57 protein-coding genes (1 of these 57 cut by a window edge) are annotated in these 54997 nt (G+C 67.4%); 36 read left to right on the forward strand and 21 right to left on the reverse strand.

Annotated elements, in window-relative coordinates; translation table 11 throughout:
• Positions 1–38: 38 nt before the first annotated feature.
• Complete coding sequence (locus LT965_RS13075; RefSeq protein ID WP_232701247.1) at positions 39–293, forward strand: hypothetical protein; 255 nt, start codon at positions 39–41, stop codon at positions 291–293.
• A 1-nt stretch (position 294) separates the two neighbouring features.
• Here LT965_RS13075 and LT965_RS13080 read toward each other — a convergent pair whose 3' ends face one another.
• Entirely contained in the window at positions 295–1197 is a 903-nt protein-coding gene (locus tag LT965_RS13080) for a bile acid:sodium symporter family protein (protein ID WP_232701249.1), read from the reverse strand.
• A gap of 257 nt (positions 1198–1454) precedes the next feature.
• Here LT965_RS13080 and LT965_RS13085 point away from each other — a divergent pair, with 257 nt between their 5' ends.
• Entirely contained in the window at positions 1455–2135 is a 681-nt protein-coding gene (locus LT965_RS13085) for a helix-turn-helix domain-containing protein (RefSeq protein ID WP_232701250.1), read from the forward strand.
• A 237-nt stretch (positions 2136–2372) separates the two neighbouring features.
• Positions 2373–2696: a DdfA family disk-determining factor gene (gene ddfA / locus LT965_RS13090; protein ID WP_232701252.1), complete on the forward strand. Its 324-nt coding sequence runs from the start codon at positions 2373–2375 to the stop codon at positions 2694–2696.
• A gap of 75 nt (positions 2697–2771) precedes the next feature.
• On the opposite strand, the gene LT965_RS13095 is transcribed toward ddfA, so the two are convergent.
• Positions 2772–3776 carry a TSUP family transporter gene (locus LT965_RS13095; RefSeq protein WP_232701254.1) on the reverse strand — a complete coding sequence of 335 codons (1005 nt, stop codon included), beginning with the start codon at positions 3774–3776 and terminating at the stop codon, positions 2772–2774.
• 214 nt (positions 3777–3990) lie between these two features.
• On the opposite strand from LT965_RS13095, the gene LT965_RS13100 reads away from it, so the two are divergent.
• A complete protein-coding gene (locus tag LT965_RS13100) occupies positions 3991–4419 on the forward strand; it encodes a DUF2267 domain-containing protein (protein ID WP_232701256.1) in 429 nt (142 codons plus the stop codon).
• A gap of 22 nt (positions 4420–4441) precedes the next feature.
• Here the strand turns inward: LT965_RS13100 and LT965_RS13105 are convergent, their stop codons facing one another.
• On the reverse strand, positions 4442–4783 hold the full coding sequence (locus LT965_RS13105) for an SHOCT domain-containing protein (protein WP_232701258.1): 342 nt from the start codon (positions 4781–4783) through the stop codon (positions 4442–4444).
• A gap of 197 nt (positions 4784–4980) precedes the next feature.
• Between LT965_RS13105 and LT965_RS13110 the strand changes: the two genes are divergently transcribed.
• On the forward strand, positions 4981–5349 hold the full coding sequence (locus LT965_RS13110) for a hypothetical protein (RefSeq protein ID WP_232701260.1): 369 nt from the start codon (positions 4981–4983) through the stop codon (positions 5347–5349).
• Positions 5350–5358: 9 nt separating this feature from the next.
• Here the strand turns inward: LT965_RS13110 and LT965_RS13115 are convergent, their stop codons facing one another.
• On the reverse strand, positions 5359–5805 hold the full coding sequence (locus tag LT965_RS13115) for a pyridoxamine 5'-phosphate oxidase family protein (RefSeq protein ID WP_232701262.1): 447 nt from the start codon (positions 5803–5805) through the stop codon (positions 5359–5361).
• A gap of 46 nt (positions 5806–5851) precedes the next feature.
• Entirely contained in the window at positions 5852–9685 is a 3834-nt protein-coding gene (locus tag LT965_RS13120) for a PAS domain S-box protein (RefSeq protein ID WP_232701263.1), read from the reverse strand.
• 234 nt (positions 9686–9919) lie between these two features.
• On the opposite strand from LT965_RS13120, the gene LT965_RS13125 reads away from it, so the two are divergent.
• Complete coding sequence (locus LT965_RS13125; protein WP_232701265.1) at positions 9920–10252, forward strand: DUF7344 domain-containing protein; 333 nt, start codon at positions 9920–9922, stop codon at positions 10250–10252.
• Positions 10253–10311: 59 nt separating this feature from the next.
• Here LT965_RS13125 and LT965_RS13130 read toward each other — a convergent pair whose 3' ends face one another.
• Positions 10312–10884 (reverse strand): peroxidase-related enzyme, encoded by a 573-nt coding sequence (locus LT965_RS13130; RefSeq protein ID WP_232701266.1) that lies wholly within the window; start codon positions 10882–10884, stop codon positions 10312–10314.
• 182 nt (positions 10885–11066) lie between these two features.
• On the opposite strand from LT965_RS13130, the gene LT965_RS13135 reads away from it, so the two are divergent.
• The 3 genes from LT965_RS13135 to LT965_RS13145 all read left to right on the forward strand — a co-directional run bounded on the left by LT965_RS13135 (position 11067) and on the right by LT965_RS13145 (position 13786).
• Positions 11067–11414, forward strand: coding sequence for a hypothetical protein (locus LT965_RS13135; RefSeq protein ID WP_232701267.1), 348 nt, complete (start codon positions 11067–11069; stop codon positions 11412–11414).
• Positions 11415–11537: 123 nt separating this feature from the next.
• Positions 11538–13325 (forward strand): acyl-CoA carboxylase subunit beta, encoded by a 1788-nt coding sequence (locus LT965_RS13140; RefSeq protein WP_232701268.1) that lies wholly within the window; start codon positions 11538–11540, stop codon positions 13323–13325.
• A gap of 116 nt (positions 13326–13441) precedes the next feature.
• Entirely contained in the window at positions 13442–13786 is a 345-nt protein-coding gene (locus LT965_RS13145) for a DUF5658 family protein (RefSeq protein WP_232701269.1), read from the forward strand.
• A 2-nt stretch (positions 13787–13788) separates the two neighbouring features.
• Here LT965_RS13145 and LT965_RS13150 read toward each other — a convergent pair whose 3' ends face one another.
• The 3 genes from LT965_RS13150 to LT965_RS13160 form a co-directional block, all read right to left on the reverse strand.
• A complete protein-coding gene (locus tag LT965_RS13150; protein WP_232701270.1) occupies positions 13789–14220 on the reverse strand; it encodes a DoxX family membrane protein in 432 nt (143 codons plus the stop codon).
• 55 nt (positions 14221–14275) lie between these two features.
• Entirely contained in the window at positions 14276–16042 is a 1767-nt protein-coding gene (locus tag LT965_RS13155; RefSeq protein ID WP_232701271.1) for a M3 family oligoendopeptidase, read from the reverse strand.
• Positions 16043–16417: 375 nt separating this feature from the next.
• A complete protein-coding gene (locus LT965_RS13160) occupies positions 16418–16882 on the reverse strand; it encodes a MaoC family dehydratase (protein WP_232701272.1) in 465 nt (154 codons plus the stop codon).
• Between the two features lie 148 nt (positions 16883–17030).
• Between LT965_RS13160 and LT965_RS13165 the strand changes: the two genes are divergently transcribed.
• The 4 genes from LT965_RS13165 to LT965_RS13180 all read left to right on the forward strand — a co-directional run bounded on the left by LT965_RS13165 (position 17031) and on the right by LT965_RS13180 (position 21026).
• Complete coding sequence (locus tag LT965_RS13165; protein WP_232701273.1) at positions 17031–17375, forward strand: hypothetical protein; 345 nt, start codon at positions 17031–17033, stop codon at positions 17373–17375.
• A gap of 111 nt (positions 17376–17486) precedes the next feature.
• Entirely contained in the window at positions 17487–18347 is an 861-nt protein-coding gene (locus LT965_RS13170; RefSeq protein ID WP_232701275.1) for an HpcH/HpaI aldolase/citrate lyase family protein, read from the forward strand.
• 72 nt (positions 18348–18419) lie between these two features.
• Complete coding sequence (locus tag LT965_RS13175; protein WP_232701276.1) at positions 18420–19673, forward strand: Glu/Leu/Phe/Val family dehydrogenase; 1254 nt, start codon at positions 18420–18422, stop codon at positions 19671–19673.
• Between the two features lie 219 nt (positions 19674–19892).
• Positions 19893–21026 (forward strand): GNAT family N-acetyltransferase, encoded by a 1134-nt coding sequence (locus tag LT965_RS13180; protein WP_232701278.1) that lies wholly within the window; start codon positions 19893–19895, stop codon positions 21024–21026.
• A 21-nt stretch (positions 21027–21047) separates the two neighbouring features.
• Here the strand turns inward: LT965_RS13180 and LT965_RS13185 are convergent, their stop codons facing one another.
• Together LT965_RS13185 and ribH are read right to left on the reverse strand one after the other, a co-directional pair.
• Positions 21048–22190, reverse strand: a complete 1143-nt coding sequence (locus tag LT965_RS13185; RefSeq protein WP_232701280.1) for a pyridoxal phosphate-dependent aminotransferase — start codon at positions 22188–22190, stop codon at positions 21048–21050.
• Positions 22187–22588: a 6,7-dimethyl-8-ribityllumazine synthase gene (ribH, locus tag LT965_RS13190; RefSeq protein WP_232701281.1), complete on the reverse strand. Its 402-nt coding sequence runs from the start codon at positions 22586–22588 to the stop codon at positions 22187–22189. Before ribH ends, LT965_RS13185 begins: the two co-directional genes overlap by 4 nt.
• Positions 22589–22701: 113 nt before the next feature.
• Between ribH and LT965_RS13195 the strand changes: the two genes are divergently transcribed.
• The 16 genes from LT965_RS13195 to LT965_RS13270 all read left to right on the forward strand — a co-directional run bounded on the left by LT965_RS13195 (position 22702) and on the right by LT965_RS13270 (position 38997).
• Positions 22702–24384 (forward strand): flippase activity-associated protein Agl23, encoded by a 1683-nt coding sequence (locus LT965_RS13195; RefSeq protein WP_232701283.1) that lies wholly within the window; start codon positions 22702–22704, stop codon positions 24382–24384.
• A 57-nt stretch (positions 24385–24441) separates the two neighbouring features.
• Complete coding sequence (locus LT965_RS13200) at positions 24442–25584, forward strand: 5-(carboxyamino)imidazole ribonucleotide synthase (RefSeq protein ID WP_232701284.1); 1143 nt, start codon at positions 24442–24444, stop codon at positions 25582–25584.
• A 2-nt stretch (positions 25585–25586) separates the two neighbouring features.
• A complete protein-coding gene (purE, locus tag LT965_RS13205) occupies positions 25587–26198 on the forward strand; it encodes a 5-(carboxyamino)imidazole ribonucleotide mutase (protein WP_232701285.1) in 612 nt (203 codons plus the stop codon).
• Between the two features lie 133 nt (positions 26199–26331).
• The gene (locus tag LT965_RS13210) at positions 26332–26736 is read left to right on the forward strand and encodes an NADH-quinone oxidoreductase subunit A (RefSeq protein ID WP_232701286.1); all 405 of its coding nucleotides are present in this window, start codon (positions 26332–26334) and stop codon (positions 26734–26736) included.
• Positions 26729–27436, forward strand: a complete 708-nt coding sequence (locus LT965_RS13215; protein ID WP_232701287.1) for an NADH-quinone oxidoreductase subunit B — start codon at positions 26729–26731, stop codon at positions 27434–27436. The genes LT965_RS13210 and LT965_RS13215 overlap by 8 nt, the downstream gene beginning before the upstream one ends.
• Positions 27433–29103, forward strand: a complete 1671-nt coding sequence (locus LT965_RS13220) for an NADH-quinone oxidoreductase subunit D (protein WP_232701288.1) — start codon at positions 27433–27435, stop codon at positions 29101–29103. The genes LT965_RS13215 and LT965_RS13220 overlap by 4 nt, the downstream gene beginning before the upstream one ends.
• Positions 29104–30159, forward strand: coding sequence for a complex I subunit 1/NuoH family protein (locus tag LT965_RS13225; protein ID WP_232701289.1), 1056 nt, complete (start codon positions 29104–29106; stop codon positions 30157–30159).
• Positions 30156–30617, forward strand: coding sequence for a NuoI/complex I 23 kDa subunit family protein (locus LT965_RS13230; RefSeq protein ID WP_232701291.1), 462 nt, complete (start codon positions 30156–30158; stop codon positions 30615–30617). The genes LT965_RS13225 and LT965_RS13230 overlap by 4 nt, the downstream gene beginning before the upstream one ends.
• 60 nt (positions 30618–30677) lie before the next feature.
• Positions 30678–30947, forward strand: a complete 270-nt coding sequence (locus LT965_RS13235; RefSeq protein WP_232703588.1) for an NADH-quinone oxidoreductase subunit J — start codon at positions 30678–30680, stop codon at positions 30945–30947.
• Entirely contained in the window at positions 30944–31261 is a 318-nt protein-coding gene (locus tag LT965_RS13240; RefSeq protein WP_232701293.1) for a proton-conducting membrane transporter, read from the forward strand. The genes LT965_RS13235 and LT965_RS13240 overlap by 4 nt, the downstream gene beginning before the upstream one ends.
• On the forward strand, positions 31258–31563 hold the full coding sequence (gene nuoK, locus LT965_RS13245) for an NADH-quinone oxidoreductase subunit NuoK (protein WP_232701294.1): 306 nt from the start codon (positions 31258–31260) through the stop codon (positions 31561–31563). Before LT965_RS13240 ends, nuoK begins: the two co-directional genes overlap by 4 nt.
• 1 nt (position 31564) lies before the next feature.
• Positions 31565–33643: an NADH-quinone oxidoreductase subunit L gene (gene nuoL, locus LT965_RS13250; RefSeq protein ID WP_232701295.1), complete on the forward strand. Its 2079-nt coding sequence runs from the start codon at positions 31565–31567 to the stop codon at positions 33641–33643.
• Positions 33644–35197, forward strand: a complete 1554-nt coding sequence (locus tag LT965_RS13255; protein ID WP_232701296.1) for a complex I subunit 4 family protein — start codon at positions 33644–33646, stop codon at positions 35195–35197.
• Complete coding sequence (locus LT965_RS13260) at positions 35194–36678, forward strand: NADH-quinone oxidoreductase subunit N (RefSeq protein ID WP_232701297.1); 1485 nt, start codon at positions 35194–35196, stop codon at positions 36676–36678. Before LT965_RS13255 ends, LT965_RS13260 begins: the two co-directional genes overlap by 4 nt.
• 55 nt (positions 36679–36733) lie before the next feature.
• Positions 36734–38143 carry a DHHA1 domain-containing protein gene (locus LT965_RS13265; RefSeq protein ID WP_232701298.1) on the forward strand — a complete coding sequence of 470 codons (1410 nt, stop codon included), beginning with the start codon at positions 36734–36736 and terminating at the stop codon, positions 38141–38143.
• 32 nt (positions 38144–38175) lie between these two features.
• Entirely contained in the window at positions 38176–38997 is an 822-nt protein-coding gene (locus LT965_RS13270) for a CBS pair associated ParBc domain-containing protein (RefSeq protein ID WP_232701299.1), read from the forward strand.
• Between the two features lie 45 nt (positions 38998–39042).
• Here LT965_RS13270 and LT965_RS13275 read toward each other — a convergent pair whose 3' ends face one another.
• Complete coding sequence (locus LT965_RS13275; RefSeq protein WP_232701300.1) at positions 39043–39885, reverse strand: helix-turn-helix domain-containing protein; 843 nt, start codon at positions 39883–39885, stop codon at positions 39043–39045.
• A 131-nt stretch (positions 39886–40016) separates the two neighbouring features.
• On the opposite strand from LT965_RS13275, the gene LT965_RS13280 reads away from it, so the two are divergent.
• From LT965_RS13280 to LT965_RS13295, 4 genes are all read left to right on the forward strand, one after another.
• Entirely contained in the window at positions 40017–41084 is a 1068-nt protein-coding gene (locus LT965_RS13280; RefSeq protein ID WP_232701302.1) for an ABC transporter ATP-binding protein, read from the forward strand.
• A complete protein-coding gene (locus LT965_RS13285) occupies positions 41081–41893 on the forward strand; it encodes an ABC transporter permease (RefSeq protein ID WP_232701303.1) in 813 nt (270 codons plus the stop codon). Before LT965_RS13280 ends, LT965_RS13285 begins: the two co-directional genes overlap by 4 nt.
• 107 nt (positions 41894–42000) lie before the next feature.
• Positions 42001–42564 (forward strand): hypothetical protein, encoded by a 564-nt coding sequence (locus tag LT965_RS13290; protein WP_232701305.1) that lies wholly within the window; start codon positions 42001–42003, stop codon positions 42562–42564.
• Between the two features lie 272 nt (positions 42565–42836).
• On the forward strand, positions 42837–44540 hold the full coding sequence (locus LT965_RS13295) for an acyl-CoA mutase large subunit family protein (RefSeq protein WP_232701307.1): 1704 nt from the start codon (positions 42837–42839) through the stop codon (positions 44538–44540).
• A gap of 18 nt (positions 44541–44558) precedes the next feature.
• Here LT965_RS13295 and LT965_RS13300 read toward each other — a convergent pair whose 3' ends face one another.
• The gene (locus LT965_RS13300) at positions 44559–45077 is read right to left on the reverse strand and encodes a DUF7978 family protein (protein ID WP_232701309.1); all 519 of its coding nucleotides are present in this window, start codon (positions 45075–45077) and stop codon (positions 44559–44561) included.
• A gap of 251 nt (positions 45078–45328) precedes the next feature.
• Between LT965_RS13300 and acs the strand changes: the two genes are divergently transcribed.
• Entirely contained in the window at positions 45329–47311 is a 1983-nt protein-coding gene (acs, locus tag LT965_RS13305; protein WP_232701311.1) for an acetate--CoA ligase, read from the forward strand.
• Positions 47312–47356: 45 nt separating this feature from the next.
• On the opposite strand, the gene LT965_RS13310 is transcribed toward acs, so the two are convergent.
• The 7 genes from LT965_RS13310 to LT965_RS13340 form a co-directional block, all read right to left on the reverse strand.
• Positions 47357–48103 (reverse strand): GNAT family N-acetyltransferase, encoded by a 747-nt coding sequence (locus tag LT965_RS13310; protein WP_232701313.1) that lies wholly within the window; start codon positions 48101–48103, stop codon positions 47357–47359.
• Between the two features lie 57 nt (positions 48104–48160).
• Positions 48161–48454 (reverse strand): DUF7520 family protein, encoded by a 294-nt coding sequence (locus LT965_RS13315; RefSeq protein ID WP_232701314.1) that lies wholly within the window; start codon positions 48452–48454, stop codon positions 48161–48163.
• Positions 48455–48628: 174 nt separating this feature from the next.
• Positions 48629–50362 (reverse strand): cytochrome c oxidase subunit I, encoded by a 1734-nt coding sequence (ctaD, locus tag LT965_RS13320; protein WP_232701316.1) that lies wholly within the window; start codon positions 50360–50362, stop codon positions 48629–48631.
• Positions 50363–50507: 145 nt separating this feature from the next.
• Positions 50508–50732: a DUF6684 family protein gene (locus tag LT965_RS13325; protein WP_232701317.1), complete on the reverse strand. Its 225-nt coding sequence runs from the start codon at positions 50730–50732 to the stop codon at positions 50508–50510.
• A gap of 41 nt (positions 50733–50773) precedes the next feature.
• Positions 50774–51136 (reverse strand): DUF7541 family protein, encoded by a 363-nt coding sequence (locus LT965_RS13330; RefSeq protein ID WP_232701318.1) that lies wholly within the window; start codon positions 51134–51136, stop codon positions 50774–50776.
• 56 nt (positions 51137–51192) lie between these two features.
• Positions 51193–51441 carry a DUF7410 domain-containing protein gene (locus tag LT965_RS13335; protein WP_232701319.1) on the reverse strand — a complete coding sequence of 83 codons (249 nt, stop codon included), beginning with the start codon at positions 51439–51441 and terminating at the stop codon, positions 51193–51195.
• 2 nt (positions 51442–51443) lie between these two features.
• Positions 51444–52817: a hypothetical protein gene (locus LT965_RS13340; RefSeq protein ID WP_232701320.1), complete on the reverse strand. Its 1374-nt coding sequence runs from the start codon at positions 52815–52817 to the stop codon at positions 51444–51446.
• 99 nt (positions 52818–52916) lie between these two features.
• On the opposite strand from LT965_RS13340, the gene LT965_RS13345 reads away from it, so the two are divergent.
• Complete coding sequence (locus tag LT965_RS13345; protein ID WP_232701321.1) at positions 52917–53774, forward strand: cytochrome c oxidase subunit 3; 858 nt, start codon at positions 52917–52919, stop codon at positions 53772–53774.
• Between the two features lie 47 nt (positions 53775–53821).
• On the forward strand, positions 53822–54658 hold the full coding sequence (locus LT965_RS13350; protein WP_232701322.1) for a biotin--[acetyl-CoA-carboxylase] ligase: 837 nt from the start codon (positions 53822–53824) through the stop codon (positions 54656–54658).
• On the opposite strand, the gene coxB is transcribed toward LT965_RS13350, so the two are convergent.
• Positions 54655–54997, reverse strand: partial view of a cytochrome c oxidase subunit II gene (coxB, locus tag LT965_RS13355; RefSeq protein ID WP_232701323.1) — the 3' portion only. 425 nt of this gene lie beyond the right edge of the window; the window shows 343 of its 768 coding nt (coding positions 426–768); its start codon lies off the right edge, out of view; the stop codon is at positions 54655–54657. The two genes, LT965_RS13350 and coxB, sit on opposite strands and share 4 nt — an antisense overlap.

Genomic DNA, 54997 nt, shown 5'->3' on the forward strand with positions numbered 1-54997 from the left:
ACGAAGAAAACGCAGCACGACCCGACGAAGTCCAGTCAGTGCTCGTCTCCCGGTACGTGGGCTACGAGGAACGCGAGAACGGCGTGGACGTTCGGTTCGACGGTACCGACGAGTCACTCCGGGCAGTCGCCCGGTTCACCTCGAACGAGTTGCAGTGTTGTTCGTTTGCCGAGTACCACATCACCGTGTCGCCCCCGTACGACGAAACGGTCTTGACTGTCACTGGTCCCGACGGGACGCGACAGGTGTTCCGAGAGGGGTTCGTTGAGCGTCTGGAAGCGGCGGCGGTGTAACTCAATCTGCTCGTCCGAACCAACTGGCGAGACCGGCGCTCGTCGCCATCTCGACGACACCGAAGACCACCGCTGGAAGCGACGCAATCGTCGGGAGGCCAGCCGCGATCACGAGTGCCGCTGCGACGGCAAAATCACGCATTCCTACGGAGAGAATCGACGCGATACGTGTCGGTCGATCTCCCCAGTGGCTCACGAGAAAGCCGACCACGTACCCCAGCCCGTTCAGCACGACGACACCAGCCGCGACACTGGCCAAGAGCGTCTGGTTCGAGCGGATGACCCCGGCATTCGCGGCTGTTACCCCGCCGATGATGAGAACCACCATCGTCGCAGAGATCGCCGGATAGTAGGCGTCGTACTCACCGACACGATCGGGCTGCCACGCTCGTACGCCGATGGCGACGAACATGGGCAGGACGACGGCCACGACCAACTGTTCGACTATCGGCAGCGTCGGGACAGAGATTCCGCCCGCGAGGTGGGCAACGACTGCCGGAATGAACCCGACACTCCCGACACCGATGACCACCAGGGCAGTCGTCGCGAGGGCCGTATCGCCGTCCGCGAGTTCGGTCATCACCGGCGTCACGAGTTCTGGCGTCACTGCACCGAGGATGACGAAACCGACTGTCAGTGCCGGCGATACGCCGAGTCCGTGTGCAACACCGACTGCGAGGAAGGGCATCGTTACGTGACCCAGGAGGATCAGGCCGACCGTCCTGACGCGAATCTGGTCGAACTGATCGACAGAGAGCGTCAGCGAGATGCTCCCGATCATCACTGCGAGGATGACCGTCGACGCACGCGTCACGACTGCGACCGATGGCATCGCGATACCCAGGCCGACCGAGACGAGTATCCACAGCAGGAGATAGTCCTCGACGAGATCGGTCACGTTCATTCGATTCGACCTGTTCGCTGTCTGTACTGTCCCCGTATTACGGCGTCGATTCTACGAGGAGGTGCCGCGAGACGTGGTATCGACTCCGAGGCGGGGCAGTCCTGCGAGGAGGACGCCGAGATTCTGCGAGGTTGGCCTAGCCGCCAGGATAGCCACGACCATCACCGGGACGGTGGTTGCTCGGGTCCGCTACTGAGTAGCGCCCGCCAAGAGCCCACTCCCAATTTACGGTGGTGGACGCCGTACGTGTGGGTGTAATGAGCGTCATGGCGGAGTTCACCGTCCCTGCGAGCGAGTTCGTACTGGCGGAGACGTTGACGTCGTCGCCCGAGATGCGAATCGAGATCAAGCGCGTCGTGGGTGGGACGGAGTTCGTGACGCCGTACTTCTGGGCGACGGAGGGGGACTTCGAGACGTTCGAGGAGGCCCTTCGAGCGGACGACAACGTGCGCGACCTGCTCACCCTGGAGGAACACGAGGAACCGAAGGAGGCGACCGACCGCACCGACGAGGAACGGTTCTACCGGGTCACGTGGGGGACGAACGTACCGAACCTCGTCACGGCCGTCTCGGACTCCAAAGCGACCGTCCTCGAGGCGGTCAGTGGTGACGGTGGGGAGTGGGAGGTGAAAGTGCTCTTCCCCGACGAGACCGCCCTCTCGGAGTTCCACGACTACATCAGCGAACACGACTTCGATCTGGACGTCACTCGCGTCTACCGCCCGGACAACCCACAGGAGCAGGCCGAGTACGGTCTCACGGCGGCCCAGCAGGAGGCCCTGGAGGCGGCCTACAACGCCGGCTACTTCGCCGTCCCCCGCGACCGAACGCTCACCGAACTGGCCGAGGACCTCGGCATCTCCCGGAACGCGCTGTCGACGCGACTCAGACGCGGCCACCGGAATCTGCTCGCGAACACGGTCCTCCACGAGCAGTGAGAGCGGCCCGCCGACCCCCACCGGGACACCCCGACATTAAAGAGTGGTACAGCGACCACCGTGTGCCTTTACCGACGACTGGCCTATCCACGTCGTGACGGACGTGTAGTCGTATGAAAGGTGACAATCTCCGAACGAGCCGCGCAGAGGCACAGAGACAGAAATCCAGGCGGCCCGCCCGGTGGGACGACGCTCCTGCGGACTGTGTGGTCGCCGACACGACGACGGTTCCGAGCCATGACTGACCGGACGCAGTCGCTGGGGTCCTCGGGTCGATCTGACCCCCTCAGCAGGCGTGTCGTCGATGCAGTCGCAGCGGAGTCGGACGCAGACCCCGCCGACCTGGAACCGCTGTACTACAGTGTCGACCCGGACAGCCTGAACTCGCTGTTCGAGGGTGGCGGGTCGACTGCCGGCACGAACGGCTGCCGTGTGTCGTTCCACTACGCCGGCCACCAGGTCACCGTCACCCGCGGCGGCTCCGTGGTTGTCGACGGGAACGGTGTCACGCGGGCGAGCCACGACTCCCATCCTGGTGGTGAGCCGGAAGCCCCGGACTAGCGGCCAGTGGGCGGCGGGACCCGAGTAGCGGCTCTCCCCCACAGCCACCCCGTACACCGGACTCGGTGATTCGGGTCACACCCCGAGACCGAGAACCAGCGCCGTGAGGCCGATACCGAACGCGTACAGCGGGATGAGGTAGCGCCAGACGCCGTTCGGGACGACCCGGACCAGGTAGGGGGCGACGATGGCTGCGAGGAACCCACCCGTGAATATCGACGGGAGGAGCCGGAAGTCGACCTGGACGCCGTACGCGAGCAGGACGAGGAACGAGAGGACGCCGACGATGGAGACGATGCCCTCCGCGAGCGTCGTTATCGCGACGGCGCTCTTCTCGTAGACGCCGGAGAGAATCTGCCCGAGTGTAACGACCGGGCCGTATCCGCCGCCACCGATGCCCTTGTTCACGCCGGCGAGTACCGCGAACGCGACGAGCCGACGGGGTCGGAACTCGATTCTCGTCTGCAGTCGTGCGCGCACCAGTCCGGTCACCCCCATCGCCAGGACGAGGAACGCGACGTAGGCCTCGATGACCGCGTCGGAGAACGTGAATGCGAAGTAGGCGACACCGACGGACAGGAACACGGCGAGCGAGCCGAAGCCGACGAACAGCCCCAGCAGCCTCGTCTCGCGGTTGAGCGGACGGACGGAGAACGTGACGTTGGCCACGGTCTGGTGGACCGCGCCGGCGACGAGTCCGGTTAGCGTCTCGGAGAGCAACAATACCGGCACGACCTGTAACGGATCGTAACCGAGGACGAACAGGAGCGGCGCGAGTCCGGTCCCGAACCCCATCCCGGCCGCGGAGTCCGTGGTCTCGAGGACGAACGCGAGGGCGACGACGGTCGGGACGACGTTGAACCCGCCCGTCTCGGTGCCACCGACGACTGTTATGCCGGCGATTACGGCGACGTACACCACACCGAGTACGGTGAGACGCCGGAGCGCGGCACGCGGCAGCCGCATCCGTTCGACGGCCGTCCGCTCGCGGTCCAGCGCCGCCGCTTCGACGCCGATCTGTCGACCCGACGTCTCGGCGCGGTTCGGTCCAGCGGTCGCTTCGTCAGGATGTCGGTCCACGGGTGTCGGGAACTCGGGACGTGCTGGTTCGGACGCTCGCTCGTACCGTCGCCGCTCGCCGGTGACCGCCCACGTCTCGCGCCTCTTCGAGAACGTTCGGCGGCCATCCTATTGAGTCAACGGGGTGATACGGGCGCCGTGGCCCGAACTGAGTGCCGTCGCGTTCGCAGGACTGTGCCGAGCAACTATAGACAACAAGACCGTACGTAGCACCATGAACTTCGACGAGTTCACCGGCGAGGTGCAGCACCGACTCGAACTCCCCGGGACGGGCGAGGCAGTCCGTGCGACCCGAGCCACACTACAGGCTCTCGGCGAGCGCATCCCCGAGGGGGCAGCGGAGGACCTCGCGGCGTCGCTCCCGATGGAGGTCAAGTGGTACCCGACGGGCGCGGTCGACGAACACGGCCAGCGCTTCGACTGGAAGGAGTTCGTCTCCCGTGTCGCCGCGGTCGAACAGACCGACCGCTCGGAAGCTGCCTACCACGCGCAGCTCGTCGTCGACCTCGTGCGCGAGCAGGTGCCCGACTCGGACTTCCAGCAGCTCCGCGACCAGCTCCCCGAGGACGACAACTGGGGGAAGCTCTTCGGGGTCGTCGACGCGGGCGGGTGGGGCGAAGGCGAGGGGCGCCCGAAGGAGTGACCCGCCGACCGCGGCGCTGCCGTCACTCCCCCTCGCGGAGGCGCCGGCGACGCTGTTCGAACTCCTCGTCGCTGATGTCGCCCCGGGCGTAGGCCAGCCGCAGCTCCTCCAGCGCCGGGTCAACCGTCTCTCCGGTGTCAGTGAGCGCGCGGTAGAGGACGTAGCCGACGCCTAACACCACGAGGAGTGACACCAGCATCGCGCTGAAGCCCCACAGCGGCGAGACCCACGTCCGGCCGCCCCACCCCATCATCCCGACCATCGGCATCGCTACCACCATCATCAGCAGCGGGGAGAGCAGTACCACTGCGAGGACGACGAGGACGACGCGGAGCAGCGAGTCGCTTCCCTGGTTGCCTGTCATCGTATCGCCACGCTGTACGGGTAGAACTCGGCGCCCAGGGACATAAATCGCCCTGTGGGTTCACCGGCCCCGGTCGTTCTCGTACCCTGTCGTTCCAGGTGTGGACGCCCGAGCGACGACTGGGGAGCGGCAACGGCGGCAACGCTTTCGTAGCTCAGGGCCGTTGTCCGAGACACGTCCGAGGTGGCACCACCCGGATGGCACTCAGCTTCAGAACGGAGTTCGACGTGTTCGACTGGGCGTTCCTCGCGCTCACCCTCCTACTCGCGGGTATCCACCTCTACCTCGGGCTGTTCGCGGCGTTCGTCCCCGACGACCGCGCCGCCCAGTTCGTCCTCGTCGCACTCGCACTGTTCCTCGGTCCGCTCGTCTACGTCACGTCCTACTGGCGCCCCGTGCTCTACCTGCTCGGCGTCGCCTTCGCGTTCTACCTCGGGGTGCTGTGGCTGCTCGGCGGGATGGAGTACGCGACGGTGGGCGTGGCCACCGGCGTCGTCGCCACGACGTTCGTCCTGCTCGCCGTCTACCTCTTCCTGCGGGAAGCGACGACACCGGACGCCGGGTAGTCTCGCCGGCTACTCCGCGGTACTGACCTCGCGACGCGCCGTCAGTTCCTCGGGGACGAGCCGGTAGAACTCGAAGCCGACCTCCCGGAGCGGGACGTGGAAGATGTCGACGAGCGGGATGTCCACGCGACCGAGCCCCTCCAGTGTCTGGGTGGCGATCGCGTCCTCGTGGATGTCCTCGAGGTAGCCGCGCGCGACGACGCTCTGCCAGCCGTCGTTCTCGCCGTAGGTCACGAACGCCACCGGCCGCTCCTTGAGGTTCCCCCTGGCTCGTTCGTCGCCGGCGGCGAGCCGGAAGTAGAACGTCCGCTCGGTCGCGTCGTAGCCGTAGGACACCGGGATCGCGTGCGGTGGTTCGTCCCCGGACGTCGACAGGGATATCATGCCGGTACCACCGTTCCCGAGGAACGCGTCACGTTCGGCGCCGTCCATCTCGACGGGGCTGTCGGTACTCATACGTCGATTTTCGACGGCGTGACCCAAAAACACGTTGCCGAGGTGGTTAGGAGAACAGCGCGTCGAACACCTTCCGCTCGGCCTTCCGGAGGTGCTGGTGGAACGTCGGCGGCGAGACGCCGAGCGAGGAGGCGAGGTCCTCGCCGGTGGACTGCCGCGGCCACTCGAAGAACCCGGCGTAGTGAGCCGCCTCGATGGCGGTCTGCTGGCGGTCTGTGAGCGCGTCCAGGAGCTCGTGTCGTTCGGCCTGGGACGCGTCGTGGTCGCGGGTGACCTGTTGGCGCTTCAACAGCTCGGCGGCCGGGTAGGCCTCCTGGACGGCGTCGATGATCTGCCGGACCTCTGCCCTCGGCGGGACGCGCAACTGCATGCTGTAGTCGCCGTCCTCGATGATGGCCTCGTCGACGGAACCACCCAGGGAGGCGAGCACCGACAGCACCGGCGGCTCGGAGAGGTGCAACTCGAACGTGGAGTCGCCGTAGAACGTCACGCTCTCCCAGTGGGGCATCGCGTCGACGATGGCCTCGACCTCCGCGACCGCGTCGGGGGTGGCGCTCCCGTACACCAGGTACTCGTCGCCCTCCAGGGGCACCGTGCGATCGAGCGTGATGGTGCCCGCGGGTGGCGCCCCGATGTCCAGCGCCTCGAAGAGGTCCGGAATGTGGAACTCGAGTTCGACCACCTCGTCGCTCATCAGCGCACGCTTGCGCTCGGTCGCCGCGATGGCGTGGCCGACGATCTCGCCGAGCTGGCCGACGACGTCGCGTTCCCGCCCCTCGAACGCGTCGACGCGCCCCGCGTAGACGTTCAGGACGCCGTAGACGCTGTCTTCGTGGACGATCGGGATGGCCGCCGACGAGCGGACGCCGTACGCCTCGACGTGGCCACGCCAGGGGTCGTGACTCTCGTCCGATTGGACGTCGTTCGAGGTCTGGACCTCTCCCGTCCGGAGCGCTCTGCCGGTCGGCCCGCCAGCGCGTTCGTCGTCGGGATCGACGGAGATGGTGATGTCGTCGAGGTAGCCCTCGACGCCGGCCTCGGCCCGGAGCGCCACCGTCTGGGAGTGTACGTCGATGTCGCCGATCCACGCGAACTGGTAGGAGTCCGTCGCGGCGAGGCGCTCGCAGACCGTCTCCTCGATCTGCTCGCGCGTCGACTGTTCGATGACCGCGTCCGTGATCTCCTGGACGACCGTGTTGAGCGAGTCCATCGCCGCGAGCTGTTCGCGCTGCCGCAGTAGCTCTTGTTCGTACTCGTGTCTGTTGATGGCGGTGGCGAGGATGTTCGCGACGCTCTGAACGAAGTTGACCTCCCGCCTGGAGAACGCCCGCCGCTCGGCGTCGTGCACCTCGAGGATACCCCAGGGGTCGGCCACGGGCCCGACGACGACGCTGACGCCGCTGTGCACGCCGTGGCTCGTGAGCAGCTCCGGCCCGGAGAACCGGGGGTCTGCGTCGATGTCGTCGACGACGACGGGCTCCCTCGAGGACAGCGTGAACGACGCCCGCGACTCGTCGTCGACAGCGGAGACGGTCGTCGACCCGACGACACCGTCGTCCCAGCCGACGCCCTGCCTGAGACGGAGGTTCTCGGCGGCCTGGTCCAGGTCCAGTACGCTACAGAAGTCGCTGTCCAGCGTATCGGCCACCCGCCGCGTCGCCTCGACCATCAGCTCGTCGAGGTCGCGGTCGTCGAGCGCGCGCTGGCCGAGCTCCGTCACGACCTCCTGCTGGTGGACCCGGTCGCGGAGCTCCTGCTCGCGCTCCAGTCGGTCCGTGACGTCACGTATCACGCCACAGCGCCCCCAGCCACCGCCGAGCGCGAGCGGCGCGATCCGCGCCTCGCAGGGCACGCTCTCGCCGGTCTTCGTCACGACGTCGAGTTCGATTTTCGCGACGCTGCGTTCGCCAGCGGCGGCTTCCGCGGCGAGGGACTCCACGCGCTCCGTGACGTTGTCGCTCTGGTGAACCATCGACGCGGGCGCGCCGATCAGTTCCTCGCGGTCGTACCCCGTCAGCTCGCACAGTCCGTCGTTGACCGTCACCAACCGGCCGTCGTCGTCGACGGCGTAGATCCCATCGTCGACCGTCTCCACGATGGTCTCGTACCGTTCGAGTTCCTCCTCGCGCCGCTTGCGCTCGGTGACGTCGCGGACGACACCTACGCGCTCGATTCCGTCGGTGTCGTCGACGAGGGCGAACTGCGTCTCGGCGACGAGAGAGTCTCCGGACGGGAACTCGAACTCGGCCTCGATTCGGCCCGCCTTGTCGGGGCGGGCCGCGAGTTGCGCTTCGATCTCCGTTCCGAGCGTGGCCTTCTCCTCGCCGACCACCGTCGAGACTGGTTCGCCGAGGACAACCCGGCGGTCGAACCCGGTCATCTCGGTGTAGGCCTCGTTGACCATCGTGATGCGGCCGTCCTCGACTACGTAGACGGCGTCGCTCATGGTCTCGACGACCGTCTCGTAGCGTTCGAGTTCGTGCTCGCGCTCCTTCCGGTCGGTGACGTCCCTGAAGTACACCGAGAGCCCGTCCTCGGAGGGGTAGATGGTGTTCTCGAACCAGGCGTCCAGGGGCTCGTAGTAGTCCTCGATGGACACCGGCTCCTGGCTGTCGAGAGCCTCACGGATCGCGTTCGCGAAGTTCTCCGTGACGTCGAGTTCGCTCCCGAGCTCTCGACCGTTCACGCTGCTGTCCTCGAGTCCCAGCAGTGACTCCGCGCGATCGTTGACGTACGTGAACCGAAGGTCCTCGTCCAGACCGTAGAAGCCGTCCGAGACACGGGCGAAGATGGTTTCGAGTTCGAGTTCGAGTTCGTCACGCTGCCGTTCGAGGCGCTGGGCCTGGTCTTCGAGTCGACGCTCGTACTCGCGGCGCTCGGTCGCGTCGTGGGTGACCTTCGCGAACCCCGTCAGTTCCCCGTCGTCGTCACGAATGGCGGTGATGACGACGTCCGCCCAGAACCGCGTTCCGTCGGCGCGCACGCGCCACCCCTCGTCCTCGACGGACCCCGTCTCGGCGGCTCTCGCGAGGTTGGTCTCCGGGAGGCCAGCGTCGCGGTCCTCCGCGGTGTAGAACGTCGAGATGTGCTCGCCGACGATCTCCTCGGCGTCGTAGCCCTTAATGGCTCGCGCGCCGGGGTTCCACGTCTGGACGCGGCCCTCCGGGTCGAGCGTGAAGATGGCGTACCCCTCGACGGCGTCGACGAGGTGCTCGAACTGCAGGCGGTCCTCTCCGCGCGCTCGCTCCGTCTCCTTGCGCTTGCTCACGTCGTAGTATAGTTCTACGCGGCCGCCCGCGTACGCACCCGCTTCGATAGGTTTGCTGTGGTGCTCGAGCCAGCGCTCTTCGCGGCCCTCCCCCGGCGTCACGTGGCACTCGAACCGTTCCGTGTACGTGTTGTCGTCGTAGGTGGCCAGCACGGTGTCCGCGAACGCCGACGAGTCCTCGACGACAGACGCGATGCGTTCGTCGACCAGTCGGCGTTTGTCCTGGCCGAGCAGTTCCTCGCGGTCCAGGCCGAAGTAGCGCTCCGTCGCCTCGCTCACCCAGGCGACGTCGAACTCGTCGTCGAGGACGAACACTCCGACGTCCGCCCCGTCGAGGACGTCGCCGACGAGCGACTCGGCGGCTGCCGGCCAGTCCGGTGCGTCCGGCGTGGGTGCCGACGCGGCGCTGTCCGGTCGCCACCAGACGCGCGCGCTCGCCCCGACCTTCTTGGTCTCGAGGCGGTCCTGTTCGACGAGTCGCTGGAGTCGCTCGTACGTACTCCGTCGGCCGGGGTCGACCCGTTCGGTCACCTCGCTCGTCGTCAGGGGATTGTGTCCCTCGAAGACGGCGAGTGTCTCCCGCAGGCTCTCTGTGAGCGATTCCGTCGTCATTGGTGGAACCTAGCGAGCGAACGCCATCAACCCTCCGCCGGCGGAGGTACTACTCGGTCTGGACCTGGCCACTACACGAGTGCAAGGCCGAACAACGCGACCAATACAGGGAGTGAATCGTGGCTCGCGACCGGCGCATTCGCCCCCTAATTGGTTCTAGCGGGGACTTACCGGCGGTGAGTCCTTCGGTACAGGTAGAAGCCGGTCGAACCCGGCGAACGAGACCAAAACCACATGTCCCAAATCCCGAGCGAGCAAACGAGTGAGTGGAGTGGAGCAGCCGAACTGACCGAGAGCGCCCGCCACCGACTGCTCGCCGCCCCGGAGCGTCGAATCGTTCTGGAGCTCCTAGCGGAACGCACCGCGCCCGTCGACCTCGGTGAACTTGCTACGTCCGTGGCCCAGCAGGCACGCGATGACCCTGCACCGGCCCCGGAGCTCGCCGACCGGACGAAGACGCGACTCCACCACGCCCACCTCCCGAAACTCGACGAGGCGGGCGTCATCGACTACGACCCGGAGGCGAACCGCGTCGAGGCCTGGCGGTCCCCCGGCCGACTGCTGTAGAAGAGAGCGACCGTCTAACTGGTCGGTTTCGGTCCAGTACTACGAGAACAGAGCCGAGGCTACGCGTCGCGGCCCAGCGTGTAGAACTCGTCGTTCGGTCGCATGTCTGCGAGCACGGCCATCCGGTTCGAGAGGTTGAAGAACGCCGCGACCGAGCCGATGTCCCATATCTCCTCCTGCGAGAAGCCTGCGTCCCGGAGAGCAGCCACGTCCTCCTCGGTGACGGCCTCCGGCGACTCGGTGAGCTTCACGGCGAAGTCGAGCATCGCGCGGTGTTCCGTCGAGACGTCGGCCGCGCGGTGGTTGGTGGCGAGCTGGTCCGCGAGCTTCGGCGCGTCGGCGTAGATGCGACAGAGCGCGCCGTGGGCGACTACGCAGTAGAGACAGTCGTTGGCGCCGCTCGTGGCGACGACGATCATCTCCACCTCCTCCCGGGCGAGCGGCGTGTCGTCGACGAGCGCGTCGTAGTACGCGAAGAACGCGCGGAAGTGGCTCGGCTTGTACGCGTACGCCTCGAACACGTTCGGCGTGAACCCCGCACGTTCGGTCTCCTCGTCGATGCGCTGCCTGAGGTCGTCGGGCAGGTCGTCGGTGTCGGGGACGGGGAACCGCGTCATCGCTTCCTCGCTCATGGGTAGACGGGCGGGGGCTGCCCCCTTAGCCGTTGTGTCGACGAGCGAGGGGTACGCAGTGGCTTACGATTCCGGTAAGTACCGATTATAGCCGGCTCGGGGCGTAAAACGTCCGAAACCGTCTCGGCCCCTTATCCTCGCAGAGCCAGTAGGGTGAGGTACCCCACGCGGGGTAGATTCAAATGGTACAGACGAAGACACTCGCGGTAATCGGCGTCGTCCTGCTCGTGGCCTTCGCGGGCTGCGGTGGGACAGACACAGAGGCACCGGGCAACGAGACAGACGGTGCGGGCGACACGGGCGCTGGCGGTGCCGGTGGCGACGACACGACTACTGAGGAGGAGACGACAACTACGGAAGAGGAGACGACGACTACTGAGGAGGAGACGACCACGACTGAGATGAACGGTACCACGACGACCGCAGAAAATGGTACCACGACGACCACGGCTGCCGGCAACGGCACCACGACGACCACGGCTGCCGGCAACGGCACCACGACCACCACGACTACGACCACCGCGTCGTAGTCCGATACTCGACGTCTCGACCAGTTCCGACACCGCTTTTTTCGCACGTAGACACCAGTAGGTCGGACTGCCGACCCGGGCGAAAGGGAAAGTTGTTTGCAACCGCCCGGTGGATGCCGAACCATGAAGGTACGCATCGGTGGCGGCGCGACCGAGTCAGAAGCGGAGGCGGTCGCCGCGGCGCTCGCCGAGCACGTTCGCGACGACGTCGAGGTCTACCTCGGCGACGCCGACGAGCCGGCGGCGGTCCACGAGGCGCCCGAGACACCCGACGACGAACCCAGCCCGGAACCGGAGCTGGGACCGACCGAACGCGAGGAGCAGCTCCGCGAGGAGATCGCAGACATCTTGGAGGGCGGCCCGCAGAAGTACCGGGACCGCCTCCCGGACCAGGACAAACTGTTCGTGCGAGACAGGCTGGACCTCTGGTTCGGCGGCAAGGACGCGGACGGCGAGCGGGACGAAGACGACACGCTGCTGTTCGAGGACGGGAAGTTCGCGAACTTCGACGCGTGGCACCCGGACAGCCCCGAGGTCGAGGAGAGCGACGAGAACAACCGCCTCCCCGCGGACGGTCTCGTCACGGGCGCCGCGGAGTTCGACGGCCGCGACGTCCACTTCATGGCCAACGACTTCACCGTGAAGGCGGGGTCGATGGCCGAGCGCGGCGTCGAGAAGTTCCTCCGGATGCAACAGCGCGCGCTCAAGACCGGCAAGCCAGTCTTCTACCTGATGGACTCCTCCGGGGGTCGCATCGACCAGCAGACCGGCTTCTTCGCGAACCGCGAGGGCATCGGGAAGTACTACTTCAACCACTCCCGGCTCTCCGGACGCGTCCCCCAGATCTGCGTGCTCTACGGCCCCTGCATCGCCGGCGCCGCGTACACGCCGGTGTTCGCGGACTTCACCGTGATGGTCGAGGGGATGTCCGCGATGGCCATCGCCAGTCCGCGGATGGTGAAGATGGTGACTGGCGAGGAGATCGAGATGCAGGACCTCGGCGGTCCGGAGGTCCACGCTCGCGAGTCCGGGAGTGCCGACCTCGTGGCGCGCGATGAGGAGCACGCCCGCGAACTCGTCGCTGACCTCGTCCAGTACCTCCCGGACAACAGCGACGAGAAGCCGCCGAGCCAGCCCGCGGAACCGCCCGCGAAGTCGCCGTCGGGCATCGACGGCCTCATTCCGGAGTCCCCGAACCGCGCGTACGACATGCACGACCTCATCGACCGCGTGGTCGACCGGGACTCCTTCTTCGAACTCAAACCCGAGTTCGGCAAGGAGATTCTCACGGGCTACGCGCGCATCGACGGCCGGACGGTCGGCATCGTCGCGAACCAACCCACCCAGCGCGCGGGCGCCATCTTCCCGGACGCCGCCGAGAAGGCCGCGGAGTTCGTCTGGAAGTCCGACGCGTACAACATCCCCCTGCTGTACCTCTGTGACACGCCGGGGTTCATGGCGGGCAGCCAGGTCGAGAAGGACGCCATCCTCGAGAAGGGCAAGAAGATGATCTACGCCACCAGCGAGGCCACCGTCCCGAAGCAGTCCGTCGTCGTCCGGAAGGCGTACGGCGCGGGTATCTACGCCATGTCCGGCCCCGCCTACGACCCCGAGTCCGTCATCGCGCTCCCGTCCGGAGAGATCGGTATCATGGGCCCCGAGGCCGCTATCAACGCGGTGTACGCGAACAAGCTGAACGCCATCGACGACCCCGAGGAGCGGGCGGAACGCGAACAGGAACTCCGCGAGGAGTACCGCGAGGACATCGACGTCCACCGCATGGCGAGCGAGACGGTCATCGACGAGATCGTCCCGCCCTCCGACCTCCGCACGGAACTGGCCAATCGCTTCGCGTTCTACGAGGACGTCGAGAAGGACCGACCGTCGAAGAAACACGGCACCATCCTCTGAGGCGGTCGACGCCGGCCGCGACACTGTCTCCCATTTCGGGCGATTCTCGGTCGTAGGAGCCGCCTACGGCTGATAGCCGCCTGGTAACAATCCAGTGCGTCGGCGTCACGTACGGTGTGGCTTCCAGTACCAGGACCGTCCACCGGCCGACGCTCGGCGTCTCCTCGACGGAGGCGCGACTGTGGCTCGTCGCCGTCGGTGCCCTCCTCGGCGACCTCCTGCTCACGTACTACGGCATCGCGCACGCTGGTCTCAGCGAGGGCAACCCGCTCGCGGCGTCGGTGCTCGCGGGGCACGGCTACGCCGGACTCGCCGCCATGAAAGTCGCCGCCTTCGCCGTCGCAGCGGGCGGCAGACAGGTGGTGCCGCCAGCGTACCGCTGGATCGCGCCGATCTGTCTCGCCGTGCCGTGGCTGCTCGCAGTCACCGTCAACACCGCGCTCATCCTCGGGACGCTGTAGCTTCACGTCGTCCGCATCGCCTCGACGAACACCGCCCACGCGAGCCCTACGAGGCCGACGTCGCGCGCCACCACGTCCCCGAACTGACCGGTAGTCGCCCAGACGACGGCCAGGTAGCCGACCGTCGCCGTGAGGGAGACGGCCGCGACCAGCGAGGCGAACGTCGTGAAGCGGTCGTCGAGCAGCGCGGCGCCGAACAGTAACTCGAGGTAGCCGTTGGCGACCATGAACGTCACCGGTGAGACGACGAGCCAGGGCGCGAGCCAGTCGGTGACGTACACCGCCCACGCGCCGGGGTCGAGGAGTTTGTGCACGCCGGCGGCGACCAGCATCGCGCCGAGGCCCCAGCGCGCGAGCGTCGCAGGTTCCGGTGAACGCGCCGCCAGCGCTACGACTCGGCCGTGAAGTCGGCCCGCACTCCGCAGGGGGTTCATGCGTGTCACGACGGACTGCCGGGAGAAAGGTCTGGTTGCGCTCGCGAGCGACGACTCAGGGCTCGACGGACTCGGCGAACGCGTCCACGCAGGCCTCGAACCGCTCGACGGCGTCGCTCACGGCGCGTTCGTTGGTCGCGTCCACGCCCAGGTCCGCCAGCAATTCGACGGCAGGCTCCGACGTGCCGGCTTCGAGGAACGCGACGTAGTCCGCGGGAGCGTTCGCGTCGTCGACGCCGTCCGCGACGGCGAGCGCACCCGCAGTGCCGAGGACGTACGGGTAGTGGTGGTAGAGTGGGACGTTGTACAGTCCAGTGGTCCACCCGGCGCGGAGTCGGTCGGTGACTTCGAGGACGGGGACGAACTCGGCGTACAGGTCGCCGTACGTCTCGTCGAGCCAGTCCGCGGTGAGGCGGTCGCCCGCTTCGACGCGTTCGTGGAGTCGGTGCGTGAACGTCGCCCAGCGCGCGGAGTAGAAGAGGTTCGCGCCGACGCTGCGCACCGCCCGCGCGGCGACCGCGGTGCGCTCGTCGCCCGTGGTCGTGTCGAGGAGGTGGTCGGCGAGCAGGACTTCGTGGAGTTTGCTCGGGAGTTCCGCGACGGGTTCGGGGATGCCCGCGGTGACGTGGGGTCGTGCGTCGCCGGCGAACGAGGCGTGGACGGCGTGCCCGAGTTCGTGCGCGAGCAGGAAGACGTGAGAGAGCGAGCCGTTCCAGCGCGCGAGCACGAACGGCCCGGCGTCCGGCGCGTAGGTCGCGTAGGCCGCGCCCTGCTCGGTCTTCCCGGGGTGGTCGAAGGCGTCGACGCGGCGCTCCTCGAAGACGCTCGCGACGCGGGACTGGTAGGCCTCACCGAGCGGTGCCACGGCGTCGAGGATCATCCCCCGAGCGTCCTCGAAGTCGTACTCGGGCGTCTCGCCGTCGACGGGGACGGCGTTCCGGTCCCACGGCTGGAGCGCGTCGACGCCCAGGGCGTCCCGGCGGACGCGTTCGAGGCGGTGTTTGGGCGCGAGGTTGTCGCGAACGCCACCGACGAGTGCGTCGTAGACCGCTCGCGGAAGTCGGGGCTGGGGGCGGCACGCGACGTACGGGTCGGAGCCAGCCAGTGCGGCGGGGAGCGCGCTGTCGTAGCCACGGGCGTCCGCGAGACGGACGTTCCGCCGCGCCATCGTGTCGAGGTTCGCGGCGAGCGTCTCCCGGCGGCCGACGTACTCGTCGCGGACCGCCTGGAACGCGCGTTTCCGCGTCGCTCGGTCTTCAGAGCTCTGGATTCGCGAGCGCTCGCTCCGCGTGAGTGTCACCGGCTCACCGTCCACGTCGACGGTCGGCGGGTCGAAGTCGCCGTCCACGAGAGCGCGGTGCACACGCTCCGGCGCGTCGAGCACGTCGTCGAGTTGCGCGAGGAGGTCGGCGGCCGCGGGTGCGAGCGTCTGGTCGCCGCGCTGTCGGACGTCGTCGACGTACCGGTCGAAGCGCTCGGGAACGCTGGCACTCGCGTCGGCGTCGCGGACGCGCCGCTCGACGTCCTCGCGGAGCGCCATCAGGTCGCCGTGGACGGCGTGTGCGTGCGAACGGTCGGCAGCGCGCTGGTCGTCGCCGGTCTGGACGTTTGCGCGGAGGTTCGCGTACGTCCGGAGGCGGTGGTCGCGCGCGGACAGCGACTCGAACGCCACGAGTACCTCCTCCAGCGGCCGGTCGGTTTCGAACGTCTCGATCGCGTCTTCGAGCGCCTCGCGGGCGGTCGCCCACTCCTCGCGGGTGTCGAAGATGCGTGTCAGGTCGAATCGGTGCGTCTCGGGGACGTCGTCGCGTGAATCGTACATTCGTAACTGGTCGGCGTCGGTGGTTGTCGGGCGGCACGGATCGGAACGCGACGACTCAGTCTAGCACGAGGTAGTCGTCATCCTGATGCGACTAAAGTGCTTCGCGGGTGTGAGACACTCTGGCTGGGTGTGGTGGATCTGACACTGGTGTCTACAGCCACTCGCCCCTTCCAGTCCACCCGGCACGGCCTGACCAACTGGCATTGGGTGGACTGGAAGGGGCGGCCGTGTGGACGATGGCGGCCGAAGCAAGCACCGGAAGGAGCGCTCTGCGCTCTTTCGGCGACAGCGAGTCCCGGGAGTCGACAGCGCCGGGGCTTTCGGGGTGGTTTCGCCAGTCACTGAATATGTACCGGAATAACCGAAAATGCAGTTTTACGCCGCGTTCTCGCGCTTCAGGGAGAGGACCGTCCGCTCGAACTCACACACCAAGGGTTCGTCCTCGCGGTTCACGGCGAACACCTCGACGCGCATGGTGACGACGCCGCGTTCGCTGTCGCTGGTTTCGCGCTTGTCCGTAATCGTCGACTGCACGCGGATGGTGTCGCCGTGGAAGACGGGGTTCGGGTGCTCGACGTCGTCGTAGGAGAGGTTGGCGACGATGGTGCCGTCCGTCGTCTCGGGGATGGTGATGCCGACGGCGAGACTCATCGTGTAGAGACCGTTGACGAGGCGCTCGCCGAACTGGGTCTCCGCGGCGAACGCGGCGTCGAGGTGCAGTGGCTGCTGGTTCATCGTCGTGTCGCAGAACTGCTGATTGTCGGCCTCGGAGATGGTGCGCCGTCTGTCGTGTTCGATGGTCTCGCCCACCTCGAACTCCTCGTAGTACAGCCCGGGCATACGGGAGGCGTCGTAGCGGCGGGCCAAAACGACTCCGGTCCACGGAGTTCGCGGGACGACTAGTGGGGGACTGACCAGCGAACGAGACGCCGGGCGGAGTGGACGTCGGGCGAGTGCTTTTCAAGCAGTGGGCGCGAGTATGAGGTCGATGACGGACTGGGAGCGCGTGAAGGGGGAGCTCCGCGAGGCGGGCTACCCCGGGTTCGAGTTCGACAGCGGGAGGACGGCTGTGCCGGGGTTGCGCGGGGAGTGGGTGGTCGGTGAAGCTACCCGCGAGGGCGGCCTGATGCGGGAGAACCAGTCGCTCCTGCTGCGTATCTTCGACGCCCTCCCGGGCAGCGGCGGCGCCGTGACCACCGACCCGGAGGCCACTCCGGACCCCATCGGGGGGATCGCCGACGACCACTGCCTGGACGTCGTGATAGTCAGCGTGCGCGAGGACGCGGTGCGACTCGCGCTCTGCGACCCCCGCGAGGAGAACCCCCGCCCGTAGGTCGGGTTCCTTATTGGCTGTCGTGTGCTCCACTGGCAGTCTGTCGCCGAGTGCCGACTGCGCCGGCGGCGACTGGTAAAACTACAAGGGCGCGCGGAGCGGGCTTCCGGTATGGTCAGACGAAGCGTGCTGTTCTCGCCGGGGGACCGTCCGGAGATGCTGCGGAAGGCGCCCGGTGCGGGAGCCGACGTGGTGGTGTTCGACCTCGAGGACGCCGTCGCGCCCGGTCGGAAGGACGAGGCGCGGGCGGCGGTCCGCGAGGTGCTCGTCGACGCCGAGTTCGACCCGAACTGCGAGGTGTGCGTGCGCGTCAACCCCGTCGGAGCGGGGGCGGGCGACGACGTCGACGCCGTGTTCGCGGGCGAGGCGGGAGCGGACGCCGTGATGCTCCCGAAGGCCGAGTCCGGCGAGGAGGTGACGACGCTCGCTCGCCTGCTTGACGAGCACGGCAGCGACCCACCCGTGCTGGCGCTCGTCGAGTCGGCATCGGGCGTGCTGAACGCACAGGACGTCGCTGCCGCGGACGCGACGGACGCGCTCGTGTTCGGCGCAGAGGACCTCTCGGCGGACGTGGGGGCGACCCGGACAGACGAGGGGACCGAGGTTCTCTACGCGCGCGAGCACGTCGTCCTCGCAGCGAGCGCGGCGGGCGTGGACGCCATCGACACCGTGTACACGGACATCGAGGACACCGAGGGGTTGAGCGAGGAGACGCGATTCGCCGCCGGCCTCGGCTTCGACGGAAAGATGGCGATCCACCCGGGACAGGTCGCGCCGATCAACGACGCGTTCACACCCGACCCCGGGGACGTCGAATGGGCCGAACGAGTACTCGAAGCGAAACGCGAGGCCGACGCCGAGGACCGTGGCGTGTTCCGCGTAGACGGCGAGATGGTCGACGCCCCCCTGATCGCGCAGGCCGAACGTGTCGTCGAACGGGCGCGAGCGGCCGACGACGGTGACGGGTCCTAGGACGCCTTAAGTTGCATATTATCAATGGGAATTCCGCCACCCTTTTGCTGACCCCTAGAGTCGATTCAGACGATGACAGAGACCAACCCGTTCGAGAGTCTGCAGGAGCAACTCGACGACGCGGGCGAGTACCTGGACGTTCCAGACGACGTCCTCGGGCGCCTGAAACAGCCAGAGCGCGTACTGGAGACGACGCTTTCGGTGGAGATGGACGACGGCACCATCGAGACGTTCAAAGCGTTCCGCTCGCAGTTTAACGGCGACCGCGGCCCGTACAAGGGCGGCATCCGCTACCACCCGGGCGTCACCCGTGACGAAGTGAAGGCGCTCTCCGGCTGGATGGTCTACAAGACGGCCGTCGTCGACATCCCGTACGGTGGCGGGAAGGGCGGCATCGTCATCGAACCCGACGACTACAGCGAGAGCGAACTCGAACGAATCACGCGGGCGTTCGCCAAGGAACTCCGACCGTTCATCGGCGTGGACAAGGACATCCCCGCACCGGACGTCAACACGGGCCAGCGCGAGATGAACTGGATCAAGGACACCTACGAGACCCTCGAGAACACCACCGAACCCGGCGTCATAACGGGGAAGTCCCCGAAGAACGGCGGGAGCCTCGGCCGCGTCGAGGCTACCGGGCGCTCGACGATGTTCGCCGCCCGCGAGATCTTCGACTACCTCGACCGCGACATGGAGGGCGCCTCCGTCGCCGTGCAGGGGTACGGCAACGCGGGCTGGATCGCCGCGAAGCTCATCGAGGACCTCGGCGCAAACGTCGTCGCCGTCTCCGACTCCTCGGGCGCTATCTACAACGCAGACGGCTTCGACGCCCGCGACGTCAAGCAGTTCAAGCGCGAGACCGGCAGCGTCTCGGGCTACGACGGCGCCACCGAGGAGTTCTCGAACGAGGACCTGCTCACCCTCGACGTCGACCTCCTGGTGCCCGCCGCCCTGGAGAACGCCATCGACGGCGACCTCGCGCAGGACGTCGAGGCCGACGTCGTCGTCGAGGCCGCCAACGGCCCGCTCACGCCGGACGCAGACGACGTGCTCACGGAGCGCGGCGTCCACGTCGTCCCGGACATCCTCGCGAACGCGGGCGGCGTCACGGTCTCGTACTTCGAGTGGGTACAGAACCGCCAGCGCTTCCAGTGGACCGAGGAGCGCGTCAACGAGGAACTCGAGGCCATCATCACCGACGCATTCGACGCGATGACCGACGCCTACGAGGCCGACGACCTGCCGAACTTCCGCACCGCCGCGTACGTCGTCTCTATCCAGCGTGTCGCCGACTCCTTCGAGGAGAGCGGTAGCTGGCCGTAGCGAGCGAGGAGCGAACCTACAGCACGCGATACGCACGTCCGCCGGCAGTTCGCTGTGCCTACACCCGGTCGAATCGGGGCCAAATTCACGTGAACTGCGAGTAACGTCGATGTATCAGTGGAATCGGCCAGTTAGGACCAGTGCCGAGTACCGAGGCAGCTATCTTATCGACGACTATGGGAGATATAACAATCACCGCTAGGACGCTTCTCAGTGGACATGAGTGGACGGTCTTCCAGTGAAGCAGCCGTGGCCGAGGACGAGACCTACACGATCCGGGAGTACGACTCGAGCGATCGGGAAGGCGTCCACGCGCTCGCCGAACTGGTGTGGGGAGGCGACCGGAGTCCGGAGTGGTTCGCGCACCGCTACGAGGCGAACCCCTACACGAACGGACCGCCGATGATCGTCGCCGAGGCCGACGGCGACGTGGTCGGCGCACGGCCGTTCACCCCGCTTCCGATGCGGGTCGGTGGCAGAGACCTCACGGTCGTCTACCTCGGCAACCTGATGGTCCACCCCGAGCACAGGCGACGGGGGCTGTTCACGCGGATGACCGAACTGGCGACGGAGGCGTACACCGACACGGAGAGCGCCCTGTTCTTCAACTTCGCGAACGAGATGTCCGCGCCCGGGTACCGGAAATTCGACTTCCAGGCGGTCGGCACGGGCCCGGTGAAGCAGTACCGCGTCCAGCGCCCGGCACAGGTCGCCCAGGAGCGCACGCGGCTCCCGGTCGAACGCACCATCGGGGCGCTCGCCGACGGGGCGATGGACCGCTACCTCTCGCTCCGGCGGGGTCCGACCTCGACGGAGTACGACGTGGAGCGTCGGTCGGGCATCCCGGCGAACCTGCTCGCCGATCTGTACGAGGCCGACCACCCCACCGCGTTACACACGCGCCGGGAGGAGACGCTCTACCGCTGGCTGGCGAACGCCCCTCACAGGGAGTACGAGACGTACGTCGCGTCGAAAGACGGCACCCCGACCGCCGCCGCCGTCCTGCGGGACCGCTCACAGCGTCGGGACGACGACCTCTGTGTCGCCGACGTGGTCCCGCCGTGTTCCACGGCCCGACGGGACGCGATCGAGGCTGTACTGGACTCGGTGGTGTCGGACTACCGTGACGCTCGCGTCGTCGCCCTGCTCGGACCGGTCGTCAACGAGCATTTGCTCCCCGAAGAGACGCTGGCGAAGTTCGGGTTCCTCTCCTCGACGAACCCGCTGCTGGCCAGGTTCGTCGCGAAGGGCAACACCCTGTTCGCCACGCCACTCGACGGAACGAAACAGCTCCCCACTGTCGGCGGCGTCGACCTGGGAGACCCGGAGAACTGGGCAGTGAGGGTCCGGTAGCCGTCTGGCCGTCCGGTCCCGTTACAGGTAGCCGGCGTCCGCGAGGCGCTCGACTGCCTCCTCGAGTCGTTCGGTGCTCGCGGCGTAGGACAGACGCGCGTAGCCCGGTGCGCCGAACGCGCTCCCGGGGACGGTGGCGACGTGGGCGTCCTTCAGCGCGTCCTGGCACCACTGCTGGTCGTCCTCGGCTACGGGGAGCATCAGGTAGAACGCGCCGTCTGGCGTGGAGACGTCTTTCCCGTGCTCCTCGAACAGGTCCAGGAGACGGTCGCGCCGCGACTCGAAGGCGTCGACCATCTCTACCACCGCGTCGTCGGTGTTCTCCAGGGCCTCGACGCCGGCGTGCTGGACGAAGTTCGTCGCCGAGGAGACGGAGTGCGACTGGACCTTCCCGGCCTGGGAAATCACGTCCTCGGGCGCGGCGAGGTAGCCGAGACGCCAGCCCGTCATCGAGTACGCCTTCGAGAAGCCGTTGATGGTAACCGTGCGCTCGAACATCCCGTCGAGGCCGGCGAGACTGACGTGCTCCTGGCCGTAGTTGATGTGCTGGTAGATCTCGTCGGAGACGACGGTGACGTCGTGGTCGACGGCGAGGTCCCTGACGCCCTCCATCGCGGCCCGCGAGTACACCGCGCCCGTCGGGTTGCTCGGCGAGTTCACGACGAGCAGGTCCGTGTCGTCGGATACCGCGTCGGCGAGGTCGTCGAGCGCGGGTTCGAGCTGGAAGTCGTGGGGCGCGAGGTCGACGCGGTTCAGCTCCGCGCCGGCGAGTTTCGCCATCGCCTCGTAGGACACCCAGGCGGGGTCGAGTAGCACGACCTCGCTGCCCTCCTCGACGAGCGTCTGGAACGTCTCGAAGAGGGCCTGCTTGGCGCCCGGCGTGACGATGACGTTGCCCGCCTCGTAGTCGAGGCCGTCCTCGCGGAGCTTCGCGGCGATGCCCTCGCGGAGCGCCGGGACGCCGTTCGACGGCGCGTAGCCGGTCTCCCCGGCGTCCATCGCGGCCTTCCCCGCGTCCGTGATGTTCGCCGGCGTGGCGAAGTCGGGTTCGCCCACCGAGAGGTCGACGACGTCGACGCCGTCGGCCTCCAGTTCGCTCGCGAGGTTGCTGACGGCGAGTGTCGCGCTCGGTTCGACGCGCTCGACGCGGTCGGTGAAGTTCATAGTGCCTCCGCGAGGTGGATCGCGCCGTCCACTGCCTCGGCGCCCTTCGCGACGCGCTCGTGGGCCTCGGCGCCGGACATGCCGGGGCCGGAGACGCCGAGCGTGACGGGGGTGTCCCGATCGAGGCTCACGTCCGTGAGCTTCTGTGCGGTGGCGTGGCCGATGACCTGGTCGTGGTCCGTGTCGCCGGTGACGATCGCGCCGAGTACGGCGACGGCGTCGACGCCGTCGCGGCGAGCGAGTCGGTCGGCGGCCAGCGGCGCGTCGTAGACGCCCGGGACGCGGACCGTCTCGACGACGTCTGCGCCCGCGCCGTCGGCCGCGTCCTGGGCGGCAGCCTCCATCTGTTCGGTGACGCTGCGGTTGAACTCCGCAACGACGAGCCCGAGACGTACCATGGGCGTTGGGTCGCCCGGCGCGGATAAAGGCCTACCGTTCGCGGGGAACGTTTCGGGCGTCGACGGACACGGAAAGCTTGTATGTACCCCGTTCCGTTGGGCGTACACGAAGCATGGTTTCCGCGTCCGGCCGCCGTCGTCGCAGGGTCGTCGCCGCCGTCGCCGCAGCCACGGTACTCGCCCTCCTCGTCCGGTTCGTCCTCCTCGGGGACCGCATCTTCCACTGGGACGAGGGGCGGGTGGGCTACTGGATCCTCCAGTACCAGGCCACCGGCGAGTGGGAGTACCGCGCCATCGTCCACGGACCGTTCCTCTTCCACGTCAACGAGTTCCTCTTCGGCGTGTTCGGCACCTCGGACGCCGTCGCCCGCGGCGTCGTCGCGCTCGTCGGCGGCCTCCTCCCGCTGTCGGCGCTGCTGTTCCGCACGCGACTCGACGACATCGAGACCGTCGCGCTGGCGGGCCTGTTCGCCCTCAACCCCGTCCTGGTCTACTACTCCCGGTTCATGCGCAACGACGTGCTCGTCGCGGCGTTCGCCCTCACCGCGTTCGGGTTCGTCGTGCGCGCCCTCGACACCCGGAGCGGGTGGTCCCTCGTCGGGGCCGGTGCGTTCCTCGGCCTCGCGTTCACCACGAAGGAGAACGCCCTCGTCTACCTCGGGATGTTCGTAGGTGCGACCGCGCTGCTGTTCGACGCCCGCCTGTTCACCGCCCGCGAGCGCGGTGAGACGTGGGAGTCAGTCGCCCACGACTACGTCAGGTACACGGGTCGTGGACTGCTCGCGTGGCGACGCGCGCTCGTCGGTGCCCTCCTCGCGTTCCTCTTGGTCGTCGTCGTCTTCTACGCGCCGCGACCCGCGTTCTACGAGATGTTCGGCGACCCCACCCGCATCCCCGGCGTGCTCGCGGCCGGCACGCTAGGCGCCTGGGAGCAGTTCTGGGGGACGTGGGGCACCAGCGGTGTCTCCCGCGACCACAGCTACATCGACTTCCTCGAACACGCCGTGCGGACCATCGGCAGTACGTCGCTGATGTTGACCGGCGCGGCCGTCCTCGGGTTCCTCGCGGAGCGCTACGTCGCCGACGAGCCCCGCGATCTCGTGCTGTTCGCGGGGTACTGGGCGGCCGCGAGCGTCGTCGTCTACCCGGCAGTCACGGACATCTCGGGCCACTGGTCGGTGACCCACGCCGTCGTACCGATGGCGATTCCGGCGGCTGTCGGCTTCCGCATCGTCGCCGAACTCGGCCTGTCGGCGCTCCACTCGGAGGACCGCGTGGGCGTCGGTCTCGCGGCGCTCGTCCTCCTCGCGGCAGTCGGGCAGATGGGCGTCGTCGCCGCCGAGACGTCGTACCTGATGCCCCAGGACGACGACAACGAGCTCGTGCAGTTCGGCCAGCCGGCCAGCGACATGCGGGCCTCGCTGACGACCGTCGAGTCGGTCGCCGAGGAGTACGACGACGGAACTGACGTCCTCTTCTACGGGGACCACTTCCACGTCCGCGGCGAGTACGACGAGACGTCGCCCGGGAGCGTCGGGGGGACGAACTGGTTCAACCGGCTCCCGCTGAACTGGTACCTGGAACGGGCGGACGCGGAGACCGACTCGACCGTCGTCCCATCGGCGGCCCAGCAGACTGAGGCGCCGGTGGTCATCGCGCGAGCGCGTCACTACGAAGACCTGGCGCCGACGCTCTCCGAGCGCGGCTACGCGAGCTGGACGTACGAGCTCACCTCGACGAACACGGTGTTCGTGATCTTCGTCGACGAGGACGCGCCAGGATACACACGTTCGTGACCATTCCTCGGTCGCGTTCGGCAATTCTTATGCAGGAGTAGGGCCGACTGTGGCCCAATGACGGTCCGCGTTCCCGGAGCGACAGTCGGCGTCGTCGGCGGCGGTCAACTCGGCCGCATGCTCGCCGAGGCCGCCAGCCCGCTGGGCGTCGAAGTGTTCGTCCTCGACCCCACACCGGCGTGTCCCGCGGCACCCCCGGCAGCGGCACAGGTCACCGCTCCGTTCGACGACGAGGACGGCATCCGAGAGCTCGCCGACGAGGCGGACGTACTCACCTACGAGATCGAACTCGCGGACCCCGACCTGCTCGAACGGGTCGCCGCCGACGCGGACGTCCCCGTCCACCCGTCGCCCGCGACGCTCCGCGTCATCCAGGACAAACTCGTCCAGAACCGCGCACTCGCCGACGCGGGCGTCCCGGTGCCGGCGTTCCGCGCGGTGGACGACGACGACGACCTCCGCGCCGCCTTCGACGAATTCGGGTCGCCGCTCATGCTGAAGGCGCGCACCGGCGGCTACGACGGCCGCGGCAACGCGCCCGCCGACTCGGTCGCAGACGCCCGGGAGACGTTCGGCGACCTCTCGGGCCTCGTCGCCGAGGAGCTCGTCGACTTCGAGCGCGAACTCTCGGTCATCGCCGCGAACGGGGAGCACGAGACGGCGACGTTCCCCGTCGCGGAGAACCTCCACGAGGCGGAGATCCTCCGGGAGTCCATCGTGCCAGCCCGCACGAGCGAGGACGTCCGCGAACGCGCGACCGGCGTCGCCCGGGACGTGATGGACGTCCTGGAGGGCCGGGGCGTCTTCGGCGTCGAACTGTTCGAAGTGGACGGTCGCGTCCTCGTCAACGAGGTCGCGCCGCGCCCGCACAACTCGGGGCACTACACCATCGAGGGCTGTCACACCTCGCAGTTCGAACAGCACGTCCGCGCGGTCTGTGGTCTCCCGCTCGGCGAGACGACGCTGCGCGAACCGGCGGCGATGGCGAACGTCCTCGGCGACCCCGCGGGCGACACCCGACCAGCGGCCCTCGACGGCGTGCCGAGTGCGCTCCGCGACGGTCGTGCCTCCCTGCACTGGTACGGGAAAGCGGAGGTCCGACCGCTCCGGAAGATGGGCCACGTCACCGTCACCGGGGACGACCGCGGCGAACTCCTGATCCGTGCCCGTGCGGCCCGCGACTCGCTGTCCTTCCAGTAACCATGCCCACAGTCACCGACCTCGTCGACCTGTTCGAATCGGAAGCAGAACGCGACCGCCCCGACACCGAGACGCCGGACGTCGGCGTCGTCATGGGGAGCGACTCCGACCTCGACGTGATGGCGGGCGCCCACGACGCGCTCACCGACCTCGGGTTCACCGAGGTGACCGACTACGACGACGCGCCGTCGGGCTACTCCTTCGAGTCGTGGGTGGTCTCCGCCCACCGCACGCCGGACCTCATGTACGCCTACGCCGAGACGGCGGCCGAGCGCGGCCTGGACGTGATCATCGCCGGGGCCGGCGGCAAGTCCGCGGACCTCCCGAACATGACCGCGTCGCTCGCCTACCCGATTCCAGTCGTCGGCGTCCCCGTCCAGGAGAAGTCCGTCGACTCGGTCATCGGGATGCCGACCGGCGCGCCGCTCACCGCAGTCGACGCCGGGAAGTCGTACAACGCCGGCCTCTCGGCCGCCCAGATGCTCGCCACGGACGACCCCGAACTCGCCGACCGGCTCCGCGACCTCCACGCCGACCGCCGGGACGGTGTCGCCGACGTCTCGCTGTCGCTGCACGAGCGTGGCACCCCAGAGTCCCGGGCATCGAGAGACTGAGTAGCAAGCTCCGCGAACCGGAATCCGCGAGCCGGCCTGGGACGGTCGAAATCGGTCGGGAACGGGCCCGAAGGCATAAATCAACGTTTATAGGCGTGCGGTTCGAACCCCCGCACGTCACGGAGATACTCCTATGAATCCATGGATTGCCATCGGTATGCTGGCGCTGGTGGGCGTCCTCATCCCAGTCGGGATGATGGCCGTCTCGGCGCTCCTCCGGCCCAGTGTACCTGAGAAAGGAAAACGGAACACCTACGAGAGCGGTGAGGTCCCGACGGGGGACGCGCGCCTGCAGTTCAACATCCAGTATTACATGGTCGCGCTCCTCTTCGTCGTCTTCGACATCGAAACCGTTCTCATCTTCCCGTGGACCGTCATCTACCGGGACGCCGTCCAGTCCGCCGGCCTGACGCGGGCGCTGCTGCCGATGCTCGTCTTCATCGGTATCCTCGTCGTCGGCCTCGCGTGGGCGTGGCGCAAGGGCGCTGTCCAGTGGGTGCGGTCCCCGCGGCACAGACGGAGGGAAATACATGAGTAGTGATCAACCCCGCAACAGTATCACGGAGTCGAGCGACCCACAGACCAAGACCCGGGAGGCCCGTCTCGGCGAGGGCGTCGACAACCGGTTCAACTCGAAGCTCCGGGAGGCGTTCGGTTCGACCCCGTTCATCCTCACGAAGTTCGACAAGTTCATGAACTGGGTCCGGGGGTCGAGTATGTTCATGCTGCAGTTCGGGATCGCCTGCTGCAGCATCGAGATGATGCACACCTACGCAGTGAAACACGACCTCGACCGGTTCGGCTCCGGGGTTCCCCGCGCCTCGCCGCGGCAGGCCGACGTGATGATCGTCCCCGGGACGATCGTCTCGAAGTTCGCGCCGCGCATGAAGCGCGTCTACGACCAGATGCCCGAGCCGAAGTTCGTCGTCGGGATGGGCAACTGCACCGCCTCCGGCGGCCCGTTCCAGGAGGGGTACAACGTCGTGAAGGGCGCCGAGGAGGTCATCCCCGTGGACATCCACATCCCGGGCTGTCCGCCCCGGCCGGAAGCCCTCGTCTACGGCGTCGTGAAACTCCAGGAGCGCATCGCCAACGGCGAATCCTCGCCGGTCACCGTCAAGCCGTACGAACTCGAAGAGTTCGGCGACCTCGACCGCGACGAGATGGTCAAGGAGATGGCCAAGGACATCGACGACGACACGCTCGTCATGCGCTACAACTGGGCTGATTCACCATGAGCACGCACACCGAACCCGACGCGCCCGTCACCAAGACTGAGGGCGTCGACACGGACGCGATCGAGGCACTGCTGGGCGACCACGTCCTCGACCGCGAGACCCACGGCAACGCAGAGGGCTTCGTCGTGCGCGCGGACGCAGTCCAGGACGTGCTCCAGACGCTCAAGGACGAGGCCGGCTTCGACCACCTCTCCTGTCTGACGGCCGAGGAGCACTCGGACCGCTTCGAGAGCATCTACCACCTAAAGCAGTACGACGACCCGACCAACGAACTCAGTATCATCGTCCCGACCTCCCGCGAGGAGCCGGTCAGCGAGTCCGCGGAACCGGTGTTCCGTGGCGCCGACTGGCACGAACGGGAGGCCTACGACCTGGTAGGCGTCCAGTACGAGGACCACCCGAACCTCAAGCGCATCCTCCTGCCGGAGACCTGGCAGGGCCACCCGCTCGGCCTCGACTACAACCAGGACAAGCCCCAGATCGTCACGTTCGACGAACACAAGAACCCACTCGAGGAGGACCACCTGAACGAGGAAGGTGGGGACACGATGTTCCTCAACATCGGCCCCCACCACCCCGCCACGCACGGTGTCCTCCACATCGAGACGGTGCTCGACGGTGAGCAGGTCGCCGCCGTCAACCCGGACGTCGGCTACCTCCACCGCTGCGAGGAGCAGATGTGCCAGCAGGGCACCTACCGCTACCAGATCATGCCCTACCCCGACCGCTGGGACTACGGTCCGGGTGGCATCATCAACGAGTGGTCCTACGCGCGTGCGGCCGAGGACCTCGCGGACATCGAGGTCCCCGAGTACGCACAGGTTCTGCGTACGATGGGCGCGGAGATGTGTCGCATCACCTGCCACCTGCTGGCGACCGGCACGTTCGCCCTCGACATCTACGGCGACTTCACGGCCATCTTCATGTACGCCATGCAGGACCGCGAGAAGATGCAGAATCTCCTCGAGGACCTCACCGGCCAGCGCATGATGTTCAACTACCTCCGGCTCGGTGGCGTCGTCTGGGACATCCCCGAACCCCGCGAGGAGTACTTCGAGAAGGTCCGTGACGTCCTCGACGAGATGCCCGAGCGTCTCGAGGAGTACCACGACCTCATCACGAGCAACGAGATCTTCCAGTCGCGGTGTATCGACACCGGCTACCTGGACCCGGAGACGGCCAAGGACTACGGCGTCACCGGACCGGTCGCCCGCGGATCGGGCATCGACTACGACCTCCGCCGGGACGACCCCTACGGCTACTACGACCAGCTCGACTGGGACGTCGTCACCGAGGACGGCGGCGACAACTACTCGCGACTCCTCGTCCGGCTCCGCGAAGTCGAGGAGTCCGCGCGCATCATCGAACAGTGCGTCGACCTGCTCGAGGACTGGCCCGAGGACGAACGCGACATCCAGGCCAACGTCCCGCGCACGCTGAAGCCCGAGGCCGGCAAGGAGACGTACAAGGCCGTCGAGGGAGCGAAGGGCGAACTCGGCATCTACATCCGCTCGGACGGCACGGAGAAGCCCGGACGGTTCAAGATCCGGAGTCCGTGTTACTGCAACCTCGCAGCGCTCGAGGAGATGTCCACGGGCGAGTACGTGCCGGACCTCATCGCGACGCTCGGCAGCCTCGACGTCATTCTCGGGGAGGTGGACCGGTAGATGGCGACGCCGACTCCGCTCCCCGACACGATCAACCGCTTGCTGGGCATCGATGGCTTCGGCGGGGAGCTCCTCTCGATGTTCCTCGCGGCGTTCCTCATCGGGAACATCATGCTGGCGATGACCGCCGTCGCCGGCCCGTGGGCCAAGCGGAAGATCACCGCCGCGTTCACCGACCGCATCGCGGTCAACCGGGTCGGCCCGTTCGGCCTGCTCATCATCGTGGCGGACGCCGTCCGCCTCCTCTCGAAGGAGCTCATCATCCCGGAGAACGTCGACCGCCCCGCCTTCGACCTCGCACCCATCGTGCTCGCGTCGTCGGCGCTGCTGGCGTTCGCCGTCATCCCTATGGGCAGCGGCATCCAGCTCGCGGACCCCGAGACGGGGCTCGTGTTCGTCTTCGCCGTCGCGTCCATCGCGAGTCTCGGACTCCTGATGGGCGGCTACGCGTCGAACAACAAGTTCAGTCTGCTGGGCGGCCTGCGCGCGGTCGCGCAGAACCTCGCCTACGAGATCCCCCTCGTCATCACGGCGGCGTCCGTCGTGCTGTTCACGGGGACCCTCCAGCTGAGCGAGATCGTCGCCATCCAGCAGAACACGACGCTCGCGGTCGTCGCCGGCATCCGCATCCCGGCGTGGTTCGCGTTCGTCAACCCGTTCGCGTTCGCGCTGTTCGTCGTGGCGAACCTCGCCGAGATCGGCCGCAACCCCTTCGACACGCCGGAGGCGCCGACCGAGATCGTCGCGGGGTACCAGACGGAGTACTCCTCCGTGTACTTCGTGCTGTTCTACCTCGGCGAGTTCATCCACATCTTCCTCGGCGGCGCCATCATCGCGACGCTGTTCCTCGGCGGACCCGCGGGGCCGGTGCTGCCCGGCTTCGTCTGGTTCGTCATCAAGATCTGGGCGGTGTTCCTGTTCACGCAGTGGGCGCGGTCGGCGATCCCACGCGTGCGCATCGACCAGCTCATTGAGATCGGCTGGAAGGGCATGCTGGTGCTCTCGTTCGCCAATCTCGTGCTCACTGCGGCAATCCTCGGGGTGACTGGACTATGATCGGACTCCTGAAATCGATGGCAACGACGATGAAACACGCACTCGACGGTGAGACGTTCACCGTCGAGTATCCGGACGAAGCGCCCGAGGTGAGTCCACGCTTCCGCGGCGTGCACAAGTTCAGCCAGGAGCGCTGCATCTGGTGTCGACAGTGCGAGAAGGTCTGTCCGAACGACACGATCCAGATCGTGACGGACAAGCAGCGCAACGGCGAGGAGTACAACCTCCACGTCGGCCAGTGCATCTACTGTCGGCTCTGCGAGGAGGTGTGTCCCGTCGACGCGATCCTGCTCACCGAGCAGTTCGAGTTCACGGGCGACACGAAACACGACCTCGTGTTCAACAAAGAACAGCTGAAGAACGTACCGTGGTACAAGGACATCGACCCGCTCGCGTCCCGGGAACCCGACAGAGGAGCCTGGATCGGCGAGGGTGAAGGCGAGGTCGACTACCAGTAATCACGGACGCCCGTCTCGAAATGTTGAAAGGGCGTATTTGCGAATCACAAGGTGACTGAAATGGTATACGAAATACTCGCGTTCGGACTGTTCGCCCTGGTCACAGTGGCGAGTAGCCTGGGCGCTGTCCTGGTGGAGGACGTGTGGCACTCCGCGCTGCTGCTGGGGGTCTCACTGCTGAGCTTCGCCGTCCACTACGTTATGTTACAGGCGGAGTTCGTGGCGGCGATGCAGGTCCTCGTCTACGTGGGCGGGGTTCTCATCCTCATCACGTTCGCAGTGATGCTCACACGTCATCCTGGTCGTACAGAGGAGGTGACTAACGCGTGACGACGCGCCCGCGGCTCCGAAACCCGAGAACGTTCGTTCCGGGCATCGTCGCCGTCGCACTGTTCGCCGTGATGGCGGCAGTGTTCGTCGGCGCCGGATTCGACACGGCCGCCGGCTTCCCGGCGGACGCGAACATCACGGCCACCATCGGCTACGCGCTGATGGGGCTGCTGGAGTTCGGCGGCGAATCCATCGTCAGCAGCGAAGGATTCCTGGCCGCATTCATCATCGTCGCCCTGCTGCTCGACGCGGCACTGGAGGGCTCGGTGATGCTGGCCGAACGCGATCTGCGGGGAGGTGACGACGAGCGATGACTGTCGCCGTCGAGTACTACCTCCTGCTGTCCGCGGCCGTGTTCTGCACGGGCCTGTTCGGCGTGCTGACCCGCGAGAACGCCCTGATGTTCCTCATCAGCGTCGAGCTGATGCTGAACGCGGCGAACATCAACCTCGTGGCGTTCTCCCACTACTACGGCAACATCACGGGGCAGGTGTTCAGCCTGCTCACGATGGCGCTCGCTGCCGCCGAGGTCGCGATCGGCCTCGGCATCATCCTCGTACTGTATCGCAACTTCGACGACATCGACGTGCGGAAAGCGACGACGATGAGGTGGTAAGATGGTAGGTGCATTCGACTTCGCGCCCGCGATTCCGCTGCTGCCGTTCGCATCGTTCCTCATCGCGCTGGTGGTGGGCTACTTCGCCCCACGTCTGCTGCCGAAGGGCGGCGCGGTGCCCGGCATCCTGGCGACCGCCGGCTCGCTCGCGCTCTCGGTGTGGGCGTTCCTCACGGTGAGTGGAGGCAGTTACCACGCCGAGACGGTGTACACGTGGGTGGTGGCAGAACAGGCGTTCAGCCTCCACTTCGGCATCCTGCTGGACCCGCTGTCGACGATGATGCTCGTCATCGTCTCGCTGGTCGCGTTCCTCGTCCACGTGTTCAGCCTCGGCTACATGAACGACGAGGGCGAGACGGGCCTCCCCCGGTACTACGCCGGCCTCGGCCTGTTCACGTTCTCGATGCTCTCGTTCGTCATCGCGGACAACCTCCTGATGGCGTTCATGTTCTTCGAGCTGGTCGGGCTCTGCTCGTTCCTGCTCATCGGGTTCTGGTTCCGCGAGCCCGGCCCGCCGAGTGCCGCGAAGAAGGCGTTCCTGGTCACCCGCTTCGGTGACTACTTCTTCCTCATCGGCGTCGTCGGCATCTTCGCGACGTTCGGCACGTCGCGGTTCATCGCGACGGGTGAGGGCGCAGAGAGCTTCCCGCACCTGGCCGAACTGGCCATCCAGGCCGTCAACGGCGAGGGGACGATGCCCGAACACGTGGCGTCGTTCCTCGACGTAATCGGCATGAGCGCCCAGTCGTGGTTCGCCATCCTGGGCCTGCTCGTGCTCGGCGGCGTCGTCGGGAAGTCCGCGCAGTTCCCGCTGCACACGTGGCTGCCCGACGCGATGGAGGGCCCGACGCCCGTCTCCGCGCTCATCCACGCCGCGACGATGGTGGCGGCCGGCGTCTACCTCGTCGCGCGCATGTACGGCTTCTACGCGCTGCTCCCGACCGTCCTCGCCATCATCGCGCTGGTCGGCGGGTTCACGGCGCTGTTCGCCGCGACGATGGGCGTCGTGAAGGACGAACTGAAACAGGTGCTCGCGTACTCGACCATCAGCCAGTACGGCTACATGATGCTCGGGCTGGGGGCCGGTGGCTACGTCGCCGCGACCTTCCACCTGATGACCCACGCGTTCTTCAAGGCACTGCTGTTCCTCGGCGCCGGGTCGGTCATCATCGCGATGCACCACAACGAGAACATGTGGGACATGGGCGGCCTCAAGGAGAAGATGCCCGTGACCTACTACACGTTCCTCTCTGGGAGCCTCGCGCTCGCCGGCATCGTGCCGTTCGCGGGCTTCTGGTCGAAGGACGAGGTGCTGTACTACGCCGTCAACTACGGTGCGGGCGAGACGCCGATCCTGCTCGCAGCGTACGCGATGGGCCTGCTCGCGGTGCTGTTCACGGGCTTCTACACGTTCCGCATGGTGTTCCTCACCTTCCACGGAGACGCACGCACGGAGACAGCCCGCGACCCCCACGGCGTCGGCTGGAACGTGAAGTTCCCGCTCGTCGTGCTCGGCGTCCTCGCGGCCACGGCCGGTCTCGTCAACATGACGCCCGTCGCCGAGTTCACGGGCGCGCACATCGAGTTCCTCCACCAGTGGCTGGTGATCCCCGAGGGCAGCGACTTCGCCGCGCTCGGCTACGACCAGTACCACCACCTGCTCGTCGACTTCTCGGGCTACGGCGAGGCCGAACTCTCGCCGCTCCTGCCCGCGGCACTGTCGCTGGCGCTCGCGCTCACCGGCGCGGGTCTGGCGTGGTTCCTCTACAGCGGCGACGAGCCGGAGGAACACACCGAGAAGCTCGGCAGCGCCAAGACGGTACTGTACAACAACTACTACCAGGACGAGTACCAGGTGTGGCTCGCCGAGGGGCTCACGCTCCCGCTCGCACGCGCGGCCAACACCTTCGACCAGGGCATCGTCGACGGCGTCGTCAACGGCGTCAGCAGCGTGAGCCTGTTCGCCGGCGGTCGCATCAAGCGCGTACAGGACGGGCTGGTGACCCACTACGCCGCGATGCTGGCGATCGGTCTGGTCGCACTCCTGGTGGCCTTCGGCCTCCTCGGGGGGTGGTTCTGAATGATTATCGAAGCACTCATCGCCGTCACGCTAATCTCGGCCATCGTCGTGATGCTCGCTCCCGACCGGGTTGCGGGCAAACTGGCGCTCGGCCTCAGTCTGCTCCCCGTCGTGGGGAGCCTCTGGATGTACGCGCAGTTCGACGCGGTCGGCAACGCCCTCTTCGACGAGGGGAGCCTCGCGTTCGAGACGATGACGCAGTGGATCACGGTCGGTCCGTACACGCTCAACTGGCACGTCGGCGTCGACGGCATCAGCATGCCGCTCGTCGTCCTGACGACGGTGCTCACGTCGCTGGCAATCATGAGCGCGTGGACGCCCATCGACTCCCGGCAGAGCCAGTTCTACGCGCTCATGCTGTTCATGGAGGCGAGCCTGCTGGGCGTCTTCACGGCGCTGGACTTCATCGTCTGGTTCGTCTTCTGGGAGTTCGTCCTCGTGCCGATGTACTTCCTCATCGGTATCTGGGGCGGGCCGCGCCGGAAGTACGCCGCGATCAAGTTCTTCGTCTACACGAACGTCGCCAGCCTGGTGATGTTCATCGGGTTCGTGGCGCTCGTCTTCGCCCTGCCCGTCGCGACGATGGACCTGCCCACCATCGCGGAGGCGCTCCGGGTGGGCGACTTCCAGACGACGTACGGACTCGGTGCCGAGGGCCTGAAGGTCGTCGCGTTCTTCGCGATGTTCTTCGGCTTCGCGGTGAAGGTGCCGACGATCCCGCTGCACACGTGGCTGCCGGACGCCCACGTGCAGGCGCCCACGCCGGCCTCGGTGATGCTGGCGGGCGTCCTCCTGAAGATGGGTACGTACGCCCTGCTCCGGTTCAACTTCACGCTCCTGCCAGACGTCGCCGCCACCTACGCGGTGCCCATCGCCGCCATCGCGGTGGCGTCGGTCATCTACGGGGCGATGCTCGCACTCGCACAGCAGGACCTCAAGCGCATCGTGGCGTACTCCTCGGTGTCCTCGATGGGCTACGTCATCCTCGGCCTCGTCGCGTACAACCACTACGGACTCGGTGGCGCGACGTTCCAGATGGTCGCCCACGGCCTCATCTCCGGGCTGATGTTCATGTGCGTCGGTGTCATCTACAACACCGCCCACACCCGGATGGTCGGGGACCTCTCGGGCATCGCGGACCGGATGCCCGTCACCGCGGCGGTGTTCGTCGCGGCCGCGTTCGGCTACATGGGCCTGCCGCTGATGGCCGGCTTCGCCGGCGAAGTGTTCATCTTCCTCGGCGGCTTCGAGGCCACGTTCGCGTACGCCCAGCTGTTCACGGCGCTGGCGATGTTCGGCATCGTCATCGTCGCGGGCTATCTCCTGTTCGCCATGCAGCGGGTCCTCTTCGGCCCGTTCCGCGCGGACACGGACTACGACATCGTGCCGGCGGCACTCCACGACACGACGCCCATCGTCGTGTTGCTACTGCTGGTGATCCTGCTCGGCACGGTACCGGACGTGTTCTTCGCCATGATCCTGGACGCCGTCGACCCGATGGTGGACGCCGTACCGTCTACGATCGCGCTGCCGTTCGGGGGTGAGTTCCTGTGACGGAACTGCCACCCCTGACCCCCCAGCTGATCCTGGGGGCGACCGCGCTGCTCGTCATCGGCGTGAGCGCAGTCGCACCCGACGAAGAGAGCAACGCCCTGCTCGCCGGTATCAGTGCGGCGGGCGCCCTGCTCACCGCTGGGGTCGCGGCGTGGTTCCTCGCGGCCGGGACCGGCGACTTCCAGTTCGTGCAGTTCGACGGCGCACTCGTCGTGGACGCGCTGAGCCTGTTCTTCGCGTTCATCGTCGGGAGCGTCGCGACGCTCGTCATCGTGGCGAGCTACGACTACCTCGAGGGCAGCGACAACCTCGCGACGTACTACTCGCTGGTGTTGCTCGCCGCCACCGGGATGAGCCTGATGGCCTCGGCGAACAGCCTGGTGACGGTGTTCGTCAGCATCGAGCTGTCGAGTCTCCCGTCGTTCGCGCTGGTCGCGTTCCTGAAGAAGGACCGTGGTAGCGTGGAGTCGGGCCTGAAGTACTTCCTCATCGGGGCGCTGTCGTCGGCGGTGATGGCCTACGGTATCAGCCTCATCTACGCGTCGACCGGCACCCTGCTGCTCCAGAACATCGCCGAGACGCTCGACACCCAGCAGTTCGTCGGCGTGCTCGGTCTGGGCATCGTGATGCTCACCGGCGGCTTCGCGTTCAAGACCGCCTCCGTGCCGTTCCACTTCTGGGCGCCGGAGGCCTACGAGGGCGCGCCCGCACCCATCAGCGCGTTCCTCTCCTCGGCGTCGAAGGCGGCCGGCTTCGCGGTCGCGTTCCGCGTGTTCACGACCGCCTTCCCGCTGGAGGCGCTGGCGACCACCGTCGTCGACTGGTCGCTGCTGTTCGCGGTGCTCGCCGTCGTCACGATGACTCTCGGCAACTTCGCCGCGGCGACCCAGGACAACGTCAAGCGGATGCTCGCGTACTCCTCGGTGGGGCACGCGGGCTACGTGCTCATCGGCCTCGCCGCCATCCAGAGCGGCGCCGGCGCGGAGAACTCCTTCGTGCTCGGCGCGTCGATGATGCATCTGCTCGTCTACGGCTTCATGAACACGGGCGCGTTCCTGTTCGTCGCGCTCGCCGAGTACTGGGGCGTCGGCCGGACGTTCGAGGACTACAACGGTCTCGCCGAACGCGCCCCCGTGGCGTGTGTCGCGATGACCGTGTTCGTGTTCAGCCTCGCCGGCCTCCCCGTGGGCGGTGGCTTCCTCTCGAAGTACCTCCTGTTCGCGGGCGCGGTCCAGTCCGGCTTCGCGTGGCTCGCCGCCATCGCGGCCCTCAACAGCGCGCTGTCGCTGTTCTACTACTCGCGGGTCGTGAAGGCCATCTGGATCGAGGACCCGGCCGACGACCTGACGCTGCGCGGTACGCCGACCGGCCTCTACGCCGCCGTCGTCGCCGCCGCCGTGGCGACGGTCGTGTTGCTGGTCGCCTTCGACCCCGTCGCGCAGACCGCGATTCACGCTGCTGGCGTCCTCTTCGGCGTCTAACGCCGGGGGGATACAGCGGTACCTTTTAGCGGGCGGACGCGATAGCACACACCGAATGGTTTCTCGGCTCGTGCTCGGCTGCGGAACGACGGGCCACGCCCTCGTCCAGTCGTTCGCAGGACGACGCGGCGACCTCTTCGTCATCGACTCCGACGAGAGCCGCGTGGAGTCGCTGCGCAACGAGAAGGTCGCGGCCGAGCTGGGCGACGTCACGGACCCCGAGGTGATTCGGCGCCCGAACCACCCGGTCGACGTGGTCGTGGTGGCGTCCGACGCGGCGGAGGTCAACCGGCTGGCGGCGGACGCCGCTCGCGAGGTGTACCCGAACGCCGAGCTCGTGGCGTTGCTCGGGTTCGAGGCGACCAACCACGACAGGGCCGCCCTCGAGTCGCTGGCCGACCACATCGTCGACCCGGGGGCGGCCGTCCTCGACCACGTCGAGGAGGTGACTGCGACTGGGGCGTCCGTCCGTCTGCAGGCGCTCCGCGAAGTCCTCAACGACATCGAGGGGACCCTCGGCGTCTTCATGCACGACAACCCCGACCCGGACGCCATCGCGGCCGCCGTCGGACTGCAGGCGCTGGCAGGAGACGCGGGCGTCGACTCCGAGGCGTGTTACTTCGGGGAGATCTCCCACCAGGAGAACCGCGCGTTCGTCAACCTCCTCGACCTGGAGGTGCGGAACGTCACTGCCGCCGACGACCTGGAGTACGACGCCGTCGCGCTCGTCGACCACTCCGCGCCCGGCGTCAACGACCAGCTCGACCCCGAGACGGACGTGGACATCATCATCGACCACCACCCGCCGAAGGCGGACGTCGACGCCACCTTCGTCGACATCCGCGAGGAGATGGGCGCGGCCAGCACCATCCTCGTGGAGTACATCCGGGGGTACAACCTCGACATCGACACGTCGGTGGCGACCGCGCTGCTGTACGGCATCAGGGTGGACACGAAGGACTTCGCCCGCGAGATCACTATCGACGACTTCGAGGCCGGCGCGTGGCTGCTCCCGCAGACCGACACCGACGTCCTCGAACGCATCGAGACGCCGTCGATGAGCGCTGACACCCTCGACACCATCGCGGCCGCCATCCGCAACCGGGAGCTCGACGGGTCGATGCTGGCGTCCTGCGTCGGCTCCATCGCCGACCGCGACACGCTCGCACAGGCCGCCGACCGCTTGCTCGCGATGCGCGGGGTGACCGTCACCTTCGTCTACGGCTTCACCGAGGGGACCATCTACGTCTCGGCGCGCGCTCGCGGGAAGGACATCGACCTCGGCGCGGTGCTCCGTGAGGCGTTCGGCGACCTGGGGAGCGCGGGCGGCCACGCCGACATGGCGGGCGCACAGCTCCCGCTGGGACTGTTCGACGAGGTCGACGACGAAGCCGAGGCCACGCTCACGGAGATGGTCGAGGACGTGGTGTCGAAGCGGTTCTTCGACGCGGTTCGAGGGGAGTGAGCTTTTGCCGGTCGGCGTCCAATGCCTCGGTGATGGACCAGGCGTTCGAGTACGACGGGACCAAACCAAAGGTCGAGGACTACATGACGCGGGACGTGGCGACCGTCTCGCCCGACGACACGGTCCGCGACGTCGCGACCCGTATCTCCGAGAGCGAGCACAACGGCTTCCCGGTGTGTGACGGCCGGCGCGTCGAGGGGTTCGTCTCAGCGCGGGACCTCCTCCTCTCGGACCCCCAGGAACTCGTCTTCAAGGCGATGAGCGACGAGCTGATCGTCGCACACCCGGAGATGAAGGTGACGGACGCGGCCCGCGTCATCCTCCGGTCTGGCATCCAGAAGCTCCCCGTCGTGGACGACGCCGGCAACCTCGTCGGCATCATCTCGAACTCGGACGTCATCCGCTCGCAGATCGAACGCGCCACCCCGGAGAAGGTTGGGAAACTCAAGCGCACCCTGGAGACGATCCACGGCGTCGACGCCACCGAAGAACGCCGCTCCGTCCGGCTCTCGGAGATTGTACCGACCCAGAGGAAGGTGTACGCCGACGAACTGGAGGGGCGGAGCTACGAACTCGAACACGGGCTGGCGGAGCCCCTGGTGGTCATCGACAACAGCGGGGAGAGCGGCAGCGACGACGGCGACCTGCTGCTCGCGGACGGCCACCACCGCGTGATGGCCGCCGAGCGCTCGGGCGTCGAGGAGATGGACGCCTACGTCATCGTCCTCGGCAGACGCGTCGACCTGGGGATGGCCCGCACCGCCGAGAAGGAGGGGCTGGACTCGATCTCGGACATCAGCGTCGTCGACTACGCACGCCACCCGCTCGTCGAGACCATCGAACGCCTCCAGTAGTCCGATCTCCAGTACTCCCGTCTCCGTACCCCGTCCGTCGCGGCGTCACGCCTCCGTGACGTTCAACTCCTCGTCGACGTGCATCGTGAGGCTGTCGGCTCCGACGTCGACCGTGAGTTCGACCTCGGTCGGGTCCTCGGAGACGATCGTCGCGTTGTCCGTCGAGTGTGCGAACTCCAGGGCCGCCGGGAACTCCCGCCTCAGGTCGACGCCGTGGTCGTAGTACAGGGAGACGACGGCGGGGTGTCGGAGGACAGTCAGCCCCACTGGCACGTGGATCGTCATCCAGCAGCGCTCGCAGTCGATGACGACGGAGAGGTGGCCGTCGTCGTCGCGCTCGAACTCGGAGGGCACTATCGCACTGGCGCAGACTGGGCACGTCCCGTCGACGGCGCGTTCGAGGTCCAGCTGGACGTCGCCGATGGCGAACTCGACGATCTCGTGGACGTCGGCCCCGTCGGCGACCGACGGCGGGACGGCGGTCATGAAGAACACGTCGTGTTCCTCGCACTGGACCGTGAGCAGGTGGTCCTCGTAGCGCGCCGTCAACCCCTCGCCACACTGGGGGCACTCGTGGTCGACGACGGCCTCCCGTGGCTCGGGGGCCGTGGTGTAGGTGCCGGCCTCGACGGAGCCGATGGCCTTCATCCCGGCGTACGTCGGCGCGTAGCCGTCCTCGCGTTTGACGACGAAGCGGTCCCTGAGCTTCCCGAGGTGGTAGTTGAACCGGCCGGCGTCGTCGAAACCGACGGCCCGTCGGAGTTCCGCGAACTCCACCGTCGAGCCGTCGCCCACGTGGCCACGGTTCGTCAGCTCGCGGAGGATGGCGACCCGGGAGGGGTCCGAGAGGACGCCGAACGCGTCCGCAGCGGTGTCGGGGTCGGTCATACCTCGGTGTGCGCTCCCGACCGACAAAAGCCCGTCGTGTCAGACGACGAGTAGAACGCTCGTTCTGGAAGCGAACGAACAGAAACGTCATTCTGGAAACCATTATCCTCGCCCGTGGTCTCTACTCTGATATGAGTCAGGCGAAATACCGCGACAGACCGACCGACTCGTCGGAGGGCGCCCCCGACGGCGAGACGGTGTTGGCAGTCGAGGGGTTGCAGAAGACGTACGGCGACGGCGAGGAGGCGGTCCACGCCGTCGACGACGTCTCGTTCGAGGTGTCACGTGGGGAAGTGGTCGGCGTGCTCGGGCCGAACGGCGCCGGGAAGACGACCACGATCAAGTCGATTCTCGGCCTCGTGGTCCCGAGCGCAGGCCGCGTCGAGATCGCGGGCGTTGACGTCGCCGCGGACCAGCGAGGCGTCTACCGGCACGTTGGCGCGATGCTGGAGGGCGCGCGGAACGTCTACTGGCGGCTCACCGTCCGCGAGAACCTCGAGTTCTTCGCCGCGCTCGGCGGCAACGACCCCGACGCCGCGCGGGAGCGCCACGAGCGACTCCTCGAACAGTTCGGTCTCGCGGAGAAGGCCGACGAGACGGTCAACGACCTCTCTCGCGGCCAGAAGCAGAAGGTGTCGCTGGCGGCCACCCTGGCCCGCGGGACCGACGTCGTCTTCCTCGACGAACCGACGCTCGGCCTCGACGTGGAGGCCTCCCTGGAACTCCGCCGGGAACTCCGTCGGCTCGCCGACGAGGAGGACATCACCATCGTCCTCTCCAGTCACGACATGGACGTCGTCGAGGACGTCTGCGACCGCGTCGTCATCCTCTCCGACGGCCGGGTCATCGCCGACGACCCGGTCGAGGACCTCGTCCGCGTCTTCGAGACGCAGGCCTACCGCCTCACCGTCGAGGGGAGCGTCGACGCCGGCGTTCGCGACCGACTGGGTCGGGCGTTCGCGGTCGACAACTGGGAGGACGTCGGCGACCGCACCCGGTTCGACGTCACGCTCGCGGACGGGGTTCCCGCGAGTGACGCTGGTGAGGGCACGTCGCGCGACGGCCACTCCCTCTACGGGCTCCTCGACGTGCTCCGCGACGAGGGCCTCGAGCTGCTCGACGTGGACGGCCTCGAACCCGACCTCGAGGACGTCTTCCTCGAAGTCACCGGGCGGACGCCCGGGGAGGGCGAGCAATGAGCGTCCCGACCGAACGCGCGACGGTGGACACCGGACTCAGGGGGTACCTGCGCTTCTTCCGCGCGTCGTTCAAGAAGATGCTCATCCTCCTGGTTCGCTACCCCGTCAACACCATCTCGCAGTTCGGGTCGATCCTGCTGTTCTTCCTCGTCCTGTTCTACGGAGGGCGGGCCGTCGCACCGACGGCCATGTCGAACACGCTGTCCGGCCTCATCGTCGGGTTCTTCCTCTGGACGCTGTCCATCGCGGCGTACGGTGGACTCTCGTGGGGCATCACGCGGGAGGCCCAGTGGGGGACCCTCGAACAGCTGTTCATGTCGCCGTTCGGCTTCGGCCCCGTCATGATCGCCAGAACGCTCGTCAGCATCCTGGAGACGTTCCTCTGGGGGACCGTCACGCTCCTGTTCATGATGGTCGTGACTGGCCGCTGGCTCACCCTCGACCCGTTGACCGTGATCCCGCTGGCCGCGCTCGCGCTCGCGCCGGCGGTGGGCATCGGGTTCGTCTTCGGCGGGCTCGCCATCCGGTTCAAGCGCATCGAGAACGCCTTCCAGCTCGTGCAGTTCGTGTTCGTGGCGCTCATCGCCGCGCCCGTCGACCAGTACCCGCTGTTGAAGTGGCTGCCGCTCGCGCAGGGGAGCCAGCTCCTCCAGACGGCGATGAGCGACGGCGTCGCGCTCTGGAACCTCCCCGCCGGCGAACTCGCAGTGCTCGTCGTCACCGCAGTCGTCTACCTCCTGGTCGGCTACGCCGCCTTCCACTACTGCCAGCGGTGGGCGCGCCGCGAGGGCGTCATGGGACACTACTGATTCCAGTCCGCGTGTGGTCCAGTGCCACACCGTCAAATCATTTACATGAAGGCGACGACACGGGTGTCGTAGGGCACGTGGTCCAGCACGCTGTCCCCCGAACGACGATGACCGACACCAACACACGTAGCGAGGACGCACAGTCTCCGCTCACCGACCCCGACTCCCTCCGCGAACGCGACGACGTGGTCGTCGAGGAGGTCACCCGACCGATGCCCGACGAGAAGTTCGAAGCGCTCCGCGAGCGCTACGACGCCATCGCTGGTGTCGTACAGGTCGGCCTCACCCACGAGGACGCCGTCCTCCTGTGGGGCGAGGAGTCCGCCGCCCCGCCGGGCGGGAGCGTCGACGGCGGCGAGGACTGGGTCGCTGCCGCACGCGACGCGATGGAGGACCTCACCGGCCAGCAGGTCGAAATCGACGACCCGCTGCTGCTGGAGGTGACCCACTTCGCCCGCGAGAGCGACGAGTCCGAGACGTTCCCAGCGCCGAGCGTCCACTTCGGCGCGTCGCTCGTAGACCCCGACCCCGCGTTCGTCTCCGACCCCTCGGCCCCGGAGGACTTCGAACACCCGATGTTCGAGGACCCGCCACAACTCCAGTGGGTCGAGGCGGTGACCGACGCGGTGGACGAGAACCACGCCCACCACGTCGACCTGTACCTCGACTGACGCCGACCGCGGCCCTCCAGCGCTTCATCGGTTGGCGGAGGCTTCTGGCTGCTACCGCCACGCGTGTACTTCGTTCCCTCCTCGGTCATTCGGCGGAGCCTGCGGCTCAGGCCCCGCTCACGCGTCACTCTCGCTCCGCGTTCGTGCATCCGGCGGAGCCTTCGGTTCCGCCCACCTCGCGGGTCGCTTCGCTCCCCGCTCGTTCATTCGGAGGGCGCGCTGCGCCCTCCCGCCTCGAAACCTCTTTGAGTCCTCCAACTGACGTTACACGCATGTACGACGACGACGACCTCGCCGACATCCGCGAGGCGCGCGAGGAGTGGGAGACGGAGTCTCTCGACCCAGTACTCGACGCCTACGGCGAGCGGAAGGACCGCTTCGCGACGGTGTCGAACATGGAGGTCGACCGGCTGTACACGCCCGCGGACGTCGCCGACCTCGACTACGACGAGGACCTCGGGTTCCCCGGCGAGTTCCCGTACACCAGGGGCGTCTACCCGACGGGCTACCGGGGCCGCACGTGGACGATGCGGCAGTTCGCTGGCTTCGGCACCGCCGAGGAGACCAACGAGCGCTTCCACTACCTCATCGACGAGGGCCAGACCGGGCTGTCGACGGCCTTCGACATGCCGTCGCTGATGGGTCTGGACAGCGACGACCCGATGAGCCTCGGGGAGGTCGGCAAGGAGGGCGTCGCCGTCGACACCCTGCGGGACATGGAGATCCTCTTCGACGGTATCGACCTCGACGAGGTCTCGACGTCGTTCACCATCAACCCGAGCGCGCCGGTCATCTACGCGATGTACCTCGCGCTCGCCGACCAGCAGGGCGTCCCCCGCGAACAGCTCAGGGGCACCCTCCAGAACGACATGCTCAAGGAGTTCATCGCACAGAAGGAGTGGGTCGTCCCCCCGGAGCCCTCCCTCGACCTCGTCACCGACGTCGTGGAGTTCTGCGCCACCGAGACGCCGAAGTTCCACCCCATCTCCATCTCCGGCTACCACATCCGGGAGGCCGGTTCGACGGCCGTCCAGGAACTCGCGTTCACGCTCGCGGACGGCTTCGCCTACGTCGAGGACGCCATCGAGCGGGGCATGGACGTCGACGAGTTCGCGCCCACGCTCAGCTTCTTCTTCAACTCCCACAACTCCATCTTCGAGGAGGTGGCGAAGTTCCGGGCGGCCCGCCGCATCTACGCTCGCGTGATGGACGAGTGGTACGACGCCGAGGCCGAGGCGTCGAAGACGCTGAAGTTCCACACGCAGACCGCCGGCCAGAGCCTCACCGCCCAGCAGCCGCTGAACAACGTCGCTCGCGTCACCCTCCAGGCGCTCGCGGCCGTGCTCGGGGGCTCCCAGAGCATCCACACGAACTCCTACGACGAGGCGCTCGCGCTCCCCAGCGAGGAGGCCGTTCGGGTCGCCCTGCGCACCCAGCAGATCATCGCCGACGAGTCCGGCGCCGCGGACATCGTCGACCCGCTCGGCGGCAGTTTCGCGGTCGAGAGCCTCACCGACGAGGTCGAGGCGGAGGCGATGGCGTACATCGAGGAGATCAGGGAGATGGGCGACGGCAGCGTCAGCGACGGCGTCCTCCAGGGCATCGCGGACGGCTACTTCCACCGCGAGATCCAGGAGTCCGCCTACGAGTACCAGTCCCGAGTGGACGCCGAGGAGGAGACGGTCGTCGGCGTCAACAAGTACGAGATGGACGAGGACACCAGCCCCGACATCCTCCAGATCGACGAGGACGCGACCCGCGACCGACAGCTGAACCGCCTCGAATCCGTGAAGGCCGAGCGCGACGACGCGGCCGTCGCCGAGACCCTCGACGCGCTCCGCGGGGCCATCCACACCGAGGAGAACACCATCCCGTACATCGTGGACGCGGTGAAGGCGTACGCTACGATGGGCGAGATCATGCAGGTGTTCGAGGACGAGTTCGGCGGCTACCAGGAGACGGCCGCTGTCGCCTGAGTCACGCTCCGGTCCCTCTCAACGCGAGAGGTAGCCACCGATGCCGCCGAAGACGACCGGGTAGACGATGCCCATGTACAGCAGCGTCTCGACCAGTTCGGCGGACGTCTCGCCCTCCGTGAAGACGAACGTCCCGGCGACCGCGAGCACCGCGTAGCCGCCCGCGACGAGCGCACCGGCCTTCGCGCCGTCCATCTCCTCGGGCCCCAGACTCCGACCAGCGCGGGTCTCCGCGAACATCTTGCCCGCGCCCGCCAGTAGCACCGGCGGGACTGCCCAGAGGAGTTCGAGGCTGCCGTACTCGGTCGTGAGTCTGTTGAGGACGTTGAGGCTCATGAAACCGTTCCCGACGCTGACGTTATGTGCGCCGAAGAAGGTCGCGCCGATGCCGAAGACGTCGAAGTCGAAGCTGTCGACGAAGACGGCGAGGAAGACGATGGTCGCAGCGAGACCGGCGATGTAGGCGGCGACGCCGTACAGTGCAGCACTCTTGACGTGGAACGATTCGATCGACTGCCCCTGTCGCTGAGTTGCCATGCCGGCCACTCACAGTCTCGTGTAATGAACATTTCCGTCGACAGGGATGTCGGCGGATGGGTGCGCTCTGAGACGGTTGGACCCCGGTTGCCCCACACGACGACTAGTTTCTGTCTAACTCGTGGCACGTCGAGCCGAGCGGGGAGGCGGCTGCGCTCGGACCGGGACGACCCTGGCCACCCGAGGGCGTCCGGTCGCCCGATTCGTTAGGGGGTGAATCCTTATTGGTATGGTTATCCATGGTACACTTGATGAGCGACAACACCGAACTCGAGGCACACCTCGCCGAACAGGACTCCTTCGACCCGCCGGCGTCGTTCGTCGAGCAGGCGAACGTCTCGGATCCCGGCATCTACGAGGAGTTCGAACAGAACTGGCCCGACTGCTGGGAGCGGGCGGCCGACCTGCTCGACTGGAACGAACCGTACGACCAGGTGCTCGACGACTCGGACCCGCCGTTCTACGAGTGGTTCACGGGCGGCGAACTGAACGCCTCCGCGAACTGCATCGACCGCCACCTCGACGAGCGCGGCGACGAGGTCGCCATCGAGTGGATCGGCGAACCGGTCGACGAGGCCAACCGCACGTACACGTACCGCGACCTCTACGAGGAGGTCAACGAGTTCGCGGCCGCACTCCGGGAACTCGGCGTCGGGGAGGACGACGTCGTCACGATGTACATGCCGATGATCCCCGAACTCCCCATCGCGATGCTGGCCTGCGCCCGCATCGGTGCGCCCCACTCCGTCGTCTTCGCCGGGTTCTCCGCGGAGGCGCTCGCCACCCGGATGGAGTCCGCGGACTCCGAGTACCTCGTCACCTGCGACGGCTACTACCGCCGCGGCGACCCCCTCGACCACCTCGGGAAGGCCAACGAGGGTCTCGACTCGGTCGGACACGACGTGGAGTCCGTCGTCGTCGACCGCCTCGGGGACGACGGCTTCGACCACGGCCTCTCGGACAGTCAGCACGACTACGACGAACTCGTCGACGAACAGGCCGGCACGGAGGTCGACCCCGTCAGCCGCGACGCCGAGGACATGCTGTTCCTCATGTACACCTCCGGGACGACGGGTCAGCCGAAGGGCGTCAAGCACACGACCGGCGGCTACCTCTCGTGGGTGACGTGGACGAGTCGGGCGGTCCTCGACGTGAAACCCGAGGACACGTACTTCTGTCCCGCCGACATCGGCTGGATCACGGGCCACTCCTACATCGTCTACGGGCCGCTCGCGCTCGGCACGACGACGATGATGTACGAGGGGACGCCGGACTACCCCGAGCGCGACCGGATGTGGGAGATCGTCGACGAGTACGACGCCACCCAGTTCTACACCGCGCCCACGGCCATCCGCGCGTTCATGAAGTGGGGCGCGGAGTACCCCGAGAGACATGACCTCTCCAGTCTCCGCCTGCTCGGAACCGTCGGCGAACCCATCAATCCGCGCGCGTGGAAGTGGTACTACAAGCACGTCGGCGACGAGGCGTGCCCCATCGTGGACACGTGGTGGCAGACCGAGACGGGCGGCATGATGGTCACGGGGCTCCCCGGCGTCTCGACGATGAAACCCGGGTCGGCGGGGAAACCCCTGCCCGGGGTCGACGCCCGCGTGGTGAACATGGACGGCGACCCGGTCGAGGGCGGCCAGGCCGGCTACCTCACCGTGAACAGACCGTGGCCGGGGATGCTCCGGACGCTCTACAAGAACGACGAGCGGTTCGTCGAGGAGTACTGGGCGACGTACTCGGACACGGACTCCACGGACTCCGAGGACTGGGTGTACTTCCCGGAGGACGGCGCCAAGATCGACGACGATGGCTACATCACCGTGCTCGGCCGCGTCGACGACGTCGTCAACGTCTCGGGCCACCGCCTCGGGACGATGGAGATCGAGTCCGCCATCGTCGGCGTCGAGGGCGTCGCGGAGGCAGCCGTCGTCGGCGGCGAACACGACGTCAAGGGCGAAGCGGTCTACGCGTACGTCATCCTCGAGGACGGCTACGACGGCACGGAGGAGATGCGCGAGGAGATCGTCGAGGGCGTCGAGGACGCGATCGGTCCCATCGCGCGCCCGGAGGCAGTCGTGTTCACCCCGGAACTGCCGAAGACGCGCTCGGGGAAGATCATGCGCCGCCTGCTGGAGGACATCGCGAACGACGAGGAACTGGGGGACACGTCGACGCTCCGCAACCCCGACGTCGTCGAGGACATCCGGGTCACCGTACAGGACTGAGTCGGGTCGGCGACGCTGCCGCCGACCAGGGACGTTCGACGGGTGTTACAGGTACGAGGAGTCCCAGCGCGTCGCCTTCCGCTGGTTCCCGCAGTCCTCGCAGTGGACGCGCCCCATCGAGTCCATCGACGTGTTGATGGACTGGCAGTTCGCGCAGTAGAACCCGTACTTGCTCTCCCGGTTCTCGTTCCGGTAGGCCGTGTAGAACGGTGCCTTCGACCCGCGCTCGCGCTCGTCGAACGCTACGAACATGGGTCCCGCGGCGGTCTCGACCCGTTCGGTGAGTTCGGCGCTCGACCCGCCTCCGGGGACTTTCACGTACAGGTGTTCGGTGTAGTCGTTGCCGGCGACGTCGACGGAGTGCTCGCCGGTGCGAGCGTAGCCGTGGGCCTGGTAGAACTGGTTGCCCTCGTCGTTCGCGGCGAGCACGCGCCCCTCGATGCGGTTCGCGCCGGATTTTGTCAGTGCCGCTTCCGTCCGTTCGAGCAGCCGGACCCCGAACCCGCGGTCGCGGTAGTCCGGGTGGACGTGGAGCCACTCGATGGCGGCCGCGGCGTCGCCGTCGAACTCGCTCTCGGAGAACGCGACCACCTCGTCGCCGTCCGCGAGGACGAGGTACTGGACGCCGTCGTCGTCGAGTCGGTCGGCGAGCCGCTCGTCCTGGTACCACTCCTCGGCGGCCGTCCTGACGATGTCCTCCCCCAGTGCGTCCGCGTACGTGGCCTCCAGGGACGCGTCCGCCACGCGCCGGATGCCGTCCCTGTCAGCAGTGGTGGCTTCTCGAACGTCCATACACGCTACAATCGGCGTCCGGCTACAAATAGTTAGTCGCGGCGTATCCGCCGGCCGTCACGCCGTCTCCGCCCGATTCGAGACGTAGACGATGGCTGCCAGGCCCACTCCGAGCATGAGGCCCACCGCCACCACGCCGAACAGTGCGAGGTTCGGCCCGTTCAACTGGAACGTGATGGGGCCGATCGCGCCGTACTGTGGCTGGGGGCCCTCCACGAGCGGGCCGGTCGCTCCGCCGTTCCCGTAGACGATCTCTCCGAGTACGTAGCCGAAGACGCCGGCGACGCCGACGGCGGACACGTACATCCAGACGACGACCCGGCGGCCGATTGTCTCCTCGCGTTCGCTCACGGTCGTCGGTAAGCACCCGAGTGAGTAGCCTTTTGCGGTGTCACTTCCAACCCCGAACCATGGACGACAAAGAGATACTGCTGCTGGTGCTTGCGGCGATCGCGGTGTTGATGTTCCTCACGGGCTTCGTGCTCGTCCTCGCGTAGCGAACCGCGTAGAAAAGACGGTCCGGCGTCAGTCGGCGGACTGCGGCTCCTCGTCGTCGCCGCCGTCCGGGACCGGGCTCTTGCGCTTGTTGTCGAACCAGGTCCACTCCTTCGTGAACTGGTCGGTGGACTCGAGGTCCCACGGGTCTGCACTGTCGACTTTCGCCCCCTCCATCCAGGAGGTGACCATGTTCCACAGCCAGAACAGCGTCCCGATGCCCATCAGGAAGGCGCCGACGGTGGCGAGCTGGTGGCCGGTCGTGAACTGCGTGAGGAACGTCGCGTACCGACGCGGCATCCCACCGTAGCCGAGCCACAGCATCGCCAGGAACGTCAGGTTCGACCCGACGAGCGCGGTCCAGAAGTGGGCGTGCGCGAGACTCTTCTGGTACATCCGGCCGGTGATCATCGGGAACCAGTAGTAGGTCCCCGCGAACAGCGCGAAGCCGATGGCGCCGAAGACGATGAAGTGGAAGTGTCCGACGACGTAGTACGTGTCGTGCAGGATGAGGTCGACGGGGACAGCGGCGAGGAACACGCCGGTGACACCGCCGATGATGAAGTTCTGGATGAACCCGATGCAGAACAGCATCGGCGCGGTGAGACGGAGGTTCCCGTTCCACATGGTCGTGATCCAGTTGAACACCTTCACCGCGGAGGGGATCGCGATGGCGAGCGACACCGCCATGAACGAGGCCCGCAGGCGCGGGTCGATGCCGGTGGCGAACATGTGGTGGGCCCACACGCCGAAGCTCAGCACGCCGATGGCGAGCGTCGAGTAGACGACGAACTTGAAGCCGAACAGCTTCCGGCCCGCGAACTTCGGCAGGATGAGGCTGACCAGCCCCATCGGCGGGAGGACGAGGATGTACACCTCGGGGTGACCGAAGAACCAGAAGAGGTGTTGCCAGAGGATGGGGTCTCCGCCACCGACAGTGAAGAACGTGGTGCCGAAGTTCCGGTCGAGCAGCAACATGATGAGCGCGCTCCCCAGCAGCGGGAACGCGAACAGGATGAGCCCGGACTGCGTGAGCATCGTCCACGAGAAGATGTCGAGGCTGGGCCAGCCGACGTCGTCGCCGCGCTCGTTGAAGATGGTCGCGATGAAGTTGATCGCACCCATCGTCGCGGAGACGCCCGTGAGGTGGAGACCGAGTAGCATCATGTCGATGGCGGGACTCGGCATCTGGATCGACAGCGGCGTGTACATCGTCCACGACGTCGCCGCGGGGTCGACCCCCAGCGGCTGGAGGAAGAAGCCGGCCCAGATGAGGACGGCGCCCGGCGGGAGCAGCCAGAACGCGATGGCGTTGATGCGCGGGAACGCCATGTCGTCGGCGCCGATGAGCAGCGGGATGAAGTAGTTCGCGAAGGCGGCGATCATCGGCGTCCCGAAGAGGAACAGCATCGTGATGCCGTGACTGGTTAGGAAGCCGTTGTACAGCTGCGGGTCGACGAGGTTGACACCCGGTGCGACGAGCTCGATCCGCATGATGAGGACGGCGATACCACCCCACGCGAACGCGAGCGTCCCGTAGATGCCGTAGAGGATGCCGATGTCCTTGTGGTCGACTGTCGTGAACCACCTGATGATACCGCCCGGTTTCTCTTCGTGCCCGTGTTCGGCGCGTTCTCCGTACGCACCGCCGACGTCACTGAGGGGCGTGTACGACCGCCAGTCCTCCAGACGCGCGAGGAAGGCGGCCACGGCGACGAGAAGGACGCCCATCAGCACGGTGAGCACGAGTGATGACGTGGCCATGGAGGACAGTCAGGTCCGGACCGTAAAGAAAGCTTAGGATTGGTCGCGGTCCCGTCCCGGCATCGGCTGTCGCCTCAGCAGTGGCTTTCCCGTCAAGAGTGCGTCACGAGAACGGCCGGCCGTCTGTTCGCGGATGCCGTGCGTGCTACTCCCCGCCCTCGATCTTCACGGCCGCCACGTAGGTGAGGACGGCGAGCGCGAGGAACGTGAACAGCATCAGGCCGTGGGAGACGACGACCAGCAGCGGGTTGTCGAAGCCCCACGGGTTCACGACGAGGTAGCCGACGATGAAGAACGCGAGGATGAACAGTGGAACGATGTTCACCGTCAGGTCGAGGAGCGTGTCCTTGTCGAAGACGCTGGAGTTCATTGTCTGAGGTAGAGAGGGGCGGACAAATATAGCTTGAGGATTCAGAGCCGCTCGGTCTCGTAGAGGAACGCCGCCACCGCACCGCTGGCGACGACCACCGCGCTGCCGGTGAGGGCGAGTCCACGGGCCTCGGCGGCCGTGCCGGTGTAGAGCGCGACGCCGAACGCGCCGAAGACGACGGCGATGCCCAGCGCGGGCTTCCACAGCGAGTCCGAGAACCCCGACTCGCGGAGGATACCGACGACGCTCACCGCGAACAGCAACAGGCCACCCACCGCGACGGGGAGCAGGCCGTCGAAGACGATGCCGATCTCGGAGGTGACGATGCCGAGCACGAGCGGAATCGGCCACGGACTGGCGCGCGTGTACTGCTCGCTCAACCCTGGCTCCGTTGGTTCGGCCATACCCGAGGTTGTCGCTGCCGCGTTAGAAAGCCATCGCTTCGTCGCGTGCCGACGAGTCACAGCGTGACGACGGCGTACACCATCAGGAAGCCGAAGTAGAGCATCACGAGCACCGCGAGCGCGCGCAGGCGGAACGACCGCAGGTCGGCGTTCTCCGCGAGGTAGGCCTCCTCGAAGGCGTCCCGCTCGGCGTCGTCCAGACCGTCGTAGTGCTCCAGACCGCGGTGCAGGTCCCGGAGGCGCTCGTCGTGGAACGGCTCCCCGCAGTGCGGACACTCGACGGCGTCTGGTGGTGTGTCGGGCATGGTCAGAGGAACGGTGGGGTGACTTCCGGCTGGCCGACGATCCAGAGACTCGCCATCGTGTACAGTATCATCACGGCCGTGAGCGGGTACTGGCTCCGGATGGCCTGCAGGCGTCCGGGGAACTGGTCGTAGGCGGTGCCGTGGGCCACCCAGATTGCGAGCAGGTGGCCCAGCAGGACGGCGGCGACGCCGACCGCCGAGAGCCACCCGGGCAGCACGAGCGTCCGCGCAGTCGGCGGGTTCAGTGGCGCTAACAGCGCACCGACGAGCGCGGGCGACAGCGAGAGGAAGTAGACGAGGTAGTGCGCGAGGTGGTAGCCGGCCGCGATGGCCAGCAGTGACGGGACGAACCGGACGGCGAGGGTTCGCGCGTCGGTGTACGTCGGCGCGGTCTCGCGGGCGGCGTGCGCTGACCACCAGTAGAGCCGGTGGAACCCGAGGAAGCCGACGAACAGCGCCGCGGGGTACAGCACCAGTGCGGGCACACCGAGTGGGACCACTACGCGCGCGAGCGACGCCCACGCGGGCGTGGCGACGAGGCCGTCGAACGTCGTCCCCCACAGCAGCGCGACGACGAACGCGACGTCTCCCGGCGTGGAGACGATGCTGTCGGTCAGCCGCGCCGCGGGTAGCCGGAGCCGGAGTCCGTCTTCGGTCCGCTGGACGGGAGCGACGGCGCCGTACGTGCGGAACAGTCGGGCCAGCGGGTCTACCCGGTCGAACCACTCCCCGTGACCGACTGCCAGTACGCCGACGGTCGCGACGGCGAGGTACCCCAGTGCGGCGGTGGCGAGTAGCGGCGGGTCCTCCGCGAGCGGGCTGACGACCTCCACCCAGACGAGCACGAGCAGGAAGACGGCGCTCGTCCACGCCGCGCGGCCCGGCGACAGGTCGCGGATCGGCTCCGGGGCGACGCGAGCCACCGGGCGGGTGAGCGTGCGGAACGGGTCGACCGCCGGCCACGCGTTCCCGACGAGGTAGGTCGCCATCACGAGCCCCGCCCACCAGCCCACCCAGACGAGCATGATGGCGGCGTTCCGCAGCGAGTCCGAGGGGCCGAACAGGCCGGTGACCACGACACCCACGAAGCCGACGAGACCGGCGACGCGACCGACCCACGCGAGCAGGCGCCGCGGGGCGGGGAGTCGGCGCGTCCAGCCGTGGACTGCCGCGACGAACGCGCGGTCGGTGACGAAACTCGCCAGCAGGAACGACGCGCCGACAACGGCGCCCCCGGTCGAGAGGAACAGCCACGTCGGGACGGCGAGTTCCTGCTGGGTGGCGTCCCGGAGGGTGCCGCCGTGGGCGAGCGCCACCCCGCAGATGGCGGCGAGTCCGACGACGACACCCAGCGCGCGAGCCCCGCGACGGTACATGAGCGGTGGTTGTCACCCGCTCCCCCTGAGGATTGCGGTCCGGCGACGGGGCGGACGCAGTTGGATGGGTTTTTAGTACTCGCCCCGCAAGCCGATTGTATGAGCGTAGCGGACGATTCGACTGACGACCACGGCCACCACTTACCGGCCGTGGAGGACTGGCCGAAGGGGTTCGGTGAGGCCAGCTGGTGGCCCTTCGTTACTGCACTCGGCGCCTCGGGATTCTACATCGGCGCCGCCCTGTACGTCCTCGGACAGGGGTCCAGCGAGCTGGTCGGCCCGACCGTGGGGCCAGCCGTCTTAGTGGGGAGCACGTTCGTCTTCCTCGCTGGGCTGTACGGCTGGGTGTACCACGCCTTCGTGAAACACTTCTGGAGCCGCGAGACCGGCGAGAACAAGGCACTCCGCTGGGGGATGATCCTGTTCCTCGGGACGGAGATCGCGACGTTCGGCGCCGGCTTCGTCTACTACTTCTTCATCCGCGTGGGTGGGAAGTGGGCGGGCGCCAACGTGCCAGAGGGTTTCCTCGGCGCGCTCGTCATCGCCAACACGGTCATCCTGGTGATCTCCAGTTTCACGCTGCACTACGCGCACGTCGCGCTCCGGAACAACAACCGTTCGCGGTTCCTCGGCCTGCTGGTGACGACGCTCGTGCTCGGCGCCGTGTTCATCGCCGGACAGATCTACGAGTACTACGAGTTCATCGTCCACGAGGGACTGACGTTCTCCGGCGGCGTCTTCGAGAGCGCGTTCTTCGGACTGACGGGCCTCCACGGGCTCCACGTCTCCCTGGGCGCCGTCCTCATCGGCATCGTCACGTGGCGCGCGTTCAAGGGGCAGTACTCCGCGGAACGCCACACCTCCGTGAGCACGGTCTCGATGTACTGGCACTTCGTCGACGCTGTCTGGATCTTCCTCGTCGTCGTGCTGTACGCCGGCGCCGTCATCAACATCTGACGGCCGACTAACACGGGCTTTTTCTCGCCGGCCGCCGACCACTCGCTATGACAGTCGACCCCGCGGAGCTACGCGAGCGCGTGGACGCCCCGCTCGTCCACCGCGAGCGCTGCCCGAGTACGAACGACCTCGCGCGAGCCGAGGGCCGCGACGACGCACCCCACGGTACGTTCGTCGTCGCGGACGAACAGACCGCGGGACGCGGACGGACCGGGAACGTGTGGGTGTCGCCGCCGGGTGGCGTCTGGTCGAGCACGCTCGTTCGCCCCACGTTCGACGCGAGCCACGTCGGCCGACTCACGTTCGCGGGCGGCCTCGCGGCCGCCGAGACCGTCGAGGCGTTCGGCGTCGATGCGCGCCTGAAGTGGCCAAACGACGTCGTCGTCGACGACGAGGGAGAACGCGCGAAGCTCTGTGGTGTGCTCACCGAGGCTGTCGTCGACGAGGTTCCAGTGGCCGGCAAGCCCGTCGACGAGGTGCTCCCCGGGACCGACCCGGCGGACGCGGAGCTCTCGTTCGCTGTGCTCGGCGTCGGCGTCAACGCAGACCTGGACGCCGACGCGCTCGACGTCGACCGCCGGGTGACGACGTTGCGCGAGGAGGTGGGAACCGTCGACATGACGGACGTGGCGGCGACGCTCCACGAGCGACTCCTGGAGTGGGTCGCACGCGTCGAATCCGACGCCGGCTTCGAGTCGGCGGTCGAGGCGTGGCGCGAGCGGGCCGCGACGCTCGGCGAACGCGTGCGTGTCCAGACCAGAGACGGAGACGTAGTGACGGGGGAAGCGGTCGCGGTCACCGAGCGCGGTGCACTCGTCGTCCAGCGTGGCGACTCGCGGGTGGAACTGTCGGAAGGAGAGTGTGCGCGGCTGCGTCGGTCCTAGGCGTCGATCGTCGTGTTCTCGGGGTCCTCGACCCACTCGTCGTAGGTCTGCTGGTCGACGACGACGATCTCACCGAGCATCTCGGAGTGTCCCTGTCCGCAGAACTCCGCACAGTAGAGCTGGTAGCTCCCCTCCTCGGTGACCTCCGTGATGATGTAGTTGGTCTGTCCCGGGTTGGCGTCGGCCTTCAGGCCGATCTCGGGCGCGTGGAACGCGTGGATCACGTCGTCGGAGGTCGTCCGTATCACTAGTTTAGTGTCTACTGGAACGACCATCGGTTGGTTACCGACGTCGACCCCCTCGGTCGCGGCTCCGGAACTGACCGTCAGCTCCTCCTCG

It is taken from the genome of Halobacterium wangiae (genome assembly GCF_021249345.1).
Taxonomy (GTDB): Archaea; Halobacteriota; Halobacteria; order Halobacteriales; family Halobacteriaceae; genus Halobacterium; species Halobacterium wangiae.

What these genes read in the sequence shown, in the direction of transcription:
- LT965_RS13155 (WP_232701271.1), bottom strand. Translation starts at nt 16,042, where the DNA reads ATGTACGATTCACGCGACGACGTCCCCGAGACGCACCGATTCGACCTG.
- LT965_RS13140 (WP_232701268.1), top strand. Translation starts at nt 11,538, where the DNA reads ATGAAGGTACGCATCGGTGGCGGCGCGACCGAGTCAGAAGCGGAGGCG.
- LT965_RS13325 (WP_232701317.1), bottom strand. Translation starts at nt 50,732, where the DNA reads ATGAACTCCAGCGTCTTCGACAAGGACACGCTCCTCGACCTGACGGTG.
- LT965_RS13100 (WP_232701256.1), top strand. Translation starts at nt 3,991, where the DNA reads ATGAACTTCGACGAGTTCACCGGCGAGGTGCAGCACCGACTCGAACTC.
- ddfA (WP_232701252.1), top strand. Translation starts at nt 2,373, where the DNA reads ATGACTGACCGGACGCAGTCGCTGGGGTCCTCGGGTCGATCTGACCCC.
- LT965_RS13340 (WP_232701320.1), bottom strand. Translation starts at nt 52,817, where the DNA reads ATGTACCGTCGCGGGGCTCGCGCGCTGGGTGTCGTCGTCGGACTCGCC.
- LT965_RS13255 (WP_232701296.1), top strand. Translation starts at nt 33,644, where the DNA reads ATGATTATCGAAGCACTCATCGCCGTCACGCTAATCTCGGCCATCGTC.
- LT965_RS13330 (WP_232701318.1), bottom strand. Translation starts at nt 51,136, where the DNA reads ATGGCCGAACCAACGGAGCCAGGGTTGAGCGAGCAGTACACGCGCGCC.
- LT965_RS13220 (WP_232701288.1), top strand. Translation starts at nt 27,433, where the DNA reads ATGAGCACGCACACCGAACCCGACGCGCCCGTCACCAAGACTGAGGGC.
- LT965_RS13270 (WP_232701299.1), top strand. Translation starts at nt 38,176, where the DNA reads ATGGACCAGGCGTTCGAGTACGACGGGACCAAACCAAAGGTCGAGGAC.
- LT965_RS13215 (WP_232701287.1), top strand. Translation starts at nt 26,729, where the DNA reads ATGAGTAGTGATCAACCCCGCAACAGTATCACGGAGTCGAGCGACCCA.
- LT965_RS13150 (WP_232701270.1), bottom strand. Translation starts at nt 14,220, where the DNA reads ATGAACCCCCTGCGGAGTGCGGGCCGACTTCACGGCCGAGTCGTAGCG.
- purE (WP_232701285.1), top strand. Translation starts at nt 25,587, where the DNA reads ATGCCCACAGTCACCGACCTCGTCGACCTGTTCGAATCGGAAGCAGAA.
- LT965_RS13295 (WP_232701307.1), top strand. Translation starts at nt 42,837, where the DNA reads ATGTACGACGACGACGACCTCGCCGACATCCGCGAGGCGCGCGAGGAG.
- LT965_RS13210 (WP_232701286.1), top strand. Translation starts at nt 26,332, where the DNA reads ATGAATCCATGGATTGCCATCGGTATGCTGGCGCTGGTGGGCGTCCTC.
- LT965_RS13125 (WP_232701265.1), top strand. Translation starts at nt 9,920, where the DNA reads ATGTCCCAAATCCCGAGCGAGCAAACGAGTGAGTGGAGTGGAGCAGCC.
- nuoK (WP_232701294.1), top strand. Translation starts at nt 31,258, where the DNA reads ATGACTGTCGCCGTCGAGTACTACCTCCTGCTGTCCGCGGCCGTGTTC.
- LT965_RS13275 (WP_232701300.1), bottom strand. Translation starts at nt 39,885, where the DNA reads ATGACCGACCCCGACACCGCTGCGGACGCGTTCGGCGTCCTCTCGGAC.
- ribH (WP_232701281.1), bottom strand. Translation starts at nt 22,588, where the DNA reads ATGGTACGTCTCGGGCTCGTCGTTGCGGAGTTCAACCGCAGCGTCACC.
- LT965_RS13290 (WP_232701305.1), top strand. Translation starts at nt 42,001, where the DNA reads ATGACCGACACCAACACACGTAGCGAGGACGCACAGTCTCCGCTCACC.
- LT965_RS13185 (WP_232701280.1), bottom strand. Translation starts at nt 22,190, where the DNA reads ATGAACTTCACCGACCGCGTCGAGCGCGTCGAACCGAGCGCGACACTC.
- LT965_RS13235 (WP_232703588.1), top strand. Translation starts at nt 30,678, where the DNA reads ATGGTATACGAAATACTCGCGTTCGGACTGTTCGCCCTGGTCACAGTG.
- LT965_RS13115 (WP_232701262.1), bottom strand. Translation starts at nt 5,805, where the DNA reads ATGAGTACCGACAGCCCCGTCGAGATGGACGGCGCCGAACGTGACGCG.
- LT965_RS13280 (WP_232701302.1), top strand. Translation starts at nt 40,017, where the DNA reads ATGAGTCAGGCGAAATACCGCGACAGACCGACCGACTCGTCGGAGGGC.
- LT965_RS13310 (WP_232701313.1), bottom strand. Translation starts at nt 48,103, where the DNA reads ATGGACGTTCGAGAAGCCACCACTGCTGACAGGGACGGCATCCGGCGC.
- LT965_RS13160 (WP_232701272.1), bottom strand. Translation starts at nt 16,882, where the DNA reads ATGCCCGGGCTGTACTACGAGGAGTTCGAGGTGGGCGAGACCATCGAA.
- LT965_RS13300 (WP_232701309.1), bottom strand. Translation starts at nt 45,077, where the DNA reads ATGGCAACTCAGCGACAGGGGCAGTCGATCGAATCGTTCCACGTCAAG.
- LT965_RS13080 (WP_232701249.1), bottom strand. Translation starts at nt 1,197, where the DNA reads ATGAACGTGACCGATCTCGTCGAGGACTATCTCCTGCTGTGGATACTC.
- LT965_RS13120 (WP_232701263.1), bottom strand. Translation starts at nt 9,685, where the DNA reads ATGACGACGGAATCGCTCACAGAGAGCCTGCGGGAGACACTCGCCGTC.
- LT965_RS13350 (WP_232701322.1), top strand. Translation starts at nt 53,822, where the DNA reads ATGACAGTCGACCCCGCGGAGCTACGCGAGCGCGTGGACGCCCCGCTC.
- LT965_RS13200 (WP_232701284.1), top strand. Translation starts at nt 24,442, where the DNA reads ATGACGGTCCGCGTTCCCGGAGCGACAGTCGGCGTCGTCGGCGGCGGT.
- LT965_RS13170 (WP_232701275.1), top strand. Translation starts at nt 17,487, where the DNA reads ATGGTCAGACGAAGCGTGCTGTTCTCGCCGGGGGACCGTCCGGAGATG.
- ctaD (WP_232701316.1), bottom strand. Translation starts at nt 50,362, where the DNA reads ATGGCCACGTCATCACTCGTGCTCACCGTGCTGATGGGCGTCCTTCTC.
- LT965_RS13110 (WP_232701260.1), top strand. Translation starts at nt 4,981, where the DNA reads ATGGCACTCAGCTTCAGAACGGAGTTCGACGTGTTCGACTGGGCGTTC.
- LT965_RS13175 (WP_232701276.1), top strand. Translation starts at nt 18,420, where the DNA reads ATGACAGAGACCAACCCGTTCGAGAGTCTGCAGGAGCAACTCGACGAC.
- acs (WP_232701311.1), top strand. Translation starts at nt 45,329, where the DNA reads ATGAGCGACAACACCGAACTCGAGGCACACCTCGCCGAACAGGACTCC.
- LT965_RS13285 (WP_232701303.1), top strand. Translation starts at nt 41,081, where the DNA reads ATGAGCGTCCCGACCGAACGCGCGACGGTGGACACCGGACTCAGGGGG.
- LT965_RS13225 (WP_232701289.1), top strand. Translation starts at nt 29,104, where the DNA reads ATGGCGACGCCGACTCCGCTCCCCGACACGATCAACCGCTTGCTGGGC.
- LT965_RS13105 (WP_232701258.1), bottom strand. Translation starts at nt 4,783, where the DNA reads ATGACAGGCAACCAGGGAAGCGACTCGCTGCTCCGCGTCGTCCTCGTC.
- LT965_RS13195 (WP_232701283.1), top strand. Translation starts at nt 22,702, where the DNA reads ATGGTTTCCGCGTCCGGCCGCCGTCGTCGCAGGGTCGTCGCCGCCGTC.
- LT965_RS13180 (WP_232701278.1), top strand. Translation starts at nt 19,893, where the DNA reads ATGAGTGGACGGTCTTCCAGTGAAGCAGCCGTGGCCGAGGACGAGACC.
- LT965_RS13230 (WP_232701291.1), top strand. Translation starts at nt 30,156, where the DNA reads ATGATCGGACTCCTGAAATCGATGGCAACGACGATGAAACACGCACTC.
- LT965_RS13085 (WP_232701250.1), top strand. Translation starts at nt 1,455, where the DNA reads ATGAGCGTCATGGCGGAGTTCACCGTCCCTGCGAGCGAGTTCGTACTG.
- LT965_RS13165 (WP_232701273.1), top strand. Translation starts at nt 17,031, where the DNA reads ATGACGGACTGGGAGCGCGTGAAGGGGGAGCTCCGCGAGGCGGGCTAC.
- LT965_RS13335 (WP_232701319.1), bottom strand. Translation starts at nt 51,441, where the DNA reads ATGCCCGACACACCACCAGACGCCGTCGAGTGTCCGCACTGCGGGGAG.
- LT965_RS13345 (WP_232701321.1), top strand. Translation starts at nt 52,917, where the DNA reads ATGAGCGTAGCGGACGATTCGACTGACGACCACGGCCACCACTTACCG.
- LT965_RS13135 (WP_232701267.1), top strand. Translation starts at nt 11,067, where the DNA reads ATGGTACAGACGAAGACACTCGCGGTAATCGGCGTCGTCCTGCTCGTG.
- LT965_RS13265 (WP_232701298.1), top strand. Translation starts at nt 36,734, where the DNA reads ATGGTTTCTCGGCTCGTGCTCGGCTGCGGAACGACGGGCCACGCCCTC.
- nuoL (WP_232701295.1), top strand. Translation starts at nt 31,565, where the DNA reads ATGGTAGGTGCATTCGACTTCGCGCCCGCGATTCCGCTGCTGCCGTTC.
- LT965_RS13130 (WP_232701266.1), bottom strand. Translation starts at nt 10,884, where the DNA reads ATGAGCGAGGAAGCGATGACGCGGTTCCCCGTCCCCGACACCGACGAC.